The sequence below is a fragment of the Acidovorax sp. FW305-C-20-28 genome, assembly GCF_058783375.1.
Map to the genome: position 1 here is coordinate 54969 of NZ_JBYSYM010000024.1, position 53919 is coordinate 108887.

The 53919-nt window shown below is 68.8% G+C and carries 56 protein-coding genes and 2 tRNA genes (2 of these 58 running past the window's edge); 38 read left to right on the top strand and 20 right to left on the bottom strand.

Features of this window, described 5'->3' with window-relative positions:
• From AC3WOH_RS24270 to AC3WOH_RS24280, 3 genes are all read right to left on the bottom strand, one after another.
• On the bottom strand, positions 1 to 540 hold the 5' portion of the coding sequence (locus AC3WOH_RS24270) for a hypothetical protein (RefSeq protein ID WP_492231891.1). Its footprint begins 453 nt before the window's first position; only the first 540 of its 993 coding nucleotides appear in the window; its start codon is at positions 538 to 540; its stop codon lies off the left edge, out of view.
• The gene (locus AC3WOH_RS24275) at positions 540 to 1604 is read right to left on the bottom strand and encodes a hypothetical protein (RefSeq protein ID WP_492231892.1); all 1065 of its coding nucleotides are present in this window, start codon (positions 1602 to 1604) and stop codon (positions 540 to 542) included. Before AC3WOH_RS24275 ends, AC3WOH_RS24270 begins: the two co-directional genes overlap by 1 nt.
• 72 nt (positions 1605 to 1676) lie before the next feature.
• Positions 1677 to 2498 (bottom strand): NADPH-dependent oxidoreductase, encoded by an 822-nt coding sequence (locus AC3WOH_RS24280; RefSeq protein ID WP_492231893.1) that lies wholly within the window; start codon positions 2496 to 2498, stop codon positions 1677 to 1679.
• A gap of 174 nt (positions 2499 to 2672) precedes the next feature.
• Between AC3WOH_RS24280 and uvrC the strand changes: the two genes are divergently transcribed.
• The 6 genes from uvrC to AC3WOH_RS24310 all read left to right on the top strand — a co-directional run bounded on the left by uvrC (position 2673) and on the right by AC3WOH_RS24310 (position 8230).
• Positions 2673 to 4703, top strand: coding sequence for an excinuclease ABC subunit UvrC (gene uvrC / locus AC3WOH_RS24285; protein ID WP_492231894.1), 2031 nt, complete (start codon positions 2673 to 2675; stop codon positions 4701 to 4703).
• Positions 4704 to 4785: 82 nt separating this feature from the next.
• Complete coding sequence (gene pgsA / locus AC3WOH_RS24290) at positions 4786 to 5352, top strand: CDP-diacylglycerol--glycerol-3-phosphate 3-phosphatidyltransferase (RefSeq protein WP_492231895.1); 567 nt, start codon at positions 4786 to 4788, stop codon at positions 5350 to 5352.
• A gap of 389 nt (positions 5353 to 5741) precedes the next feature.
• On the top strand, positions 5742 to 6014 hold the full coding sequence (locus tag AC3WOH_RS24295) for an HU family DNA-binding protein (RefSeq protein ID WP_007858657.1): 273 nt from the start codon (positions 5742 to 5744) through the stop codon (positions 6012 to 6014).
• Between the two features lie 22 nt (positions 6015 to 6036).
• A tRNA-Val gene (locus AC3WOH_RS24300) sits at positions 6037 to 6112 on the top strand.
• Positions 6113 to 6174: 62 nt separating this feature from the next.
• Complete coding sequence (locus AC3WOH_RS24305; protein WP_492231896.1) at positions 6175 to 8103, top strand: SurA N-terminal domain-containing protein; 1929 nt, start codon at positions 6175 to 6177, stop codon at positions 8101 to 8103.
• 51 nt (positions 8104 to 8154) lie between these two features.
• Positions 8155 to 8230, top strand: a tRNA-His gene (locus AC3WOH_RS24310).
• Positions 8231 to 8357: 127 nt separating this feature from the next.
• Here AC3WOH_RS24310 and AC3WOH_RS24315 read toward each other — a convergent pair.
• Entirely contained in the window at positions 8358 to 9170 is an 813-nt protein-coding gene (locus tag AC3WOH_RS24315) for a flagellar brake protein (protein WP_492231897.1), read from the bottom strand.
• 294 nt (positions 9171 to 9464) lie between these two features.
• On the opposite strand from AC3WOH_RS24315, the gene AC3WOH_RS24320 reads away from it, so the two are divergent.
• Positions 9465 to 9818 (top strand): hypothetical protein, encoded by a 354-nt coding sequence (locus AC3WOH_RS24320; protein WP_492231898.1) that lies wholly within the window; start codon positions 9465 to 9467, stop codon positions 9816 to 9818.
• An 18-nt stretch (positions 9819 to 9836) separates the two neighbouring features.
• Here the strand turns inward: AC3WOH_RS24320 and AC3WOH_RS24325 are convergent, their stop codons facing one another.
• Positions 9837 to 10181 (bottom strand): hypothetical protein, encoded by a 345-nt coding sequence (locus tag AC3WOH_RS24325; RefSeq protein ID WP_492231899.1) that lies wholly within the window; start codon positions 10179 to 10181, stop codon positions 9837 to 9839.
• A gap of 184 nt (positions 10182 to 10365) precedes the next feature.
• Between AC3WOH_RS24325 and AC3WOH_RS24330 the strand changes: the two genes are divergently transcribed.
• The 5 genes from AC3WOH_RS24330 to AC3WOH_RS24350 all read left to right on the top strand — a co-directional run bounded on the left by AC3WOH_RS24330 (position 10366) and on the right by AC3WOH_RS24350 (position 13745).
• Positions 10366 to 10656: a DUF2024 family protein gene (locus tag AC3WOH_RS24330; protein WP_492231900.1), complete on the top strand. Its 291-nt coding sequence runs from the start codon at positions 10366 to 10368 to the stop codon at positions 10654 to 10656.
• 112 nt (positions 10657 to 10768) lie between these two features.
• Complete coding sequence (locus AC3WOH_RS24335) at positions 10769 to 11395, top strand: NAD(P)H-dependent oxidoreductase (protein WP_492231901.1); 627 nt, start codon at positions 10769 to 10771, stop codon at positions 11393 to 11395.
• A 98-nt stretch (positions 11396 to 11493) separates the two neighbouring features.
• A complete protein-coding gene (locus AC3WOH_RS24340; RefSeq protein WP_492231902.1) occupies positions 11494 to 12111 on the top strand; it encodes a TetR/AcrR family transcriptional regulator in 618 nt (205 codons plus the stop codon).
• A gap of 85 nt (positions 12112 to 12196) precedes the next feature.
• Positions 12197 to 13192, top strand: coding sequence for an aldo/keto reductase (locus AC3WOH_RS24345; RefSeq protein WP_492231903.1), 996 nt, complete (start codon positions 12197 to 12199; stop codon positions 13190 to 13192).
• Positions 13193 to 13196: 4 nt separating this feature from the next.
• On the top strand, positions 13197 to 13745 hold the full coding sequence (locus AC3WOH_RS24350; protein ID WP_492231904.1) for a hypothetical protein: 549 nt from the start codon (positions 13197 to 13199) through the stop codon (positions 13743 to 13745).
• On the opposite strand, the gene AC3WOH_RS24355 is transcribed toward AC3WOH_RS24350, so the two are convergent.
• Positions 13742 to 15253: an MATE family efflux transporter gene (locus AC3WOH_RS24355; RefSeq protein WP_492231905.1), complete on the bottom strand. Its 1512-nt coding sequence runs from the start codon at positions 15251 to 15253 to the stop codon at positions 13742 to 13744. The two genes, AC3WOH_RS24350 and AC3WOH_RS24355, sit on opposite strands and share 4 nt — an antisense overlap.
• 288 nt (positions 15254 to 15541) lie before the next feature.
• Between AC3WOH_RS24355 and AC3WOH_RS24360 the strand changes: the two genes are divergently transcribed.
• Positions 15542 to 15706 (top strand): hypothetical protein, encoded by a 165-nt coding sequence (locus AC3WOH_RS24360; RefSeq protein WP_492231906.1) that lies wholly within the window; start codon positions 15542 to 15544, stop codon positions 15704 to 15706.
• An 86-nt stretch (positions 15707 to 15792) separates the two neighbouring features.
• On the opposite strand, the gene AC3WOH_RS24365 is transcribed toward AC3WOH_RS24360, so the two are convergent.
• Entirely contained in the window at positions 15793 to 16737 is a 945-nt protein-coding gene (locus tag AC3WOH_RS24365; RefSeq protein ID WP_492231907.1) for a hypothetical protein, read from the bottom strand.
• A 473-nt stretch (positions 16738 to 17210) separates the two neighbouring features.
• On the opposite strand from AC3WOH_RS24365, the gene AC3WOH_RS24370 reads away from it, so the two are divergent.
• Positions 17211 to 18665 carry an RCC1 domain-containing protein gene (locus AC3WOH_RS24370; RefSeq protein ID WP_492231908.1) on the top strand — a complete coding sequence of 485 codons (1455 nt, stop codon included), beginning with the start codon at positions 17211 to 17213 and terminating at the stop codon, positions 18663 to 18665.
• A gap of 112 nt (positions 18666 to 18777) precedes the next feature.
• On the opposite strand, the gene AC3WOH_RS24375 is transcribed toward AC3WOH_RS24370, so the two are convergent.
• Complete coding sequence (locus AC3WOH_RS24375) at positions 18778 to 19119, bottom strand: hypothetical protein (protein ID WP_492231909.1); 342 nt, start codon at positions 19117 to 19119, stop codon at positions 18778 to 18780.
• Between the two features lie 89 nt (positions 19120 to 19208).
• Between AC3WOH_RS24375 and AC3WOH_RS24380 the strand changes: the two genes are divergently transcribed.
• The 3 genes from AC3WOH_RS24380 to AC3WOH_RS24390 all read left to right on the top strand — a co-directional run bounded on the left by AC3WOH_RS24380 (position 19209) and on the right by AC3WOH_RS24390 (position 22659).
• Entirely contained in the window at positions 19209 to 20720 is a 1512-nt protein-coding gene (locus AC3WOH_RS24380) for an NYN domain-containing protein (RefSeq protein WP_492231910.1), read from the top strand.
• A 106-nt stretch (positions 20721 to 20826) separates the two neighbouring features.
• Positions 20827 to 21666: a hypothetical protein gene (locus AC3WOH_RS24385; RefSeq protein WP_492231911.1), complete on the top strand. Its 840-nt coding sequence runs from the start codon at positions 20827 to 20829 to the stop codon at positions 21664 to 21666.
• Positions 21667 to 21867: 201 nt separating this feature from the next.
• Positions 21868 to 22659, top strand: coding sequence for a hypothetical protein (locus AC3WOH_RS24390; RefSeq protein ID WP_492231912.1), 792 nt, complete (start codon positions 21868 to 21870; stop codon positions 22657 to 22659).
• 146 nt (positions 22660 to 22805) lie between these two features.
• Here AC3WOH_RS24390 and AC3WOH_RS24395 read toward each other — a convergent pair whose 3' ends face one another.
• From AC3WOH_RS24395 to AC3WOH_RS24405, 3 genes are read right to left on the bottom strand one after another with little or no spacing between them, the layout of a single operon-like run.
• Positions 22806 to 23378, bottom strand: coding sequence for a peroxiredoxin family protein (locus AC3WOH_RS24395; protein ID WP_492231913.1), 573 nt, complete (start codon positions 23376 to 23378; stop codon positions 22806 to 22808).
• Positions 23379 to 23389: 11 nt separating this feature from the next.
• The gene (locus AC3WOH_RS24400; RefSeq protein ID WP_492231914.1) at positions 23390 to 23932 is read right to left on the bottom strand and encodes a carboxymuconolactone decarboxylase family protein; all 543 of its coding nucleotides are present in this window, start codon (positions 23930 to 23932) and stop codon (positions 23390 to 23392) included.
• A 41-nt stretch (positions 23933 to 23973) separates the two neighbouring features.
• Complete coding sequence (locus AC3WOH_RS24405) at positions 23974 to 24759, bottom strand: hypothetical protein (protein WP_492231915.1); 786 nt, start codon at positions 24757 to 24759, stop codon at positions 23974 to 23976.
• Positions 24760 to 24927: 168 nt separating this feature from the next.
• Between AC3WOH_RS24405 and AC3WOH_RS24410 the strand changes: the two genes are divergently transcribed.
• The gene (locus tag AC3WOH_RS24410) at positions 24928 to 25803 is read left to right on the top strand and encodes an AraC family transcriptional regulator (protein ID WP_492231916.1); all 876 of its coding nucleotides are present in this window, start codon (positions 24928 to 24930) and stop codon (positions 25801 to 25803) included.
• Between the two features lie 23 nt (positions 25804 to 25826).
• Here AC3WOH_RS24410 and AC3WOH_RS24415 read toward each other — a convergent pair whose 3' ends face one another.
• Positions 25827 to 26702 carry a LysR family transcriptional regulator gene (locus tag AC3WOH_RS24415; RefSeq protein WP_492231917.1) on the bottom strand — a complete coding sequence of 292 codons (876 nt, stop codon included), beginning with the start codon at positions 26700 to 26702 and terminating at the stop codon, positions 25827 to 25829.
• A 125-nt stretch (positions 26703 to 26827) separates the two neighbouring features.
• Between AC3WOH_RS24415 and AC3WOH_RS24420 the strand changes: the two genes are divergently transcribed.
• The 3 genes from AC3WOH_RS24420 to AC3WOH_RS24430 are packed head-to-tail and all read left to right on the top strand — an operon-like array spanning position 26828 to position 29952.
• Entirely contained in the window at positions 26828 to 27964 is a 1137-nt protein-coding gene (locus AC3WOH_RS24420) for a mandelate racemase/muconate lactonizing enzyme family protein (RefSeq protein WP_492231918.1), read from the top strand.
• Entirely contained in the window at positions 27961 to 28896 is a 936-nt protein-coding gene (locus AC3WOH_RS24425) for a dihydrodipicolinate synthase family protein (protein WP_492231919.1), read from the top strand. The genes AC3WOH_RS24420 and AC3WOH_RS24425 overlap by 4 nt, the downstream gene beginning before the upstream one ends.
• 45 nt (positions 28897 to 28941) lie before the next feature.
• Positions 28942 to 29952, top strand: coding sequence for a Bug family tripartite tricarboxylate transporter substrate binding protein (locus tag AC3WOH_RS24430; RefSeq protein WP_492231920.1), 1011 nt, complete (start codon positions 28942 to 28944; stop codon positions 29950 to 29952).
• A gap of 30 nt (positions 29953 to 29982) precedes the next feature.
• Here AC3WOH_RS24430 and AC3WOH_RS24435 read toward each other — a convergent pair whose 3' ends face one another.
• A complete protein-coding gene (locus tag AC3WOH_RS24435; protein ID WP_492231921.1) occupies positions 29983 to 30924 on the bottom strand; it encodes a LysR family transcriptional regulator in 942 nt (313 codons plus the stop codon).
• A gap of 85 nt (positions 30925 to 31009) precedes the next feature.
• Here AC3WOH_RS24435 and AC3WOH_RS24440 point away from each other — a divergent pair, with 85 nt between their 5' ends.
• The 8 genes from AC3WOH_RS24440 to AC3WOH_RS24475 all read left to right on the top strand — a co-directional run bounded on the left by AC3WOH_RS24440 (position 31010) and on the right by AC3WOH_RS24475 (position 38780).
• Complete coding sequence (locus AC3WOH_RS24440; RefSeq protein WP_492231922.1) at positions 31010 to 32029, top strand: Bug family tripartite tricarboxylate transporter substrate binding protein; 1020 nt, start codon at positions 31010 to 31012, stop codon at positions 32027 to 32029.
• 28 nt (positions 32030 to 32057) lie between these two features.
• On the top strand, positions 32058 to 33272 hold the full coding sequence (locus AC3WOH_RS24445; protein WP_492231923.1) for a Rieske 2Fe-2S domain-containing protein: 1215 nt from the start codon (positions 32058 to 32060) through the stop codon (positions 33270 to 33272).
• Positions 33269 to 34261: a PDR/VanB family oxidoreductase gene (locus AC3WOH_RS24450; RefSeq protein WP_492231924.1), complete on the top strand. Its 993-nt coding sequence runs from the start codon at positions 33269 to 33271 to the stop codon at positions 34259 to 34261. Before AC3WOH_RS24445 ends, AC3WOH_RS24450 begins: the two co-directional genes overlap by 4 nt.
• Positions 34262 to 34340: 79 nt before the next feature.
• Positions 34341 to 34589, top strand: a complete 249-nt coding sequence (locus AC3WOH_RS24455) for a hypothetical protein (protein ID WP_492231925.1) — start codon at positions 34341 to 34343, stop codon at positions 34587 to 34589.
• A gap of 274 nt (positions 34590 to 34863) precedes the next feature.
• A complete protein-coding gene (locus AC3WOH_RS24460; RefSeq protein WP_492231926.1) occupies positions 34864 to 35940 on the top strand; it encodes a metallophosphoesterase in 1077 nt (358 codons plus the stop codon).
• A 413-nt stretch (positions 35941 to 36353) separates the two neighbouring features.
• Positions 36354 to 37838, top strand: a complete 1485-nt coding sequence (locus AC3WOH_RS24465) for a DUF2867 domain-containing protein (RefSeq protein ID WP_492231927.1) — start codon at positions 36354 to 36356, stop codon at positions 37836 to 37838.
• Positions 37839 to 37931: 93 nt separating this feature from the next.
• The gene (locus AC3WOH_RS24470) at positions 37932 to 38327 is read left to right on the top strand and encodes an Imm10 family immunity protein (protein ID WP_492231928.1); all 396 of its coding nucleotides are present in this window, start codon (positions 37932 to 37934) and stop codon (positions 38325 to 38327) included.
• 24 nt (positions 38328 to 38351) lie between these two features.
• Positions 38352 to 38780, top strand: a complete 429-nt coding sequence (locus tag AC3WOH_RS24475) for a hypothetical protein (protein ID WP_492231929.1) — start codon at positions 38352 to 38354, stop codon at positions 38778 to 38780.
• A gap of 15 nt (positions 38781 to 38795) precedes the next feature.
• On the opposite strand, the gene AC3WOH_RS24480 is transcribed toward AC3WOH_RS24475, so the two are convergent.
• The 5 genes from AC3WOH_RS24480 to AC3WOH_RS24500 form a co-directional block, all read right to left on the bottom strand.
• Positions 38796 to 39413: a hypothetical protein gene (locus AC3WOH_RS24480; protein WP_492231930.1), complete on the bottom strand. Its 618-nt coding sequence runs from the start codon at positions 39411 to 39413 to the stop codon at positions 38796 to 38798.
• 60 nt (positions 39414 to 39473) lie between these two features.
• Positions 39474 to 40118 (bottom strand): hypothetical protein, encoded by a 645-nt coding sequence (locus AC3WOH_RS24485; protein ID WP_492231931.1) that lies wholly within the window; start codon positions 40116 to 40118, stop codon positions 39474 to 39476.
• A 207-nt stretch (positions 40119 to 40325) separates the two neighbouring features.
• Entirely contained in the window at positions 40326 to 41234 is a 909-nt protein-coding gene (locus tag AC3WOH_RS24490) for a hypothetical protein (protein WP_492231932.1), read from the bottom strand.
• A gap of 238 nt (positions 41235 to 41472) precedes the next feature.
• Positions 41473 to 41622: a hypothetical protein gene (locus tag AC3WOH_RS24495; RefSeq protein WP_492231933.1), complete on the bottom strand. Its 150-nt coding sequence runs from the start codon at positions 41620 to 41622 to the stop codon at positions 41473 to 41475.
• Positions 41623 to 42139: 517 nt separating this feature from the next.
• Positions 42140 to 43378, bottom strand: coding sequence for an MFS transporter (locus tag AC3WOH_RS24500; protein WP_492231934.1), 1239 nt, complete (start codon positions 43376 to 43378; stop codon positions 42140 to 42142).
• Between the two features lie 86 nt (positions 43379 to 43464).
• On the opposite strand from AC3WOH_RS24500, the gene AC3WOH_RS24505 reads away from it, so the two are divergent.
• The gene (locus tag AC3WOH_RS24505) at positions 43465 to 44103 is read left to right on the top strand and encodes a TetR/AcrR family transcriptional regulator (protein ID WP_492231935.1); all 639 of its coding nucleotides are present in this window, start codon (positions 43465 to 43467) and stop codon (positions 44101 to 44103) included.
• 142 nt (positions 44104 to 44245) lie between these two features.
• Here AC3WOH_RS24505 and AC3WOH_RS24510 read toward each other — a convergent pair whose 3' ends face one another.
• Positions 44246 to 44734: a thermonuclease family protein gene (locus AC3WOH_RS24510; protein ID WP_492231936.1), complete on the bottom strand. Its 489-nt coding sequence runs from the start codon at positions 44732 to 44734 to the stop codon at positions 44246 to 44248.
• 264 nt (positions 44735 to 44998) lie between these two features.
• On the opposite strand from AC3WOH_RS24510, the gene AC3WOH_RS24515 reads away from it, so the two are divergent.
• From AC3WOH_RS24515 to AC3WOH_RS24530, 4 genes are all read left to right on the top strand, one after another.
• Positions 44999 to 46186 carry a serine hydrolase domain-containing protein gene (locus AC3WOH_RS24515; protein WP_492231937.1) on the top strand — a complete coding sequence of 396 codons (1188 nt, stop codon included), beginning with the start codon at positions 44999 to 45001 and terminating at the stop codon, positions 46184 to 46186.
• 50 nt (positions 46187 to 46236) lie between these two features.
• Positions 46237 to 46926 carry a DUF6796 family protein gene (locus AC3WOH_RS24520; RefSeq protein WP_492231938.1) on the top strand — a complete coding sequence of 230 codons (690 nt, stop codon included), beginning with the start codon at positions 46237 to 46239 and terminating at the stop codon, positions 46924 to 46926.
• 97 nt (positions 46927 to 47023) lie between these two features.
• Positions 47024 to 47506, top strand: coding sequence for a tetratricopeptide repeat protein (locus AC3WOH_RS24525; RefSeq protein ID WP_492231939.1), 483 nt, complete (start codon positions 47024 to 47026; stop codon positions 47504 to 47506).
• A 140-nt stretch (positions 47507 to 47646) separates the two neighbouring features.
• Positions 47647 to 47988, top strand: coding sequence for a DUF1330 domain-containing protein (locus tag AC3WOH_RS24530; RefSeq protein ID WP_492231940.1), 342 nt, complete (start codon positions 47647 to 47649; stop codon positions 47986 to 47988).
• 18 nt (positions 47989 to 48006) lie between these two features.
• Here AC3WOH_RS24530 and AC3WOH_RS24535 read toward each other — a convergent pair whose 3' ends face one another.
• On the bottom strand, positions 48007 to 48942 hold the full coding sequence (locus tag AC3WOH_RS24535) for a LysR family transcriptional regulator (RefSeq protein WP_492231941.1): 936 nt from the start codon (positions 48940 to 48942) through the stop codon (positions 48007 to 48009).
• Between the two features lie 59 nt (positions 48943 to 49001).
• Between AC3WOH_RS24535 and AC3WOH_RS24540 the strand changes: the two genes are divergently transcribed.
• The 4 genes from AC3WOH_RS24540 to AC3WOH_RS24555 all read left to right on the top strand — a co-directional run.
• On the top strand, positions 49002 to 50453 hold the full coding sequence (locus tag AC3WOH_RS24540) for an amidase (protein ID WP_492231942.1): 1452 nt from the start codon (positions 49002 to 49004) through the stop codon (positions 50451 to 50453).
• 31 nt (positions 50454 to 50484) lie between these two features.
• Positions 50485 to 51477 (top strand): Bug family tripartite tricarboxylate transporter substrate binding protein, encoded by a 993-nt coding sequence (locus AC3WOH_RS24545; RefSeq protein ID WP_492231943.1) that lies wholly within the window; start codon positions 50485 to 50487, stop codon positions 51475 to 51477.
• Complete coding sequence (locus tag AC3WOH_RS24550) at positions 51477 to 52943, top strand: MFS transporter (RefSeq protein WP_492231944.1); 1467 nt, start codon at positions 51477 to 51479, stop codon at positions 52941 to 52943. Before AC3WOH_RS24545 ends, AC3WOH_RS24550 begins: the two co-directional genes overlap by 1 nt.
• 145 nt (positions 52944 to 53088) lie before the next feature.
• A protein-coding gene (locus AC3WOH_RS24555; RefSeq protein ID WP_492231945.1) for a hypothetical protein crosses the window boundary here: on the top strand, positions 53089 to 53919 show its 5' portion. The gene runs 852 nt beyond the window's last position; the window shows 831 of its 1683 coding nt (coding positions 1-831); it begins with the start codon at positions 53089 to 53091; its stop codon lies off the right edge, out of view.

Sequence of the window (53919 nt, forward strand, 5' to 3'; positions counted from 1 at the left end):
GGCGGGCAGGTGGGCCTTGACGTGTGCCAGCGTCTGCGCGGGTGTGGCACCGCCCATGGTCTGCAAGGCAATATAGGTGGAGTTCCAGATTGGATCCTTGCGGCCTGGCCCTTTGACCCTGTCGAGCGCCTGGAGGGCTTCGGTGGTCTGACGCTCTTGGGCCGCCCAGTCGCGGTTGGCGGAGGCATCGCGCACCGCCAGCCGGCCCAGGAAGATGGCGGCCGGCACACTGGCGGGCGAGGCCTGCACCCATTGCCGGGCCACTCCCCAGGCGGCCATTGCTTCGGGTGTCTGGCCTCCCACACCGCCGCTGCCGGCCCGCAGGGCGCTGAAGAAGGACTCTGCGCCATCGCGGCTGGAGTTGGCTGCGGGCTGTTGCACCGCCGCGGCGTACAGGCTTTCGACCTGGGTGAATTCCTGGCGCTGCAGGCGCGCGTAGGCGTCCATGTAGTCGCGAAAGGTCGGCTGGGCCAGGCTTGCGCCGGCAGTGCCGAGCAGGAGGGGCAGGGCAATGGCTGCCGCCAGCGATGCGCGCTGCATCACGAGGCGTTGCCCTGCGACCAGCTCTTGCACCGCACGTATTCGTTGCGGCCTTCCCAGGCGTCGGGCACCAGGTCCTGGCCGATGCGCTGCAGCACTTCGGCCGTGGTCTTCTTGTCCTGTGCGGCCACGCAGGCCAGGCGCGCGTAAGAGTTGAGGTTGAAGTTGTCGGGGTAACGCTTGATCAGGTCCTCGAAGCCGGCGCGGATGCGCGGCCAATCGACGTCGGGGCGGGTGAAGACCGCGGCGCCCTGGTGGTTCAGGCCGTAGTAGACATTCCAGTAGATGCGGGCGTAGAAGGTCTGGCCTTGCTCGGCCTTGGTGTTCTCCACGGCCTGGGCCGCCAGGTCGGCAATCGCCTTGTAGCTGCCACCCCACTGCGGCAGCAGGCTTTCCGAGATGGTGAAGTAGATGTCGTGGTTCCTGGGGAAGGCAGCCATCGCGTCCTGCGCCAGCTTGGCATAGTCCTGGCGGCTCGCCTGGCCATACTGGGCATAGGTCAGCAGTTCGGCCCACCAGTTGGGGTCCTTGCGGCCGTGCTCGGCACTGGCGAACAGGGCGCGCAGGGCCTGGTGGTTGAGCTCCTGGAACTTTTTCATGTCCTCGTCGCGCACCGTGTTGGCATAGCCACCGCCGCGGTAGGCCCAGGCCTGCTTGCTGTAGGCGGTGGCCAGGGTCATGGCCGCCAGGGTGGACTGGGGGTTCTGCTTGAGCCAGGTCTGGGCCCGTTGCTGGTGTTCGGCCCAGAAGGCGTCGTTCACGCGCGGGCAGGGTTCCTTGGCGCAGGCTGGCAAGGGCGAGGCACCGCCGAATCCGCTGGCAATGGAGCGCACCATCCGGTTGGCGCGGTAGACACCGGACGGCAGGCGTGCATCTTCACGCAGCGCCTTGGTGTACCAGGCATCGAGCTTGGCAAAGTCACTCGAAGAGTAGTTCTTGGCGAACAGCGCGATGATTTCACCGCGCTCGTCGGCATCGCCTGCGTAGGCGGTACCCCATGGGGTGGCGAACAATGGCAGCGCCAGGGCAACCGCGGCTGCCCAGCGTGGGGTGAACTTCCTCATGATTCCCTCTCTCTTTTTGAGGGAGGGAATTTACACGGATTTGGTGTCGCGCGTTTCAAGGCCTTGGTGCGTTCACCGCAGCGCAAACCCCGCCCCCTTGAGCGCCTCCACCAGCCGGTGCCGGCCTTTGAGCGAATCGGCATTGGCCAGGCGCTGCAGCACCAAGTCGCTCCAGTCCACCTCGGGCAGGCCTTCGCTGGCCTGGAAGTCGCGCAACTGGGCGTCGTAGTCACCGATCTCCGCTTTCAGGTCCTGCGGGGCGGTATAGCGCTCGTGGTGCAGCACGCTGGCCTGGGGCAGGCGCGGCTTGATGGCGGCGGGGCGGGCCGGGTCGGGGTGGCCTACGACCAGGCCGAACACGGGGAACACGCCGGCCGGGGTGCTCACCACCTGGGCGACGGCCTCGGGCTGGTTGCGCAGGGCGCCGATGTAGACGGTGCCCAGGCCCAGGGCCTCGGCGGCGACGACCGCGTTCTGCGCGGCCAGGGCGGCGTCGATCACGGCCATCAAATAGGTATCCAGATAGGGCAGGCCGTCGGCGGGGCGGTCCTTGTATTGGGATATGCGCGCGATGCGCGAGAGGTCGGCCAGCCAGACCAGGATCAGGGGCGCGGTCCTGATGTGCGCCTGGTTGCCGGCGAGTTCGGCCAGGCGGTCGCGGCTGTGCTGGCTGTGCACGGCGACCACGCTCCAGGTCTGCAGGTTGGAGCTGCTGGGGGCCGACTGGGCGGCAGCCACCAGCGTCTGCACGGTATCAGGCGGCAGCGCGTCGGGCAGAAAGTTGCGCACCGAGCGGTGCGAGAGGATGTGCTCGACCACGGGGTGGTGGGGCACGGGCCAGGCGGCGGCCTGGGCGCCATAGCGGGCTTGCAGGTAGGTGGGGGTGTAGGTCATTGCGGCAGAAAAAAATGGGGCAGTGGAGAACGGCTTCGACCAAGTTAGCACCGCCCGGCCTGCCGTGAAGCATGAAAGCCGCATATGGCTATGCGTGGCGGTGATATGGGGTCGTGTGCCGGGTGATCGGGGGCGTGCCCTGGCGGCCTTCCGCATTGCCATGACAATAGCCCCATGTCCGAAGACGAAGAAGCACAGAGAGCCCATTCCGAAGAACTGCTGGCCCAGGTGGCGGCGCTGCCGCCGCTGCCCGGCGTGTACCGCTATTTCGACGCGCAGGACGCGCTGCTCTACGTGGGCAAGGCGCGGCACCTCAAGCGCCGGGTGTCGAGCTACTTCACCAAGAACCATGGCGGCACGCGCATCGGCCACATGGTGAGCAAGATCGTGCGCATGGAGACCACGGTGGTGCGCTCCGAGGCCGAGGCGCTGCTGCTGGAAAACAACCTGATCAAGACGCTGAACCCCAAGTTCAACATCCTGTTCCGCGACGATAAGAGTTATCCCTACCTCAAGATCACGGGCACGCCCGGGCCGGTGGCGGGGCAGGGCGGTTCGCCCTCGCAGGTGTTTCCGCGCATGGCCTACTACCGGGGCTCGGTGGACAAGAAGCACCGCTATTTCGGCCCCTACCCGAGTGCCTGGGCGGTGAAGGAGTCGATCCAGCTGCTGCAGAAGGTGTTTCGCCTGCGCACCTGTGAAGACACGGTGTTCGCCAACCGCACGCGGCCCTGCCTGCTGTTCCAGATCAAGCGCTGCTCGGGCCCTTGCGTGGACCTGGTCTCGCCCGAGGCCTATGCGGCCGACGTGCAGCACGCCGAGGCGCTGCTGCGCGGCGAGACGCAGGAGGTGCTCAAGGCCATGGAGGTGCGCATGATGGCGCACTCGGACAAGCTCGAGTTCGAGCAGGCGGCCGATGTGCGCAACCAGATGCAGGCGCTGTCGCGCGTGCTGCACCAGCAGTCCATCGAGACCGCGGACGACAAGGACGTGGACATCCTGGCCGTGCGCGTGCAGGGCGGCCGCGCCTGCGTGAACCTGGCCATGGTGCGCGGCGGGCGCCACCTGGGGGACCGGCCCTACTTCCCCGTGCATGTGGAAGATGCCGCGGCCATCCATGAAGAAGAAGTGGAAGAGGGCGATGCCGCACCCGCCGCCACGCCTGCGCGCCGCGTGGAGGCGCTGGTGCTCGAAGCCTTCATCGCCCAGCACTACATCGGCGTGCCCGTGCCGCCGGTGCTGGTGTGCAGCGAGCCGGTGGACAAGGCGCTGCTCGAAGCCCTGGGTGAGCAGACCGGCACGCGGGTGAATGCCATCCACCAGCCGCGCGAGCAGCGCCGCGCCTGGCTGGACATGGCGCAAAAGAACGCCGACCTGCAACTGGCCCGGCTGCTGGCCGAAGAGGGCTCGCAGCAGGCGCGCACGCGCGCCCTGGCCGAGGCGCTGGACCTGCCGCCCGAGGACCTGGACCAGCTCACCATCGAGTGCTTCGACATCTCGCACACGGCGGGCGAATCAACCCAGGCCTCGTGCGTGGTGTTCCACCACCACAAGATGCAGAGCAGCGAGTACCGCCGCTACAAGATAGAAGGCATCACCGGCGGCGACGACTATGCCGCCATGCGCCAGGTGCTCACACGCCGCTACAGCAAGGTGGTGGAGGCCGCGCGCGAGGCCGGCGGCATCGACTTCGCGGCCGCCCCGCCGCCCGATGTCGCCCATGCCGAAGGCGCGGTCAAGCCCAAGGGCGTGGCGCGCCTGCCCGACCTGGTGCTGATCGACGGCGGCAAGGGCCAGGTGGGCGTGGCACGCGAGGTGTTCACCGCGCTGGGCCTGGACCTCACGCGCATCGTGGGCGTGGAAAAGGGCGAGGGCCGCAAGGTGGGCCTTGAAGAACTGGTGTTTGCCGATGGCCGCGAGAAGGTCTACCTGGGCAAGGACTCGGCCGCGCTGATGCTGGTGGCCCAGATCCGCGACGAGGCGCACCGCTTTGCCATCACCGGCATGCGCGCGGCGCGCGCCAAGGTGCGCGTGGGCGGCGGCCAGCTGGAGGAAATCCCCGGCGTGGGCCCCAAGAAGCGCGCGCGCCTGCTGCAGCGCTTTGGCGGCGTGCGCGGTGTGGCCAGCGCGAGTGTGGAAGACCTGGCGACGGTGGACGGGATCTCGCGCGACCTGGCCGAGGAAATCTACCGGGCCCTTCGCTGATCCGGACGAGGTGCGGGGCTGTCTGGAGGCCGCGCACCATTCCAGAGTCGGGGGGTATCCCCGGTGGTGCACAATCGCGCCCATGTTCTGGACCATCCCCACCTTGATGACGTGGACGCGCATCGTCGCGATACCTTTGATCGTGGGGGTGTTCTATGCGCCGCTGGAGCCGGCCACGCGCAACCTGATCGCCACGGTGATGTTCGTGGTGTTCGCCGCCACCGACTGGCTCGATGGCTACCTGGCGCGCAAGCTCAACCAGACCTCATCGTTCGGGGCCTTCCTGGACCCGGTGGCCGACAAGTTCCTGGTGTGCGCCTCGCTGCTGGTGCTGGTGCACCTGCAGCGCGCCGACGTGTTCGTGGCGCTGATCATCATCGGGCGCGAGATCGCCATCTCGGCACTGCGCGAATGGATGGCGCAGATCGGCGCGAGCAAGAGCGTGGCCGTGCACATGATCGGCAAGGTCAAGACCACGGTGCAGATGATCGCCATCCCCTTCCTGCTGTACGACGGGCGCCTCCTTGGCGTGGTCGACACGGGCGTGTGGGGCACCTGGCTGATCTGGGCCTCGGCCGTGCTCACCGTGTGGTCGATGGTGTACTACCTGCAAAAGGCCCTGCCCGAGATTCGCGCCCGTGTGAAGTGAGTTTTTCGTCTATCCGAAATCGCGAATCGGCATGGCCTTGTGCGGGCCCATGCCCCGTTGTGGGGCACGCTCCGTGGCCCTGCTGATGGGCGCGGCGGCTGTCAATCGGGAATCGCGCGCATACGGCGCGTTTGAGACAAAACCGCGCCGCAAGCCCGGACGGGGTGTGAAATACGACTAGAATTCATCCCATCGCTGTGGCAATGCAGCGTGTTGTATTGACACCTTGAAAGTCGATGGCTTTAATCTGATGCAGCAGCCCCTGCTGTGTACGCCAGTCATTCCCCCGTCTGCAGACACCCGGCCTTCACAGGCTGTGACTTCTGACGTGTGAAGACCAGATACCCAAGACATACTTCTTCATCAACGCTTTTCCCGAGAGGCTTCTTGTGAACAAAACTGAACTGATCGAGCACATCGCTAACAACGCCGACATCTCCAAGGCCGCTGCAGCGCGTGCCCTGGAATCCACGATCGAGGCCGTCAAGAAGACCCTGAAGAAGGGCGGTACCGTTTCGCTCGTCGGTTTTGGCACCTTTGCCGTGGGCAAGCGCGCTGCCCGTACCGGCCGTAATCCCCGTACGGGCGATACGATCAAGATCAAAGCTGCTAAAGTGCCGAAGTTTCGTCCAGGCAAGGCTCTGAAAGACGCCTTGAACTGAAGACACGTTTGTTGTTGAGGCGGGGTCCTTAGCTCAGTTGGTAGAGCGGCTCCTTTACACGGAGTAGGTCGGCGGTTCGAGACCGTCAGGACCCACCACCACCGAACACGAAGGCGAACGCAAGTTCGCCTTTTTGTTTTTTGTCATTGAAAGTTCGATCATGTTTGAATCCATCCGCAAGCACTCCAAGATCATGATGTTCTTGTTGTTCTTGCTGGTCATTCCCTCGTTTGTGCTGGTCGGCATCGACAGCAACTACTTCTCTGAAAAGAGTGCCGTGGTTGCGCGCGTGGATGGCAACAAGATCACACAGACCGAATGGGACAACGCGCACCGGGCCGAGAGCGACCGCATCCGCGCGCAGCAGCCCACCATGGACGCGAAGCTGCTCGACTCCCCCGGCGCCCGCTACGCCACGCTCGAGCGCATGGTGCGCGAGCGCGTGCTGGCCGCCGCCGCCCAGAAGATGCACATGGTGACCAGCGACGCCCGCCTGGCGCGCAGCCTGTCCGAGATTCCCCAGATTGCCGCACTCAAGCGCCCCGATGGCAGCATGGACAACGAAGCCTACCGTGCCCTGGTGGCCCAGCAGGGCCTCACGCCCGCCGGCTTCGAAGCGCGCGTGCGCAACGACCTGTCGGTCAACCAGATCCTGGGCGGCGTGGTCGGCTCGGCCTTCGTGACCGATGCGCAGATCGCCCAGTCGCTGGACGCACTCTACCAGCGCCGCGAGATCCAGGTAGCTCGCTTCAACGCAGCCGATTTCGCCTCCAAGGTCACACCCACCGACGCCGACCTGGAGGCCTACTACAAGGCCCACCCCGCACAGTTCAAGCAGCTGGAATCGGCCAATGTCGAGTACCTGGTGCTCAGCCTCGACACCGTGCGCGACAGCATCACGCTCAATGAAGGCGACCTGCGTACCTACTACAACGAAAATGCTGCGACCCTGGGCTCCAAGGAAGAGCGCCGCGCCAGCCACATCCTGATCAAGGCCGGCAAGGACACGCCTGCCGCCGACCGCGAAAAGGCCAAGGCCCGCGCCACCGAACTGCTGGAGCAGGTGCGCAAGGCGCCGGCCACCTTCGCCGATGTGGCCAAGAAGAACTCGCAGGACGGCTCGGCCGCGCAAGGTGGCGACCTGAACTTCTTCGGCCGCAAGGACATGGTCAAACCTTTCGAAGACGCGGCGTTCGGCCTCAAGAAGGGCGAGATCAGCGACGTGGTGGAAACCGACTTCGGCTACCACATCATCCAGGTCACCGACATCAAGCCCTCGCGCGTGCCTCCGTTCGAAGAACTGCGCCCCAGCATCGAGAAGGACCTCAAGGCCCAGCAGGCCCAGCGCAAGTACGCCGAAGTCGCTGAATCCTTCGCCAATGGCGTGTACGAGCAGGCCGACAGCCTGGCACCCGTGGCCGAGAAGCTCAAGCTCAAGGTGCAGACCGCCAATGGCGTGACCCGCACCCCCGTGCCCGGCGCCACCGGCCCGCTGGCCAACGCCAAGTTCCTCGAAGCCCTGTTCTCGTCGGACTCGGTGCAGAACAAGCGCAACACCGAGGCCGTGGAAGTGGGCCCCAGCCAGATGGCATCGGGCCGCATCGCCAGCTACACGCCGGCCGAGACCCTGCCGTTGGACAAGGTGCGTGACAAGGTGCGCACGCTGTACGTGGCCGAGAAGGCCGCCGAGCTGGCACGCAAGGAAGGCGAGGCCAAGCTGGCCGAGTACACCGCCAAGCCCGACAGCAACGCAGGCCTGACCGCCGCCGCCACGATCGCGCGCGACACGCCCATGAACTTCCCGCGCCCCCTGATCGACGCCGCCCTGCGTGCCAACGCCGACAAGCTGCCCGCCTTCACAGGCGTGGACCTGGGCGCCGGCCAGGGCTATGCCGTGGTCAAGGTCAACCGCATCGTGCCGCGCGACAAGCCCGAAGCACAGCGCGCCCAGCAAGAGCGCATGCAGCTTATGCAGTGGTGGAGCACGGCCGAAGGCGTGGCCTACTACGAGATGCTCAAGGAGCGCTTCAAGGTCGAGATGAAGGTGAGCCGCCCCTCCGAGTTGACCATCACCCCAACAGAAAATTGAAGAATTTGATTCCGGGGGCAAAAACCCGGGTTATAATTTAACTCTCAAACGGTGGCTGTAGCTCAGTTGGTAGAGTCCAGGATTGTGATTCCTGTTGTCGTGGGTTCGAGCCCCATCAGCCACCCCAAATAAAACAAACCCGCCAGTGCTGTGAAGTGCTGGCGGGTTTTGTCTTTCTGCCCCCGCCATGGCCCACTCTGAGGCCGCCGGGCGGTGCAGGCGCCGGCAGGGCCGGCTCCAACGATCTCTGTCCTTCAGCCCACCACCCGGGGCGGTGCCACCCGGGTCCGTTCCGCATCGAGCCGTGCCAGGCGCAGCTGCAGCGCCTCGCTGTCGGCGGGTGACAGGTCCACGAAGCTGCAGCCGAAATGCAATTGCTCGCCCGCGAGGAAGGAGCGGAAGGCGCGGCGTGAGCGCACCTCGAGGTCCACCACCAGGGGGCTGGCGCCGTGGCCCAGTTCCACGCGCACGCGCCGCAGCTGCTGGCTGGGCATGAGCAGGCGGCCTTCGTGGGCCGAGGAGCGCAAGCCCAGGCCGCCGATGGATACGTCGTCCACCCCCATGGAGAAGCTCTCGCCGTGGAGCATGAACTCGGCGCGGAACGGCTGGCCGAGCGGTGTCTCCAGGCGCGGAAAGCGGCGCCGCTGCAGGTGGATGATCTGGTCCGGCAGCGCGGCACGCAGCTGCAGCGGGGCACCGGGTGGGGCATCCACCCAGCTGCCGCTGGTGCGCAACTGCAGCGCAATGCCCAGGGGCATGGCGACCAGCAGCACGGGGCCCGGGTCGGGTTGGGGGGCGCGGGCGCCCTGGACCTCGATCAGCAGCGCGCCGTCCTGGGGCTGCACTTCAACGATGCGCCCGGCCAGGAAGCTTGCTCCCTGCGTGGGGTACAGGCACACCAGGTCGCCGTCGTCGGCCAGGGCCTGCAGCGCCATGGCGATGTAGTGCGGGTCGGTGACGCGAAAGGGCCGGGTGTCCACATCGGCCGCGATCGGTGCGATCACCGGCAGGGCCGATGCGGAGCGGGCTGGGACAGGGGTGGGGGTTTTCTTCAGGAATGGAAGCATGTCTGCCATGTTCTGCAGGGGGCCACGGCACGGGCTGGGTGCCGGGCACATGGGCGGGTGGACGTGGGCGCCACCTGCACCGCGGAGCCCGCAACCAGCCGGCCGGCATGCGGGAATGATAGCCGCTTCCACCCGGGGCACCGGCCCAGCCACCTTTTCGGGTCATGGCGCGGTGGCGGGCCGGGTGCTAGAGTGCTTCGGGCCAAGGGGCGCGCGGGCCCCTCGCTGGATACAGGGGACATGCGCCCCAGGCTGAGTACAGAGGGGGCATACACCCCCTCGGGGGTGATGGGCGTGAACAGAACGATCATCGGCACGGTAGCGGCGCTGGGCCTCCTCGGGGTGGCCGGGGGCAGTGCGCTCTACCACTATGCCGTGGTCCGGCCCGCCGAGCTGGTGCGCCAGAACGCCCTGCTGGACGCCCAGCAACGCGCCGGGGTCCATGCGCGCGAGGTGGAGCGCACGGTCAGCTATGCGCGCTGCCTGGAGGCCGTGGGCTCGGGCGCCCGGGCCCGCAAGGCCGACCAGTGCCAGAAACTGGGGCAGGGCACGGGCTGCGAGCTGCCGCAGGACGCCGAGACCGCCCTGGGCCGGCAGCGCGAGCGCGGCGAGGTGCAGTGCTTCAACGAGGCGAAGATCGGGCTGTAGCGCCTGCCTGCGCGTGGCTCAGGCACCCGGCAGGCGCTGGCCCCACTGCTCTGCCCACGGCCCCGCCATCGTCAGCACCATCATGACCCAGGCCACGGCCACGAAGCGGCCGGGCCAGGCGGCGGGCGAGCGGCCCTGCCGCAGGGCTGCATGCAGCGCGCAGGCGGACAGTGCGAATGCCATGGGGATGGCCCAGGCCGAGACCCAGGCCAGCACGGGCTGCCGGTCGGTGAAGATGGTCGGGTGGGCCAGGGCGAAGGCCATGAGGCAGGCGATCTGCACGGCGGGCTGGCGCAGCAACTGGTAGCGGGTGACGGCAGTGCCAGCTTGCGCAGCGGTGGTGGTGATGGGCGGGTGGCTCATGGGCGGGGAATCTCCTGTCCTGGCTGCAATGTAGCAGCGGCACGGGTGCAATCCCCCGATCGGGTGGCTTTTGTGGCGAACAGACACTTCGCTTACATCCGGCCCGCAATCGCACGCCCCTGGACGATTTGGCATCTGCTGCGGACGCTTGGCGCATCTTTGGGGTGGCTGGCTGGAGACACTGGTGTTCTCTGAACACACCCAGTCCACCATGCAGATCTCCGTCTACGACACCTACGTGCAGCGCCCCGACGGGCTGCGCATGCACTTCGACATCCTCGTTCCTTCCACCGTCAGTGACCATGAACAGGTGCTGCTGTACGGGCGGCGCTACCTGGCGGCCAAGGGGCTGGCGGCCAGCGATCTGAAGGCCGAGAAGTGCAGCTTCTGCCACATGCAGTCGGCCAGCCCCGCGGTAGAGGCCGAGATCGCATCCATAGGCTTTGCCATCCTGGAGATGGAGCACTGCAGCTGAACCGCGGGACGCGGCCATACCCCCGGTGGTGCCGGGGAGAAATCCTGTCGGAATACCTATATACCAATGGTAAGTTACTATGGGTATATAGCAATTCCATGGAGTTTCTCTCATGCACGCACTCATCGTCGTTGCGCACCCCGAGCGCCAGTCCCTGACCCACGCCCTGGCCGCCCAGGTGGCGCAGGGCGCAGCCCAGGCCGGCCCGGCGGGCCGGCACACCACGGAGATCGCCGACCTGGCGGCCGAGGGGTTCGACCCGCGCTTCACCGCGGCCGACCTGGCGCTGCACCTCAAGCAGGGCCCGGCGCCCGTCGACGTGGCGGCCGAGCAGGCGCGGCTGGACCGGGCCGATGCGCTGGTGCTGGTGTACCCCGTGTACTGGTGGTCCTTTCCGGCCCTGCTCAAGGGCTGGATCGACCGGGTCTTCACCCAGGGCTATGCCTATGAGGAGGGGGCCGATGGCCGGCTCACCAAGAAGCTCGGCCACCTGCCGGTGCACTTGCTGGGCCTGGGCGGGGCCGGTGGCGGCACCTACGAGCGGCACGGCTATGCCGGCGCGATGCAGGCGCAGATCGAGCATGGCATCTTCGGCTACTGCGGTGCGCCCGTGGCCAGCGCCAGGCTGCTGCTACAGTCGCACGACAAGGACATGGCGGCTTCGCACCTGGAGGCTGCGCATGCGCTTGGCCGGGGCCTGTTCGGCCCGTCTTGTACGAATTTGCCTTCAACCGTCTAACGTCGTTGGTTCGCCTTGCCGTGCTATAGCACTGTCTGCGGCTTCCCGCCTAGTTATACGATTGAATGCAAATCCGTACTAAACCTGCCCTGGAGTCCATGCCCCGCACGCCGACGGCCCCACCACTGCCCGAGCCCGCACCCCGCCGCCGCCTGGCGCGCCACGAGCGTGCGCGCCAACTGCTCGATGTGTCGTGGGCGCTGCTGCGCGCCGAGGGGGCCGATGCGCTCACGCTGGGCCGCCTGGCCGAAGAGGCCGGCGTGACCAAGCCCGTGGTGTACGACCACTTCGGCACGCGCGAGGGCCTGCTGGCCGCGCTGTACCAGGACTTCGACGTGCGCCAGACGGCGGTGATGGACGCCGCCATCGCCGCCGCGCGGCCCACCCTCAAGGACAAGGCCGGCGCCATCGCCTCGGCCTATGTGCGCTGCGTGCTGACCCAGGGGCGCGAGATCCCGCAGGTGCTGGCCGCGCTGCAGGGCTCGCCCGAGATGGCGGCCGTCAAGCGCCAGTACCAGGAGGTCTTCATCGCCAAGTGCCAGGCCATCCTGGCACCGTTCGCGGGTGCACAGGGCCTGCAGCGCGCCGGCATGTGGGCCATGCTGGGCGCGGCCGATGCGCTGTCGGACGCGGCCGTGGCGGGCGACATCAGCGAAGCGGCGGCGCAGGCCGAGCTGTTCGAGACCATCGTCGCCATGGTCAAGCGCAGCCGGTAAGGCTGGCCGCGGCCACGCGCTGCATGCAGGGATTCGCGCGGCCGGCTACCATGCACGGCCATCCACTGACAGGGAGTGCTTTGCAATGCAACAACGCCAACTGGGCGCCCAGGGCCCGCTGACCTCTGCCATCGGCCTGGGCTGCATGGGCATGAGCGAGTTCTATGGCGCAAGCGACGACGAGAGCTCGCTGCGCACGCTGGCGCGGGCGCTGGAGATTGGTGTGACGCACTTCGACACGGCCGATACGTACGGGCTGGGTCACAACGAATCGCTGCTGGGCCGCTTTATCGCCAATGCCGGGTCTGCAGCCCGCGCGCGCATGCAGATCGCCACCAAGTTCGGCATCGTGCGCCAGGCCGGGCGGTACGAGCGGCGCATCGACAACTCGCCGGCCTACGTGCGCTCGGCGTGCGAGGCCTCGCTCCAGCGCCTGGGCGTGGAGCGCATCGATCTGTACTACTGCCACCGCCGCAACCCCGATGTGCCCATCGAGGACGTGGTGGGCGCCATGGCCGAGCTGGTTGCGGCCGGCAAGGTGGGCGCCATCGGCCTGTCGGAGGTGTCGGCCGACAGCCTGCGCCGCGCCTACGCCGTACACCCCATCGCGGCGCTGCAGAGCGAGTATTCGCTGTGGAGCCGCGGGCCCGAGGAGGGCATGCTGGCGCTGTGTGCAGAGCTGGGCACGGCGTTTGTCGCCTACAGCCCGCTGGGCCGCGCGTTCCTCACTGGCACGGTGGATGTGAAGGCGCTGGCCGACAACGATTTTCGCAAGAACAACCCACGCTTCGTGGGCGGGGCCGAGGCGGCCAACCGGCAACTGGTGCAGGCGCTCGATGCGTTTGCACGGGCGCGTGGGCTGGCCAGTTCGCAGATCGCGCTGGCGTGGCTGCTGGCCAGCCACCCGCATGTGCTGCCGATACCGGGCACGCGGCGCATTGCGTATCTGGAGAGCAATGCGCATGCGGCCGATGTGGCACTGAGCCCCGCCGAGGTGGCCGAGCTGGACCGTCTGTTCGACCCCGCCAAGGTGGCGGGCGCGCGCTACCCGGATGCCGGCTTTGTCGGCATTGAAGGGTGATGCCATGCGTGCTTGCACAGCGGCCCTGCTGGCCCTGGCCATGGTGACCGGCGGCGCGCACGCAGCCGGCGAGGGCACGCCGCCCGAGCCCCGGCCCTGGCTGGACCCGGTGGTGAGCGCGGGCTTCGAGCCCATTGTGGCGCGCTGCCGCTTCATCTACACCCAGCCCCTGCGGCCGTTGCGGCGGCTGATGCTGCTGCAGGGCGACGATGCGCCCGCTACCTATGAGTTGGCGGGCCTGTCGCACGACCTGGTGATGACCTCCCACCCCGTGCGGCCCTACCTGGGCCGGGTGATGCTGCGCTACCGGCTGGTGCTCAAGGAGCCACCCGCGGACGCGCAGGCGGAGGGCGAAGAGGCCGAGTTCGGCACCCGCGTCATCGAGACGCTGAACTTTGCCTGGCAGGACCGGCGCTGGGTGTTTCGCGGCACGTCATCGGCACTGTTCACCGGCCAAGGCGGCCGGCGCGGCCTGCCGGTGGTGGACAAGACGCCCGCCGAGGACCGGGCGGAGCATGCGCGGGCGCTGAAGGCCTGCCTGGGAGATGTCTAGGATTTGGCCGCTGCCGTGGCCTGCCCGTCGTAATTCGCCTCGCGGTCCATGGCGGGCATGGCCACACCGGTGTCGGCGGCGGTACCGGTGGCGGGCTCGTCCTCTGCTTCTTGCGGCTTGGGCCGGGTCGCCAGCGTGTTCTTGCGCCAGCCGCCGTAGCGGTAGTAGAGCCCCGCCAGCAGCACCGAGGTGATGGAGCCCAGTGGAAAACTCCACCAGATCGCCTCGGCGCCCCAGGTGCCTTGCAGCGCGCTGGCAAACGGCACGCGCACCAGCAGCATGGAGATGAACAAGATGATGAGCGGCGGCAGCACCGCACCCGTGGCGCGCACCACGCCGAAGAGCACGATGGTCACGCCGAACAGCACGAACGACCAGGCCGCCACGTTGTTGATGTGCACCGCCACGTCCACCGCGCCGCTGTCGCCCGGCAGGAACAGGCCCAGCGCATACCGGTCTGCCGCATAGAGGGCCAGCACGAGCGTGCCCGTGAGCAGCAGGTTGAACAGCACGCCCGCGCGCGCGATCTGCTCCACCCGGTCCCACCGACCCGCACCCACGTTCTGCGCGGCCATGGACGAGACCGCCGCGCCCGTGGCCAGGGCCGGCATCTGCACATAGGTCCACAGCTGCGCGGCCACGCCATAAGCCGCCGCCGTCTGCACGCCATAGCCGTTGACCAGGCCCATCATGACCAGGGCGGCCGACGAGATCACGATCATCTGCAGCCCCATGGGCACGCCCTTGACCACGATGGTGCGCAAGAGCAGCGGCCGCGGGCGAAAGTGCGCCAGCTCGTGCCGCCCCGGCAGCAGCGGGTGCTGGCGCCGCGCCAGCAGCACCAGCAGGCCGGTGAAGCTGATGCCCTGGGCCAGCAGCGTGGCCAGGGCCGAGCCCGCGATGCCCATGGGTGGCAGCGGCCCCGCGCCGCGGATCAACAGCGGGTTGAGCGCCACATCGATCGCCACCGACAAGGCCATGAACCAGAACGGCGTGCGCGAGTCGCCCGAGCCGCGCAGCACCGCCATGGCGAAGGCAAAGGAATTCATGATGGGCACGGCCACGAAGATCACGCGCAGGTAGGCCACGGCCGAGGGCAGGGCGGCCTCGGGTGTCTTGAGCAGCGCCAGGATCTGGGGCGTGAACAGCCAGCCGGCGGCTGCGATCAGCGCCGACACGGCCAGGAAGAAGGTGGCCCCCGTGCCCACCACGCACTTGGCGCGCTCGATGTCGCGCGCGCCATAGGCCTGCCCGATGAGGATGGTGGCCGCCATCGACACGCCGAACACCGCGCCCAGCAGCAGAAACAGCACGAGGTTGGCGTTGGAGGTGGCGGTGAGCGCCTCCTCCCCCAGCAGGTTGCCGATCCAGATCGCGTTGACCGAGCCGTTGAGCGACTGCAGCACGTTGGAGCCCAGCACCGGCAGCGCAAAGGCGATCAGCGTGCGGGCGATGGGGCCCTGGGTCAGGTCGCGTTGCGGGGCTCGGCGGGGTGGTGGGGTGTTCATGGCGTGGTCTTGTGCGCAGCGGTGGACCGTGCGGCATCGGCACGGGAAGCAGGCAGTCTACGTGCTGGCCTGCCCGGGCGCGTAGGACGGCATCGGAAGCGCCGTCGCCCGCCGTCATGCACTGCAAGGCAGGCGCGACCAGGGGGCGGTCAGGCCGACAGCGCGGCCAGGGCAGCGATCCGGGGCTCGGACACCTCCACGGGAATGCCGTCTTTCTGGACCGCCTGCGGGCGTGGAACCGCTTCCAGCGTGCAGACCTTGCCAGCCCCTCCTACCAGGCAGGAGGCGATGGCCGACGGCCTGGTGGCGCTGCAGGCACTGGTGCCCGACCTGGACACGGGGCCGCGCGTTGCCGCAGTGCGGCCGCAGGCGCCTGAGGCACCCCGGGCGAAAGGCAGCGCGGCAGAGGAAAAGGCGCGGCGCTCGGCGTTCGGGTTGGGGCTGGCCAACTGACCGGCTGCGGCCGGGGCATGCAGGCAAGCCCAACAAGGATTTGCAGGCCCCCAACAGGGCCTGAAAGACAGGTCGTCGTTCTTTTCTTATTCAGCGGCCTGAAGCACACGTCTTTGGCAGGTTTGCGCGTTGCCACCACCCATCTGTGGAAGGCCGGATGGGCCATGGCTTGCGCTGCAGGCCGCGCCATCGGCATGGCCCAGCGTCACGGGCACGCCGGCGGAGGACATGATCACCGTGGCGGCCCGGCCTTTGGTTTCGGTGGCGACGATGGCGGGAGCGGTTGCCACCGGCGGCGGCGCGGCAGGGCCGTCACCGCTGACCGTGTCGATGGGATCGGCTGCGCTGCGGGTGTTCCAGGTGATGGCCGCATAGCCCGCGGCGTACTTGGGCATGTCGACGTCGATGGCGCCCTGGTAGGTCATGAGCGGGGCGCCGCTCAGCTGGCGCACATAGAGCCACTGGCCCTGGTCGGTGCTGCCCTGCTTGGCATCGAGCTGGCCGCCCATGAAGCGCAGGCTGCCGCTGCCATCGTGCACGACGAGCTGTTCGGCACCGTCCTTGACCAGGCGCGAGAACAGGGCCTCGACATGCTGGCCCGTCCGGGCGGCCTGGTATTCGGCATCGCTCAGTGCGGTCGCGCGCGCAGGCTCCTTGCCATAGCGCAACACAAAGGCCGACTGGGTACCGAGGGGGGCATAGCCCGAGAGCAGGAGCGAGCGCGTGCCTACGGGAATGAAGATCTTGAACTCTTTGTGCTGTTGCAGCTGGGCGCCCGTGAACTCGGGCAGGGGCAGCGAGCCCCCACCCGGGAAGGCGCAGCCGCCCGTGCCGAAGCCGATGGCACAGCCCGTGACGCCCGTGGGGGCGTACTGCTCCTTGAACCCGATCTTGGTGTCAAAGCTGTACTGGGCGCTGCCGGCCGCGAGGGGGCGTGCCGTTTTGTGGGGGAGCTGGTGGATCGACACAAAGTTGGCAGCCTGTGCAAACGTGCTGAGCACCGCCAAAGAGACAAAAACCAGGGACCTCATTGATGAAACACTCCAGAAATAATAATTCTCGGCAAATAGTGGTCGCCCCTCTTCCCGTTGCAAAAAGCAACATCGGGGCGTTGAAGCGGCGCAGCGTACCTGAGCTTGCGTGGTCAGGGGGGGGGATCCAGGGGGGATTTCCCCTTGGTTCGCAGGGTCACCGGCCATAGGGGCCGTCATGGAGCCGCGGATTCCAGAGGGCCTGCGGCACCTTCACGTGCCTGCGCGCACGCTGCTGCTGCCGCTGCAACCTTTTGTGACATATGCGGGGCCGTGCTGCGAGAAATGGGGGATGGACGCGCCTCTCAGGGCTGGGCATGCTGCGCCTTTTGCCGGGAGGTCTTTGGGGGCGGGTTCCCTGCATCTGCGGTACCGCATGGCCTGGCCCCTTGCCCCTGGGCGCCCGATGGCGTGGCGGTGTTTTTTCTTTTTTTGTCAGGTCTATCTACCCATTTTTTGAAAGGTGCATCGCAATGACTCTCCTGGCCGTGCTGAAAACCCCCCGCCGCCTGCCGTCCAGGCCGCTGGCCTCGCTTCGCAGCCTGGCGGTGAAAGCCGGGTTCGCGTGCACCCTGGTCGCGGCAGCAGCCGGGGCCCATGCGGCCACGGTGGTGAAGTTCGCCACGGGCGCATCGAACTCGGCCGCCATCCTGAGCGATGGCACGCTGTGGACCTGGGGCAACAACATGGCTGGGCAGTTGGGCAACGGCAGCTCCGTCAGCGCGGAAAAGCCGGTCCGGGTGGGCACCGGCTTCACCCAGGTGCAGGTGGGCAGCCGCTACATGGTGGCCCTCAAGGCCGACGGCAGCCTGTGGATGTGGGGCCATGCGGTGCTCAAGGACCGCGAGTTCTACGAGACCGCGCCGGTGCAGATCGGCAGCGGCTTTGACAAGCTGCTCACGTCCGACACCGCGGCCAAGGCCGATGGCACGGTCTGGTTCTGGGGCGAGTCCAAGCTCGTCTACAGCGCGCCCGCAGGGGGCAGCAGTGGGTCGCTGGACCAGTTGCCCGCCGGTTACTGGCAGATGGCCACCGGCCCCTACAACGCACTGTTCGTGCTCGATGGCGGGGCCCTGCGCTACGTGTCGAACAACAATGTCCTCAACACCTGGCGCACGGCCTACGGCAGCACCGGGCCAGCGGGCAGCGGCTTTGCCCAGGTGGCGCTCAATGCCACCACCGCAGCGGGCGTGAAGACCGATGGCACGCTCTGGCAGTGGAAGGGCGAGGAGCAGCCGGCCTCGCTGGGCGCGGGCTATGGCCTGGTGGCCAAGGGCGCGTCGCACACCGTGGCGCTCAAGACCGATGGCACCGTATGGGCCTGGGGCTCCAACGCCAATGGCCAGTTGGGTACCGATGCAGCGGCCGATGCGGACAGCCCGCAACTGATCGGCAACGGCTACACCGCGATCGCGGCTGCGGCCCAGCACACCCTGGCCCTGAAGTCCGACGGCACCCTCGTGGCCTGGGGCAGCAACAGCGCCGGGCAACTGGGCTCAGGCCAGGCCGGGGCGCTGTCGCAAAGGCCCGCGGCCGTGGTGTTCGATGCCAGCTACTCGCCGCAACCCGGCACGGTGACCGCCACCGGGACCACCACGCGCATGACGCTCACGGCCAAGGTGCAGATCGCCAGCGATCACCTGGCCAACGGCGTCAAGGGCAATGCCTTTGTCGTGGCCATCACCACCGGCGGTGCGATCTATGCCTACAACGGCTCCACCTTCGTGGCCGCCAATGCGTTCAGCATTCCCGCCGCATGGACCAGCAGCCTGCAGAACACGACCACGGCCCTGTTCACCGACCAGGACCTGACGGCCCTGGCCGGCAGCGCGTTCTTCGTCGGGTATGGGCTGGGCGTGACGCCATCGGAGGCTCTAGGGGAGATGCTCACGGCCAAGCGCTACCAGTTGGGGTATGTGATCCCGTAACCGGTGGTGTGGTGCTGTTGTGATGCAGGCAAGGCCCGCGCAAGCGGGCTTTGTTTTTGGGGCCATGATCTGCGCGGTCGATTACGGGGCACTCGTCTTGCCCCTTGGCCAGTCAGTCTGCATCTTCGTGCTTGCCATCGCGCACCAGGGTCCATGGAGTCCGGGCCCTGCAATGCGGGCACTGCAGGGGAACGCGAAGTGGCGTGATGAACGCGATGTATTCTCCAAGGACCCCATGCGGGTCGTCTCCGCCAAAGATGGACTCTCTGCAGCGTGCACAGTGCTGTGAGGCGACGTAGTAGCCGTAGCAGACCAGGGCGGGTGCGGCGATCAGCAGGGCGATGAGCGCACCCACCAGGCCGCTGCCCCTTGCGCTGGCATACAGCATGCCCAGAAAAGCGAGCAGCAATACATTGGCTGTGGCGCGCGCTGCGCGGGTGTAGGTGCGTGTCATGCGGGCAATGCCATTGTCAAAAGCTTGATCGCGGACCCCCGTCCCGTTCCGTGTGATGATTGCGGCTGCATTAGAACGGACTTTCTCCCATGGCATCCCCCTTAGACAACAGCATCAGCATGGCCCTGTTCTGCGACTTTGAAAACGTCGCCCTGGGCGTGCGCGATGCGCAGTATGAAAAATTCGACGTCAAGCCCGTGCTGGAGCGCCTGCTGCTCAAGGGCTCCATCGTGGTCAAGAAGGCCTATTGCGACTGGGAGCGCTACAAGGGCTTCAAGGCCGCGATGCACGAGGCGAACTTCGAGCTGATCGAGATTCCGCACGTGCGCCAGTCGGGCAAGAACTCGGCCGACATCCGCCTGGTGGTGGATGCGCTGGACCTGTGCTACACCAAGTCGCATGTGGACACCTTCGTCATTATCAGCGGCGATTCGGATTTTTCGCCCCTGGTTTCCAAGCTGCGCGAGAACGCCAAGCAGGTGATCGGCGTGGGGGTGAAGCAGTCCACCTCGGACCTGCTGATCGCCAACTGCGACGAGTTCATCTTCTACGACGACCTGGTGCGCGAGAAGCAGCGCACGCTGGCACGGCGCCAGGGGCAGGGCGGCGGCGCATCGGCAGCGCCGGCGGCACCACGGCGCACGCCTGAAGAAGAGCGCCAGCGCAAGGAAAAGCAGGACGCGCGCCGCACCCAGGGCGTGGAGTTGGCAGTGGAGACCTTCGAGGACCTGATCTCCGAGCGGGGCGACAGTGGCAAGATCTGGGCCTCGGTGCTCAAGGAGGCGATCAAGCGCCGCCGGCCCGACTTCAGCGAGGGCTACTACGGCTTTCGCACCTTCGGCAACCTGCTCGAAGAGGCGCAGGCGCGCGGGCTGATGGAGTTTGGGCGCGACGAGAAGTCGGGCGCCTATGTGTTCCGCAGCCTGGGTGTTGGTGCGGCGCCAGACGCCCCCGCAGCCGGTGAGCGCCAGGGCGGCCAGCGCCATGATTTCCATGCCGTGGCCGCGCTGCCCGAGCAGGCCGAGGGCGGTGGCGGCCGGGGTGGGCGCGGCCGTGGGCGGCGGGGCGAGGGGCCGTCTGCGCGTGGCGGGGTGCCGCAGCATGGCGATGGCCAGCAGGACCTGCTTGCGCAGGAGGCAGTCCATGCCGGACCCGGCGCCGATGCGCACAGCGACGATGCTGCACCGCAGGACGAGCCGGTGGTGAGCCGTTATTTCAGCCAGCCGGCGGCTGTAGTGCCTGCACCTGCGCTGGCCTACGCCCCCGTGGCGGCCGAGGAGCCGGAAGATCCGGCCGCGCAGCCGCCGGCCCTGGAGGCTGGCGCAGAGGAGCAACCCGTGGCGGTGGACGATGGAGCGCAAGCAAGCCCCGCACCCCGCAGCCGCCGGGCTGCCCCCGCGGCGCGCAAGAAGAGCGCCGGCAGCCGCAAGGCCGCTGCTGACGCGCCTGTGGCCGAGCCCGCGTTGAAAGAGGCCGGGGCGGATGATGATGTTGGTGCGGCTGCGGCTGCGGCTGCGGCCCCCGCGCCTGCCAAAGCGGCGGCTACGCGCGCACGCAAGCCACGCGGCACGGGCACCAAGTCGGCCAAGCCGGCAGAGTAGGTTGTTGCTGCGGCAGGGCTGCTGCTCGCATGGCGGTGGTGGCCTTGCGCGCCTGGGCTGGCCGCAGGCGGGTCACAAGAAGAAGGAGATGCGAATGAAGAGGGGAATGAACCGTGCGCTTGCGGTGTGCGCCATCGTCGGTGCCACCACAGGGCTGTTGGCCGGTTGTGGCGAGAAGCCGCCGGAGGCCGCGGCTGTTGCGTCAGCACCGGCTCCGGCGTCCGCGCCACCGCCGCCCAAGCCGCCTTACACCAAGGTGCAGTGGCGGGAGGCGTTTCGCTCCAGCTTCGAAGAGCGGCAAAAAGACAGCAAGTCTGCAGGCGAGGACGGCATCACCGAGTACATGGCCTGCAGGAACATTCGGCCTGACGGGACCTGTGCTCTGCTTGCATTTGGAACGCGCGATGCCTTTCGCAAGCTGGACCACCTGACGCCTGTCTCCACCCGCCTGAACAAAAACATCCGCCCGGACAGCTACATCGGTATCTACATCGCGGCACTGGAGTGCGAAGCGCCGTCGATCATGATCGCGCCCACCATCAACCGGCGTGGCGGCTGGCTGTTCATCGAGAAAGTGGCACTCATGGCCGATGGCGAGCTTGTTCTGGAACGCGACTTCTCCAAAGGCAAGGTGGAGCGTGAGCCGTCGGGCCGCTTTGTCCATGAGAAAGCCACTTTCATTGCTACAGCGGCCGAGCGCGCGGCGCTCAAGGCCTTTGTGGATGCCAAGAGCCGTGCCATCCGCATCACCGGTGAGAAAGGCTATGCCACGGTGGGCAAGCGGGACACGGAAGAGTTCGTCATGGATGCCGGTGCGGTCCTGGAATTCATGCAGGCCATGGACGATGCGTTCCAGGCCAATGGGGGCCCGGTGTGCGATGTGGTGCCGGATGCTTCTGCCACACCTGCACCCACGCCTGCGCCCGCAGCGGCCCCCAGATCCTGAAGTTGCCGTGGGTCGCAGCAGCCGCCGCATCTGCTGCGGTTGTGCACACGGCGGCGGTGCGGCCGTTTTTCGTAAGCAAAGGTCAATGGCCCCGGGCTTTCTGGCTGGCGGTCTACCTGCTGTGCGGCCGGTGAGTCATGATTGCCCCGGGGCGAGAGTGTCCCTGCGAAAAAAGTACAACGCACAACAGGAGAAGATCGCATGCATTCGACGACAAGAGGAGTCCCTGCGCTGAGGCATGTCGCGGCCCTGGTGGCCTGCGCGGGGTTGGCTGCCTGCGGTGGCGGTGATGACCGCGCCAGCTATGCGCTGGGTGGCAGCGTGAGCGGCCTGGCCACCGGCCAGTCCGTGGTTCTGGCCATGGCCGGCGGTGGTGATGACGAGGCCACCGTGACCGTCAACGGGAGCTTTGCCTTCACCCGGCCTGTGTTGGATGGCAGTGCATATGCGGTGGCTGTGAAGACGCCGCCCACCGGTGCCGGGTGCGTGGTGCGCAACGGCACCGGCACGGTGGCGGGGGCTGCGGTGAACACGGTGGCGGTGCGCTGCGCGCCGCTGGCCACCTTGGCGGACGGCCCGTGGGAGCAGGACCGCTGCCAGCCCTCGGCCACTGGCGGGGTGCGCACGCTGTGGAATTTCACGACCCCGTCCAACGGCCCGCTGACGGCGGGGGTGGGCACGGTGGCGTATGGCAACGCGCAGTGCGATGGCGTAGGGGTTGCGACCTCGGGCGCGCTGAGTGCCACGTTCTGGTTCCAGCAGGAGCGTGCGGAGGCTGGTGCGGGTTTGGCTGCTTTTTGGGGCAAGCGCCAGACCTTTCCGGGTGGTCTGCTGAACCCTGCCGTGTTCACGCCTGTGGTGCTGGTGCGCAAGGGCAACTACCTGTGTCTGCTGGAGGACACTGCGACGCCGTCGGTCTATCCGAATGCGGCGAGTGTGGAGGCTGCGGTTGGTGCGGCCATCGCAGCGGGGCAGTGTTTTACGCCCCGTTGAAGAGGGCGGGGACTCTGTGCTGAGAGGCTGGGGTACTTATTTGCTGCATGCCTTTGCTGAGGGCGGAGGCCGGGCGCACATCCCGGCCTCCACCCTCAACACCGAAGCAGCGGTGCGCAATGGGAATAGCTGTGGCAATCCATCACTCAACCGACTACCGCGCATCCATCGGCATCACAAGCAGCGTCTCTCGGATGAGAACCACCCGCGCTAACCGTGGTGCCGACGGATGGCGTTCCGGACCGAGCCCCGGCGCCCGGCGCCGCCACCAACTGCGCCACCAGCGCCCCCACGCGCATGTCATCGATGCGACCGAAATGGTTCAGCCGCAGCCGACCCGCGCGGTCGATCAACAGCAGGCTGGGGGTACCGCGCAGCCCATAGGCCTGCATGGTGCGCGGGATGGGGTTGTCGCCCGCACCCGGCATGTCGATGCCGATGGGAAAGGCCAAACGGTATTCATGCGCAAAGGCCTCGAGCGCCTGCGGCGTCATCACCGCATGGTGCTCGAACACCGAGTGCAGCCCCAGCACGGCCACGTCGCGTTCATCGAACATCGCATGGATGGCCGCAGCCTGGGGCAAGCCATGGGCCACGCAGCCGGGGCAGAGCATCTGGAAGGCGTGGACCACCACCACCTTGCCGCGCAGGCCTTGCAGCGTGATCGGCGCATCGGTGTTGAGCCACTGCGCGATTTCCAGTTCAGGTGCGTAGTCCATGGCCGGGCCTTTCAACGCTTCAGTGCGACGGAGGGAAAGTCCACCGGCACCGCGAACGCCACGTTCACGTAGTTGGTGAACAGGTTGAGCGCCACGTGGGCAAGGATCTCGACCGCCTGGCCATCGCTGAAGCCGGCGCTGCGCAGGGCCTGCACGTCGGCCTCCGACACCTGGCCGCGCGCTTCCACGAGCTTCAGGGCAAAGTCCAGGGCGGCGGCGGTGCGCGGGTCGTCTGACTGGCCGGTCTGCGCGGCGCCCATCTCGGCGGCGCTGGCGCCGGCCTTGCGGCCCAGGGCCGTGTGGGCGGCCAGGCAGTAGTGGCAGTCGTTGCGGTTGGCGACCGCCACGGCGATCTTCTCGCCGAGTTGCGCGTCGATGCTGCCGCCACCGAGGGCACCGAAGAAGCCCCACATGGCGTTGAGCGCGGCGGGCGACTGGGCCACCGTGCGGAACATGTTGGGCGTGGCGCCGAAGGCGCCGTGGATGGCGTCGAGCGTGCCGGCGACGCTGGCGGGGGCGGATGCGCGGTCGATCAGGGGGATGCGGTTGTTCATGGTGATAGTTCCTTGGTTGATGTAAGTACGGGGCGGAGAAATCAGCGGTTCACTTTTCCGGGGAGTGACAGGTCGCCAGAGGCGACCTTCATCACATCGGGCACGCACAGCAGCGGCGCATGCACGCTGGCGTTCACGCGCAGCACGGCGGCCACGCCGTCGAACGAAGCGGCCTGCACGGCGCCGATGTCGTCGAAGGGCACCTTCACCTTCAGCGTCTGGCCGCTGAACTGCGGGTGCCAGCCGGGGCTGTCGATCAGGATGGGCAGGCCGGGCCAGGTCTTGGGCAATTTCGGCTTGGCGCCGGCGGGGATGTCCACCACCTTCAAATTGCCCTTGCCGCAGGCGTCGTCGGGCTGCAGCACCACCCAGTGCGAGTGCCACACATCGCCGTCGTTGGCGGGGTTGCCGTCGCCGTTCTCGTCGAACAGCGGGGTGTCGTCGAAGTCGGGGTGCGAGGTCACGGCAAAGGCCAGGATGCCGGCCTTGGGCTCGAAGCCCACGGTGGACGGGTCCAGCGTGGTCGGCCAGACGTACGAGAACACCGCGCTGCCGGCCAGCTTGCCCGACTTGGCGGGCTTGGTGGCGCCGGCCTTGCCCGAGACGGCCACGTGGAAGATGGCGGTGTTGCCCTCGGTGCTGATGCGGGTGTGGAAGATGTCGAAGGCGGGCTTGACCTTGGGCGCCGGTGCAGTGCGGATGCCGCCGGTGTGGGCGTCCTTGGCGCCCGGCTTGCCGTGCTGGTGCGCGTCGTGGGCGCTGGCGCTGCAGGCGAGGGCCGCCATTGCCAGGGCGGTGGCACTGCGGTGGAAGAAGCTGCGTCGCATGGTTGACTCTTTCCTTGTGGTGTCGATGGAGGCTTGTCTCGGCGTCTGCATGTGCTTGTTGGTTGCTGCTGCAGAGACCGTAGAACGAAGTTTGCGCCGCGATTCAGTAAAATATGGTGCATTCAATCTATGAAACATGCCATTTCGTCCTGATTTGGCATTGCCGACATGAATGCCCCCTTGCCACAACCCATCGACCGCCTGTCCGCGCTGCTCGAGCGCTTTCGCCTGCGGGCGCACCTGTTCCACGCCGGGCCGCTGTGCGGCGTGACGCACTTCGCGGCGCAGCCGGGGCGGGGGTTTCTGCACGTGCTGCGCAGTGGCGAGATGGAGGTCACGCACCGCGCGCGGGGCGTGAAGCGCCGGCTGCAGGTGAACGAGCCCACGCTGCTGTTCTACCCGCGCCCGCTGGCGCACGACTTCCACAACGCGCCGGTGGACGGGGCCGATTTCGTCTGCGCCACGCTGGACTTCGACGGTGGCGACAGCCACCCGCTGGTGCGCGCGCTGCCGCCGCTCCTGGCCCTGCCGCTGCGCGAGGTGCAGGGGCTGGAGCACACGCTGGCCCTGTTGTTCGCGGAGACCGAGCGCCTGCGCTGCGGCCAGCGCCTGCTGGCCGACCGTCTGTTCGAGGTGCTGGTGATCCAGCTCCTGCGCTGGCTGCTGGATCACACGGGCGAGACCGAGCTGCCCGCCGGCCTGCTCACCGGCCTGGCCGAGCCGCGCCTGGCGCGCACCCTGGTGGCCCTGCACGAGCGGCCCGAGGCCGACTGGACGCTGGACACCATGGCCGCGCAGGCCGGCATGTCGCGCAGCGCGTTTGCCGCGGCCTTTCGCACCCATGTGGGCCAGCCCCCGGCCGACTACCTGGCCCAGTGGCGCATGGCGATTGCGCAGACCCTGCTGCGCCAGGGCACCCCCGTCAAGGCCGCGGCCGAGCAACTGGGCTATGCCAGCGCCTCATCGTTCTCGCGCGCGTTCACGCAGGTGGTGGGGCAGGCGCCGCGGGTGTGGGTGCAGGCAGCGCAGCCGCAGCGGGCATGAGCCCCGGCCCGCGGCCCCGTGGATCAAGGCGAAAAGTGCTCCTGCGCCACGCCGTGGAACTCCTGCGCCAGCGCTGCGCGCACGGCACCGCGCAGCCACAACAGGCCCACCTCGCGTTCAGGTGAGGTGCCGGGCAGGGCGTGCTTGCGCAGCCGCGGGTCCACCGGCCCGATGACCGCCCAGTCAGGCAGCACCGAGATGCCCAGGCCTTCGGCCACGAGCTTGGCGATGGCGTCGATGCCGTCGAGCTCGAAGCGCACGCGCGGCCGTATGCCGTGGGCGCGCAGGTAGCCATCGGCCAGGCGCCCGCCCACCACCTTGCGGTCGTACAGGATGAAGGGCTCGGCCGCCAGGGTCTGCAGCACGTCCTTGACCTTCAGCTCGCGCGCGGTGACGAGCACCAGCTTTTCGCGCCGCAGCAGGCGCCATTCGCACACCTTGGGCAGCTCGAACAGCGGGTGCACGAGCAGCGCGGCATCGAGCTCGCCATTGAGGACGCGCGTGTACAGCTGGGTGGTGGGGGCCGGCTCGATGTAGATCTCGATGTCTTCGTGGCGCTGTGTCCAGGTGCGCAGGATGGGCGGGAGCATGCCCGTCATGCCGACGGGCGTGGTGCCCAGCTTGAGCGGGCCGGCCGGCAGGCGCGTGGCGCTGGCCACGGAGCGCAGGTCGCGCGCCTCGCGCAGCACGGCAGGGGCGCGCTCCATCACGCGCAGGCCGGCGGCGGTGGGCTTGACGGTGCGGCCCGTGCGCCCGATGAGGCGGCTGCCCAGGTCGACCTCCAGCGCGTGCACGCGCTGCGCCACCGTGGCGGGGGTGAGGTTGAGCTCGCGCGCAGCGGCGGCCATCGAACCCAGTTCGACGACGCGGCTGAAAGTGTGCAGAAACTGGGTGTCCATGGGGGGGCGTAAGCACATCAAGAAGATGCTTTTTGCATCTTTTGATTATGCCTGAGCGTGCTTGAACCGATGGTGTCGCCTGCCCAGAATGAAGTCTCCCTTGGCTTTCATTCGATTCAATCCCTATGCCCCGTATCCAATCCATCGAGGTCTGCGCCGTTGCCCTGCCGCTGGACCGTGTCACCTCCTTCGCGCGCCGCACCGTGAGCGCGCGCCATTACGGCCTGGTCCGTGTCCGCTCCGACGAGGGGCTCTCGGGCATCGGCTTTTGCTATGTCGGCAGCGCCGCGGGCCGGCTCTTCACCGTGGCCGTGGAGGACCTGCTGGCCAAGGTGCTGATCGGCCGCGACTCGCACGAGGTGGAGGCGCTGTGGGCCCAGATGTACCAGGAGGCGCTGCTGCACGGCCGCGCCGGCACGGTGATGCGCGCCATCAGCGCGCTGGACACCGCGCTGTGGGACCTGAACGCGCGCAGCGTGGGCCTGCCCCTGCACCGCTACCTGGGCGCCAACGCGCTGGACACGGTGCCGGGCTATGCCAGTGGCGGCTACTACCTCGACGGCAAGACGCCGCAGCACCTGGGCGAGGAGATGGCCAGCTACGTGGCCATGGGCTTTCAGGCGGTGAAGATGAAGACGGGGCGCCTGTCCCCCGCCGAGGAGGAGGCGCGCCTGCGTGCTGCGCGCGAGGCCGTGGGGCCCGACGTGGAGCTGATGATGGACTGCAACAACGGCTGGACCGATGTGACGCAGGCGCTGCAGTACATGCAGCGCTTCGAGCCCTACCGCCCGTACTTCATCGAGGAGCCATTCTCGCCCGACGACATCGACAACCATGCGCGGCTGGCCCGTGCCACGCGCGTGCCGGTGGCCACGGCGGAGATCGGCTATGGCCGCTGGTACCACCAGGCGCTGCTGGAAAAGCAGGCCGCCGCCATCCTGCAGACCGATGCCGTGGTGTGCGGCGGCATCACCGAATGGCGGCGCATTGCGGCCAACGCGGCCAGCCATGGCGTGGTGATGTGCCCGCACTGGTTCCACGACGTGCATGCGCCGCTGGTGGCGGCCACGCCCAATGCGCGCTATGTGGAGTTCTTCTGGGACGACCAGGTGCTGAACTTCCGCCGCCTGATCGACCGCCAGCTCGGGCAGCGCAATGGGCAGATCGTGCTGCACACCACGCCGGGCCTGGGCTTCGATTTCGATGAGCAGGAGATTGCACGCCACACCCGCTGGACGCGCATCGACGGGGGCGCGCTGTGAGCGGCGTGCCGCGCCTGCAGGGCGTGCTGTCGCCCGTGGTCACGCCCTTCGGGGCGGACGGTGCGCCATCGCCTGAGCGCCTGCTGGACCACTGCCGCTGGCTGCTGTCGCAGGACGTGGGGCTGGCGGTGTTTGGCACCAACTCGGAAGGCAATTCGCTGTCGCTCGTGGAAAAGCGCCAGTTGCTCGACCACCTGGCAGAGGGTGGCGTGCCGGCCCACCGGCTGATGCCAGGCACCGGCACCTGCGCGATCCCCGAGACGGTGGAGCTGAGCCGCCATGCCGTGCAACTGGGCTGCGCCGGGGTGCTGGTGCTGCCGCCGTTCTACTACAAGGGCACGGGCGACGAGGGACTGTTCGCCTACTTCGCGCGCGTGATCGAGGGGGTGGCCGATGCGCGGCTGCGGGTGTATCTGTACCACATACCGCCGGTGGCGCAGGTGGGCATCAGCCCGGCGCTGATCGAGCGCCTGCTCAAGGTCTACCCCGGCGTGGTGGCGGGCATCAAGGACAGCTCGGGCGATGCGGAGCACACCGCGCTGCTGCTGCGCGAGTTCCAGCCCGCGGGCTTCGATGTCTTTGCGGGCAACGAGACGCTGCTGCTGTCCACCCTGCGCGGCGGTGGTGCAGGCTGCATCACGGCCACGGGCAACGTCAACCCGGCGGCCATTGCGCGGCTGTACCGCAGCTGGCAGGCGCCGGACGCCGACGCGCAGCAGGCGCAACTGGACGCCGTGCGCGCGGCCTTCCAGGCCTTTCCCATCATTGCCGCGATGAAGTGGGCCCTGGCCCGGGCGACGGGCGACGCCCGCTGGGCCCAGGTGCGCCCGCCGCTGGTGGCACTGGCGCCGGACCAGGCGCAGGCGCTGGCGCTGCGGCTCGATGCCCTGGGCTTCGAGATGCCGCAGACCGGTACCCTGGCCGCGGCGTAGGCGGCCCCCATTCACGACAACAATACCGACAAGGAGACAAACACCATGCAAAGCAACCGCCGCCAATGGCTGATGGCCGCAACGGCAGCAGCAGCGGGCCTGCCCGTGCTGGGTGCCCTCGCAGCCCCAGCAGCCCCGGCCACCGCCGCCGCAACACTTCCGTCCGGGCCCATCAAGCTGGTCGTGGGTTTTCCGCCCGGGGGCGGCACCGACATCCTGGCGCGCCTGCTGGCGCAGAAGCTGCAGGTGCTGTGGGGCCGCACGCTGATCGTCGAAAACCGCGCCGGCGTGTCCGGCACCCTGGCCGCCGACTACGTGGCCAAGCAGCCGGGCGATGGCAACACCTTGCTGCTGGCCCACATCAGCAGCAATGGCATCGCGCCCGGGCTGTACCCCAAGCTCGGCTATTCCGCGGAAAAGGACTTCGCGCCCATCACCATGCTGGGCGCCACGCCCATGGTGGTGATGTGCAAGCCCGACAAGGGCCTGCGCAGCCTGGAAGCCCTGATCGAGCGCTGCCGCCAGCAGCCCGGGCGAGTGAGCTTTGGCTCGGCCGGCACGGGCTCGGCCCAGCACCTGGCCATGGAGGAGCTGCGCCGGCGCGCGGGCATCGAGGTGCTGCATGTGCCCTACAAAGGATCGGCCCCCATGGTCACGGACCTGCTGGGCGGGCAGATCGATGCCTGCTTCGAGGGCATGACCACCGCCACCCCCTACCTCAAGGCGGGCAAGCTGCAGGGCCTGGCCACCACGCGCCTGCAGCGGGCCAAGGGCTTTGCCGACCTGCCCACCCTGGCCGAGAAGGGCTTTGCCGGCTTCGACGCGAGCATCTGGTTTGCGCTGGCCGCGCCCGCGGCCATGCCGGCGGCGCTGGTGCAGCGCATGAATGCCGATGTGAACCAGATCCTCGCATCGGCCGATCTGCAGGCCAAGCTCAGCGAGATCGGGGCCGAGGACAGCGGCGGCACGCCCGAGCGCCTGGAGGCCTTCATGCGGGCGGAGCAGGCGCGCTGGGCCCGGCTGATCCGCGACGCGAAGATCACGCCCGACAGTTGAGCCGCGCCCTCGGTCTGGCTGCGGTGTGCCTCAGGCCTCGCCCATGGCGTGGCCGTGGCGCAGGATTTCGTCCTTGAGCCAGAGCACGGCGGGGTCGGCGTTGGAACGCTCGGCCCAGCAGACGTACAGGCGGTAGTCGGGCAACTCCACGGGCAGGGCGGCGCTGGCCAGCTGGGCCGCATAGTGCTGGGCCACGCGCCGCGGGAAGACGGCGATGAGGGCGCTGTGCGCGTCGCCGCACATCAGCTCCACCATCTGGCTGAAGGTGGACACGGCGGCCTGCACCAGGCGCTGGCGGCCCTTCCTGGCCAGCGCCTGGTCCACGGTGTCGTCGAGCACCGATCGCGTCTGCCCCAGCACCACATGGGGGGCATCGCAGAAGGCATCGAGCCCCAGAGTCTGCGCGGACCGCGTGGCCAGGGCCGGGTGGCCGTGGCGCGCCACGGCGACGTAGCTGTCGCCGTAGAGCAGGGTGGACTCGACCCCGCTGGCAGGCGACAGGCGCGGGTGCAGGCCCACGTCCACATCGCCCCGGCGCAGGCGTTCGGTGAGGCGGCCGTAGTCGGCCAGCTCCCACGACAGACGCATGCGCGAGCCGCGCCGCGTGAGCTCGGCGCACAGCAGGGGCAGCATCACGCGGCAGGTGTGGTCGCTGCCCGTGATGCGCAGGATGCGGTCGGACGTGGCGGGGTCGAACGCCTGCTCCAGGTTCATGAGCTTGTGCATCTCGCTCAGCACGGCCTCCACGCGCGGCGCCAGGGCCAGCGCGCGCGGCGTGGGCACGATGCCGTGGCTGGTGCGCGTGAACAGCGGGTCGCCAAAGACCTCGCGCAGGCGCTTGAGCGAGGCGCTCACCGCCGGCTGGCTCAGGAACAGGCGCGACGCGGCGCGCGAGACGCTGCCCTCGCGCAGCAGCGCATCGAAGGTGCGCAGCATGGGCAGGTCCAGGCCCCGGATATCAGGCTGGCCCATATCAGCTATCCAAACGTTTGAATTGATCCATATCAGCTTGTCTCCTATCGTAACGGCACCCAACGATAAACAACGGAGACAAGACATGAAGAATGCAGGCAAAGCCGCGCAGGGACTGCGCGTGCGCAGAAGAACCATGCTGGCCCTGGGCGCGGCCCTGGCGCTGCCCGGCGGCGCGGCATGGGCCCAGCAGCCGCAGGCCGGAACGGCATTCCCCTCGCGCGTGATCCGCATCGTGCCCTTCGGCACGGCGGGCGGGCCCATCGACGCGATTGCGCGGGTCTATGCCGACCGGCTGCAGCAGCGCTGGGGGCAGAGCATCATCGTCGATGCCAAGCCCGGTGCCAGCGGCATCATCGCCGCCGATGCGGTGGCCAAGGCCGCGCCGGATGGGCACACGGTGATGGTGACGCTGCCGCTCACGCACATCAACAACGCCATCCTGCAGCCCAAGTTGCCCTACGACCCGGTGAAGGACTTCGAGCCCATCTCGCAGCTGGCGCTGGGCGGGCCCATGCTGGTGGCGCGCGCCGATGCGCCGTACAGCACCCTGCAGGAGTTCGTGGCGTTCGCCAAGCAGAAGAAGAACCTGACCTACGGCACCTGGGGCAATGGCTCGGCCGCGCACCTGATGGGCGAACTGCTCAAGCGCCAGACGGGCGTGGCACTGATCCACGTGCCCTACAAGGCCGAGGCCGCGGCGCACAACGACCTGTTCGGCGGCCAGCTCGACTTTGCCTGGGCCAACCCGGCCACGGCGCGGGCCCAGGTACAGGGCGGGCGCATGAAGGTGCTGGGCATTGCATCGAGCGCCCGCGTGTCGGCCCTGCCCGATGTGAAGACCTTTGCCGAGCAGGGCTTCGCCGGCTTCGACCTGGACAGCTGGATCGGCGTGTACGCGCCAGCCAAGACCCCCGCGGCCGTGCTGCAGAAGTGGAACGAGGCGCTGCGCGAGATCACGAAGATGCCCGAGGTGCGCGAGAAGCTGGCGAGCTTTGGCTTCGAGCCCCTGGGCAACACGGCGGCGCAGTTCAAGGCCAGCTATGCGGCCGATTACCCGCGCGTGGCTGAACTGATCAAAGCCGCCGGCGTAACGCTGGATTGATGGATTTCTGTACCCAAGGACGCACTGCATGAACCCCGGCACCGCACAACACAAGGTGATCCCCATTGCCGTCGACACCGGCACGGCCTACGGCCTGCCCGCGCCGACCTCCAACCTCACGCTGGCCCAGGTGGGCGCGGGCACGCCCATGGGCGAGCTGCTGCGCCGCTACTGGCACCCCATCGGCCTGGCGGCGGACGCCACCGACACGCCGCGCCAGGTGCGCGTGCTCGGTGAAGACCTGATCCTGTTCCGCGACAAGAGCGGCAGGCCCGGCCTGGTGTACCCGCACTGCGCGCACCGGGGCACCTCGCTGTACTACGGCAAGGTGGAAGAGCGCGGCATACGCTGCTGCTACCACGGCTGGCTGTTCGATGTGGAGGGCCACTGCGTGGAGCAGCCCTGCGAGCCCGAGCTGGGCCGCGCGCGTGGCAAGGTGCGCCAGCCCTGGTATCCCGTGCAGGAGCAGTACGGCCTGGTATGGGCCTACCTGGGCCCGGCCGACAAGAAGCCCGTGCTGCCGCGCTACGACGCGCTGGAGCGGCTGGACGCGGGCGAGCTGCTGGAGGCCAACGACGCCAGCATCGGCGGCGGCGGCCCGGCCGTGGTGCCGTGCAACTGGCTGCAGCATTACGAGAACCTGGTGGACCCGTTCCATGTGGTGGTGCTGCATTCGACCTTCAGCGGCACGCAGTTCGTCGCGCAGATGGCCGAGATGCCCCAGGTGACCTGGGACACCGTGCCCCTGGGCGTGCGCACCACGTCCATCCGCACGCTGCCCGATGGCAAGGTGTTTCGCCGCGTCAGCCAGGCCGGCCTGCCCACGCTGCGCGTGATACCGAGCCCCCGGGTGGGCCGCTACGGGCGCGTGGAATCGCTGGGCTGGGTGCTGCCCATCGACGACCACCACTTCCGCATCTACGTGGTGGGCCGTGTGAACGAGGTGGGAGAGCTGGCGCGCATGCGCTCGCGCATGAACGGCAAGCTGTGGGAAGAGCTGACCGAAGAGGAGCACCGCGCCATGCCCGGCGACTACGAGGCCATGGTGAGCCAGGGCGCCATAGCCCACCATTCCGAGGAACACCTGGCCACCACAGACCGCGGCATCGTGATGCTGCGCCGCCTGCTGCAGCAGCAGGTGGACAAGGTGCAGCGCGGGGAAGACCCGGCGGGCGTGAGCTTCGACCCGAACGAGCCGCCGGTCGTCTTCGACGCGGGCAACTACATCGTCGAGCAGGCATGAGCCTGGCCGCCGAGATGATGATGACGGACACGCTGGCCGTGCGGGTGGCGCGCCGCTGGTCCGAGGCGCGCGGCATCGAGGCCTTCGAACTGGTGCACCCCGAGGGGGAGGCGCTGCCGGCCTTTAGTGCAGGCGCCCACGTCGATGTGCACCTGCCCGGCGCCATCGTGCGGCCGTACTCGATCTGCAGCGCGCCGCACGAGCGCTGGCGCTACCTGCTGTGCGTGCTGCGCGAGCCGGCCTCGCGCGGCGGCTCTGCTGCCCTGCACGATGCCGTGGCCGAGGGCGATGTGCTGCGCATCGGCCACCCGCGCAACCTGTTTGCGCTGGCCGAGGGGGCCAGCCACCATTTGCTGCTGGCCGGGGGCATCGGCATCACGCCCATCCTCAGCATGGCGCAGCAGCTGGTGCAGGCCGGGGCTGGCAATTTTGCGCTGCACTACGCCGTGCAGGAGCGCGGCCGCGCGGCGCTGCTCGGGGCGCTGGCCGTGCCGGGGCTGGCGGAGCGCTCCCAACTCTATTGCAGCACGGGCGATGCGCCGGCGCGCATGGACATTGGCGCGCTGCTGGCCCAGGCGGCGCCCGGCACCCATGTGTATGCCTGCGGGCCCGCGCGCTTCGTGCAGGCCGTGCAGTCGGCGGCCGCCGCGCAGGGCTGGGCGCCCGAGCGCATGCATGTGGAGCTGTTTGCGGCACCGCAGGCCGTGCGCGCCGATGGCGATGCCGCCTTCGAGCTGGTGCTGGCGCGCTCAGGCCGCGTGGTGAACGTGCCCGCGGGCTGCAGCGCCACCGAGGCCCTGGCCGGCGCAGGCGTGGCCGTGCCCACATCCTGTGAGCAGGGCGTGTGCGGCACCTGCCTCATGGGCGTGGTGTCGGGCCTGCCGGACCACCGCGACATCTACCTCTCGCCCGAGGAGCAGGGGCGCAACGACCAGTTCCTGCCGTGCTGCTCGCGCGCGCTGACACAGCGGCTGGTGGTGGACCTCTGAACCCAGGCAACTTATCCGCAGGGCCGCACTCTCACTGCCATCGGCCCGCCACGGGCCACAGTCAGCAGGATGCCGCGCCATGCAGAACGAACTCGAAATCCTCCAGGGCCTGGGCCTGCAACTGCCCAGCCCAGCCGCGCTGATTGGCTCGCTGGTCTTCAGCCTCGTCGGCTGGGTCGTGTGGCGCCGTGGCCGCAGGCAGGCCCAGCCCCGGCTGACCTGGGGCGGGCTGGCGCTGATGTTCTACCCGTACTTCGTCACCCGCACCTGGCTGGTATGGGGCGTGGGCCTGGCCCTGTGCGCCTGGGCCTGGCTGCAGTGGGAATGAAGGGCCTGGGCTGCCCTCAACAGAACACCAGCGCCAGCAGCGCGGGGTCGTCCATGAGGTTCAGCAGCGCGTAGTCGGCCCAGCGGTAGGTAAAGTACAGGGCTTGGTCGATCCATTGGTCCAGGGGCATGGGGGTGGATTATGGCGGCACGCCCCCCGGGGAAAGGCCGAGGTGGCCCGGGCGGGTATGCTGGCGGGATTGCGACAGCCGCATGACAGACAGACCGGCTACGACAACACCCGACAAGAGCGAATGAAGGAGCGCGCTACGCCCATGAGCCTGATCCAACCCCTGCCCGACGGCCCGCTGGACATCGTGGGCGACATCCATGGCGAGTACGAGGCGCTGGTGCAGTTGCTCCACCACCTGGGTTACGACGCCGAGGGCCGGCATGCCGAGGGGCGCACGCTGGTCTTCGTGGGTGATTTCTGCGACCGCGGGCCGGACAGCCCGGCCGTGCTGGGCCTGGCGCAGCGCCTGGTGCAGGCGGGCCGGGCGGTGGCGGTGCTGGGCAACCACGAGATCAATTTGCTGCGCGAGGATGCCAAGGACGGCTCGGGCTGGTTCTTTGACGCGCGCATGGTGCGCGACCACGACAAGTACGCCCCCTCGGCGCGGCCCACGCCGGCGCAGCGCCGCTCCATCGTGGAGTTTCTGTCGCAACTGCCCATTGCCCTGGAGCGCGATGACCTGCGCGTGGTGCACGCGGCCTGGCAGGACGAGCAGGTCGCCGCCGCGCGCCAGCTGCCCCTGGGATCGGTGCGCCGCGAGTACGACCAGTGGGAGGAGGCCGCCAGCGCGCAGGCCCGTGCCAGTGCGCTGGAGCAGCGCATGGCGCGCGAGCTGGAGCAGTGGCTGCATGGCCTGGAGAACAACCTGCACCAGCCGCCGTTTCTGCATGCGCATGCCGAGCACGAGGCCAACAAGCAGATGCTCAACCCCTTGAAGGTACTGACCACCGGCGTGGAGAGCACCGGGCGCGAGCCCTTCTTTGCCGGAGGGCGCTGGCGCTTCACCCAGCGCCAGGCCTGGTGGGACGCCTACACCGACGAGGTGCCTGTGGTGGTGGGCCACTACTGGCGCCGCCTGCGCCCCATCGACCGCAGCGTGGTGGGCAAGGGCGATGCCGACCTGTTTGCCCACACGCACCCGCTGGCCTGGCATGGCAAGCGGGGCAATGTGTTCTGCGTGGACTTTTCCGTGGGCGGGCGCTGGACCGAGCGCAAGGCGGGCAAGGTGGTGGGGCATGACTTCAAGCTGGCCGCCTTGCGCTGGCCGGAGCGGGTGCTGCAGTTCGACGATGGCGTGGTGCAGGTGACACAAGGGTTTGGGATGTTGAAGCAGGGTTAGCTCGTGCGTTAGTCCTGTGCGCGCAGTTGCCGGACGCCGACCACGGAGAACCTGATGGCTGCAGCCAGCACGGCGATGCCCTGCGTCTGCGTGCGTCAGAGCTAGGGGCCAGGACTGAAACGGGGGACGAGCTCGGGTGGCCGCTCTTTCCCCGCGCCGCGGGCGGCAAGGGTGTTGGGGACGAGAGGTTGAGGGGCGTTACGCCTTCCTTCAGGAACTTTCATCAAGGCGCAAATGGAGCGATTGTTGTCGTCGCGGTCGTCTACTTGAAGTTCGAGTTGTGGAAATATTTTTTTAAATTTGCAATTAGCTATTTAGCTAAATAAGATGTTTGACTGATGGTGCATCAGCCTGTACAGGTTGGCGAATAGCACCCAGAGACCCCTGCAACCGCAAGAAATGAGAGCCGACGCATGAATATCAGCGCCTTTGCCAGCAGTTTCACCACGGCCACCTTGGGCTTTGCCCGCCATCCAATGCAGCTGGTGCGCGAGACGGCGACTTTCCCCTTTGTGGCGCTGCCCACGCGGCCGGGGGGCTTGCCCATCGAGGTGACCCTGCTGGCCCGCCTGGGCCGAGGGGTGGGCACGGGTATGTGCCGCGGGATGATGGAGCGCCAGGGACGGCATGGCCGGTTCATCGATGCGCTCGATGAACCATCAGCCAAGCTTGGCGGCAGTGACTTTGCCAAAGGCGACGCCACTGCCCTGTACTCGTTTGGTGTGGAGCAGGGCGGGCACCCCTTCCATCGGCATGCGGGGCACCGGGTGTTCACGGCAGTGTCGGGCAGTACCGGGGCGCAACTGCGCTTTTCCAGCGCTACTCCGGATGAGATCGCTCGCGACCCGGCCGCGTTTGTGCGTGCGTTGCGCTACGTGGAGGTGCCGCCGGACTGTTTGTTCACCGTGCGTTTCTCGGGCGAGAACTGGCACCAGTTCGTTCCGCGCGTGCAGGGCTCAGGGCACCCGGCGTTCTTCGCTCTGTCGGTCCACACCAATGAGCTGGGCGGCTCGCTCAGCGCAGCACTGCGCCAGCGTGTGTTGCAGGGCGAGGGAGATATCCCTTCGCTGACCGAGTTGCTGCCTGATTCCGTGCGGGCCCTGATGGAGAGCGCAGCGGTGCAGGCGCAGCAGGTGCCCACCACGGTACTGTCGCTGGGGGAGCGGCCTGGCGGGTGGCTGGCTGCCGCGTGCGGGTACTACCGAGCAGCCATGGGTCGCCTGGGCAGTGCGCTGGCACGCTTGCTGGGGCCGCGGCAGATGGGCGGTTATGTCAGCGAGCTGCGGCCCAGCCGTGTGCAGGAGCAGCTGGACCTGCCGGCAGACAGCCTGTTGCGCCAGGCGTTGCCCGGCCGCACCCTGCACCATGAGGACTGTTTTACGCTGGTAGCGCCAATCCCATCACCTTCAGCCGTGGCAGGCGCGATGCCTGATGCACCGGCGCTGCTGGCTGGTCTGCTCGGTAGCTTTCTGGAACACCGGCACCCGGGCATCACGCGCATGATGGCCGTGCGCAATGCACTGGTGTACCCACTCAGGCTGCGCCGCTCGCCGCTGGCCTGTCCCGTCTCATCGCTGCAACCGCCCATCGCGGGCCAGATGATGCCAAAGGATAGTCTGCTCTTTGCTGATCGTTACCCCGTGCACGCCAGCCAGGTGGCGGCCGATGGGCACAGCGCGCAGGTGCTGCTGGGTGCAGACGACCGGCACCTGGCCTTTCGCTCCTGTATAGGCGTGCGCTGCCTTGAAGATGGCCGCGTGGAGTATTCGCTTTCCACCCGGGTGGCCTGCCACAATGCCTTTGGCCGCCTGTACATGGCACTGATCGAACGCACGCACCGCCGCTACATCGCACCTCACCTGTTGCAGGTGGCGGTGGAGGGTATGGAGGAACGGTAGGGACGATGGCACCGGGGGACCGTGCGTCCGCCGACCGCGGTACAGTGGCCCATGGCCGCTGCGGTGTGCGGCCAGACCACAGGAGAAGAGCTGATGCCGGTAGGCTTTGTCGCCAATGCAGTGTCTGCCGCCGAGGACGACGATGGGCTGCTCATCGTGACGTTCGGGGCGCCGTCCATCGAGGACGAGGACTTCTACCTGATGCTGCAGCACCTGGACGAGTACGACGAGCAGGACATTGCCTTAGGCATGGACCAGCCCTACATCGAGTACTGCGGGCAGGGCTGGTCCTGGTACGGCCACATCGTGTCCTTCGCCCTGCACCGCGACCGCGTGAACGTGCAGATGGATGCGCATGCCGCGCAGGAGATGGACAACGATGGCCGGATCGAGGTGCGCTTTGACCTGGCCGAGCCGCAGTTCCAGGCGCTGCGGGCTGCCTTGCAGCGCACCTTTGCCGGGCGCGCGTATTTTCACGACGGGGTATAGCGCTCTATAGACGAGGAGATCGCCATGGCCGTTCAACTGCGCCTTTCCGAACTCACCGACGCCTTTCAGTGGGTGAGCGCGTCGCCCGACAACGCGGCCTGTGTGGACCGCGGCTCCGGCAAGATCTGGCTGGTGGGCGATTGGGAGGACGAGGACGACCCGCCACCCGACGATGTGGGCGAGGAGTCACTGTATATCGAGGTGCCCGGCCCGTCGGAACTGGGCCTGGGGCGGCGGCTGGCCCTGCGCTTTGCGCAGGAGCACGCGCCCCAGCTGGACGAGCAGGTGCGCCATTGTTTTGCCCGGCAGGGCGCCTATGGCCGCTTCAAGGACCTGCTGCACCGGCATGGCCTGCTGCAGGCCTGGTACGACCACGAGGCCGCCGCCATCGAGCAGGCGCTGCGCGAATGGGCGGCCGACAGCGGCATCACCCTGGTGGAGGGCGCGCCGTAACGGGCGGCCGAGCGCTCAGCGCCCGGCGCCGTAGCGCAGCGACTTGAGCGCCAGCACAAAGCCGGGTTCGGTGGCCTTGGCATATTCATCGGCCACCTGGGTCATGACGATCACGGTGGTTGTGCCCAGGTCGGCCTTGAAGAAGCGGGCCTCGTGCGGCAGCTTCATGTTCTGCATGCTGATCACGAAGCGCTGCGAAACGCCCTTGCTCTCCTGGCCTGCCACATTGCGGGTGATGGGCGCCGTGGTGGCGGGGCCAAATTGCAGTTGCTGGGCGACCGCGCTGCCGCTCTTGGCGGATTCTGCGCGGTTCTTCGCCGTGGTGGCTGCGAAGGACTCGATGTTCTGGCGCTGCAGGAAGGGGCTGAACATGAGGGTGACGACGGCGTCGTCAGGCCCTTCGAGGTCGATGCTGCGCAGGCGGGTTTCGTCCTGCGCGACCGAGTCGTCGGTCACCTTCCAGCCCGCGGGGTGCTCGAAGCTCACGCCGTCCTTGCTGTAGGTGGCATTGGGGGCGGCCAGCGCCGGGGCGGTCAGGCCGGCTGCGAGCAGCAGGCCCAGGGCGGCGGCGGTGAAGTTGCGGCGGGCGGCCAGGAGCGACGGGGCGCGAAGGGACATGGCGGTGCGGTGCATGGTGGTCGGTCGGTAGGGGGGCAAAGGAGGGGCCGGTTGTGCGGCGTGGGGGCGGCGGGCTCAGCGCTTGGCGCGGTAGCGCAGCGTGTCCATCACGCGGCCCAGCGCGGTGTCGAGCTGCTTGGCATCGTCGGCCATCGACTGGGTCATGATGTTGACGCTGCTGCCGTTGCCCGCATCGATGGAGAAAAAGCGAGATTCCAGCTGGATGGCGACGCCCTCCGAAACATAGCCAAAGCGCTGCAGCACGCCCTTGATCTCCTTGCCGCCCACGCGCCGGGTGATGGCGCGGGAGGTCATGCCCGTGGGGGTGATCTTGTCCGGCCCCTCCAGGGCCGCGGGGCCCTTGTCCATTTCTGCGCGGTGCTCGGCGGCGCGGGTGGCCAGGGTCTCGATGTTCTGGCCCGACATGAAGGGGATGAACATCAGGTGGATGCTCGCGTCTTCGGGGCCTTCGAGGTCGATGCTGCGCATGCCGGTGCCGTCCGGCTCCAGCTCGTCCAGCGCCACCTTCCAGTCGGCGGGGTGCTGGAAGCTCACGCCATCCTTGCTGTAGGTGGCATGGGGGGCCGCCAGAGCGGGCTGTGCCAGGCCGGCGACCAGCAGCGCCAGGCCGAGGGCGGCAGTGGCGGCGGCGTTGAAGAAGCTGCGGGGCGTGGGCAACCAGGAGGAGGTGGTGGAGCGGGGCAGGGTGTGGCTGTGCATGGCAGGGAATAGGGGGTCGGGCCGGGCGGGGGGCAGGGTGTCTCGCGGTAGTGCAGGGTGTCCACCACCTGCTCCAGCGCCGCCTGCGTGGGCGGTGCAGGGGCGGACAGGGCCTGGCCCATGGCGATGATACGGGTGGCGCCGAAGTCCCGCGCGAAAAAGTGCACGTGCAGCGCGTGCTGCACGCCGCGCGCGCTGTAGATCCATTTACTTGTTGGCCCGCTCGGGCTGCGCGGCGGGGCTGTAGCGCAATGAGCCCAGCACCAGGATTTGCGCGGCCTCCATGGACTTGGCGTGCTCGACCTGGGCCTGCGTCATGATGGTGACGCTGCTGGTGGGGCTGAAGTCCATCGCGAAGAAGCCGGCCTCCACGGGCACGCTGCTGTCCTGCCCCACGTAGCTGAAATGGTGCAGCACGCCCTTGACCTCCTTGCCGTCAGGCAGGCGGCGCGTGATGGTGCTGGAGGTGATGGGCGTGATGGACGACACCTTGCTGGCGGCTGCAGGGGCCGAGGCCGGAGGCGTTGTGGCGGCGCTGGCTGCGGGGCCGGCCGTGGCTGGCGGGGGCGCTGGCACCACCTCCTGCTCCGGCGGGACGGGGGGCTGCTGCTGTGACGGCGATGGCAGTGGCGACGGCGCTTGTTGTGGCGCCTGCGCGGTGGTGGCCGCGGCGGCGCCTTCCTGGGCGGCCAGCTCGGCGCGGCGGTGGGCGGCGCGGGCGGCAAAGGACTCGATGTCCTTGCCTGCCATGAAGGGGATGAAGCTCAGCGTGATGCGTTCATCGTCGGGCCCTTCCAGGTCCACATTGTGGATGCCGCCCATGCTGGCATCGGTCTCGTCGAGCACGATCTTCCACGTGGTGGGGTACTGGAAGCTGGCACCGGCCTTGTTGTAGGTCTTGTGGTTGCTGCTCTTGGCCGCTGCGGCGGGGGCGGCTTTCTTCTTTGCCGCCGCTGCGGGGGCCGCTTTCTTCTTGGGCGGCGCGGCCCATGCCGGGGCAGCCAGGCCGCAGGCCAGGGTGGAGAGCAAGGCGATGGCCAGGGCGCGGCGCGTGCGCTGGAGGACAGTGAGGGGGAGGGTCGTCGTCGGCGGCGAGGGCTGGGAAGGGGAATGCATGGGTGCGGGGCGCCGAGTGGAGGGGAAAGTGCGGCGGATTCTCGCACCGGGGATGGGGGCGGATGGGGTGGGGCGGGTGTTTTTGGTTTCTTCTTGTTTCAGGTGGGCTGGTGGCTGGCTCGGGGTCTTTGGTGGCCTCGTGCTTTTGCTGAAGTCGCAGGCGCCACGACCCGGCACCTGCCCTCAACACAGGCATGCCATCAAGACGGCCACGGTTTGCCAGGTCGTCCCGGACCCACTATCCCATCGGCTTCCAGTGCGGCGCTTCCGGCTCGGGGAACAGCAGCTGCGCCTCGCGCGCCGGGCGCTGCATGGCCTCCCACTGTCGGCGGCGCTTGATGTCGCGGGGGCGGAGCTTTTCGGGCTGGCTTCTGTGGGTGCGGGACATGGTGGCTACCTCCTCGTGGGGTGGTGCCTCCATTGGCGCGCAGAGCGCGGTTCTTGGCTGTCGGACGGTTTCGATGCGGGGCATCGGCCAGTGCCCAGCGGTGCCGCAAGGCGGCACTGACAGCCGGTCGCCCAAAAAAAGACAGCCCGCTGGTGGGGCGGGCTGTAACTTGCTGTTCAGCAAGGGAGGGGTGGGTGTCGATGCGGTATCGACAGGGGCAATACTAAAGACGCGGCGCGGGCATTTTTGTAGGACGACATGCCATTGATGTGTGCACCCCAGGAGGGCCGGCGCTCGCTTTGGTCTGTGTAGGAATTGTCTGACGCAGCGTGTTTGCAAAAGACTGCACGCAATTGTTGCAGTGCGTTTTACGCTGTTGCATTCTTCACGGAGAACCACCTCATGCCTATCTTGGGAATCGTCGTTGGCATCCAGGCCATTGCCATCGTCGCTGCGCTGTCGTTGAGCCTGGCCATCTACTCCTGACCGCCCCCATCGGCGTGCACGGCGGCACCGCTCAGGGCGCCGTCCGCTGCCGCACCATCAGGCCCAGCGCCGTGAGCCCCAAGGCCAGCAACGCCAGGCCAAACCCCAGTGCCGTGGCATGCAGCCCGAAGTGGCCGGCGGCCAGGCCGGCCGCAATCGCCGGCAGGCTGAAGGCCAGGTAGCTGAGCACGAAAAAGCCCGACATCAGACCCCCGCGCTCGGCCGCCGTGGCCGTGCCCACCAGGCTGCGCAGCGAGCCGTTGAAGCCCGAGCCAAACCCCACACCCGCCACCACCGTGCCCGCGAAGAAGGCGCTGCTTGAATGCAGCGCAATGCCCGCCAGCGTGATGGCCAGGCCCAGCACCAGCGCCCAGGTGCCCAGGAGCAGCACCTGGCGTGGCGGCCGGGTGCGCACGAACACAATGGCCACGGCGGCCGTGAGCACCAGCGCGCAGATGAGGGCGCCGCCCAGCACCGGCGCGTGGCTGCCCGTGATCACGCGCGCCAGCGTGGGCCCGAGCGAGAGGTAAAAGCCCCCCAGCGCCCACAGCGCCGTGTTGAGCGGCAGGATGCGCGCCAGCGTGGCGCGCGAGCCCGCCGGGATGGCGATGCGCGGGCGCAGCGAGCGCCAGGCGCCGGGGCGGCGCGCCACGGTTTCGGGCAGGAAGACAGCGGCCAGTGCCTGCACGATGAACAGTGCCAGCAGCAGCTCGAACACCTGCGCCGTGTGCGTGGGCGCGAACTGCACCAGCGCGCTGGTGCCCAGAGCCCCGGCAGCCATGCCCAGCATGGGCGCCACGGTGTTCACCAGGGCGCCGCGCTCGGGGTGCAGGTCGATCAGCGCGGCGCTGAGCACGCTGGTGGCAATGCCTGTGGCCAGGCCCTGCACGGTGCGCGCGGCAAACAGCCAGGCCACCGAATCGGCCTGCCAGAACAGCACGGTGGAGGCGATCTCCAGCACCAGGGCCAGCAGCACCACTTCGCGCCGGCCCCGGTGGTCCGAGAAGGTGCCGAACAGCAGCGCCGTGCTCAGCAGCGCAAAGGCGTAGCTGGCAAACACCAGTGTCAGCGTGAGCGCCGAAAAGCCCCAGCTGTCGCGGTACAGCGCATACAGCGGCGACGGCGCGCTCGACGCGGCCAGAAAACCCACCAGGATGGAGGCCAGCAGCCACAGGGCCGGGGCATGGCCCATGCGGCGCACAGGGGCCGAGGGCGGGGCGATGGCGTGCGGCGTGGCGGCGGCTGCGGCAGCAGCGGGGTTCGTGGCCATGGAAACTCCAGTACGAAATAAAAGCAAAGAATTTGCTTTTGCGTATTAAACCACTAAAGCAATCTTTTTGCTTTAGCATGGTGGGCATGACTTCCAAACCAGCCCCCCGCCCCGGGGGACGCAGCGCCCGCGTGCAGGCGGCCGTGCACCGCGCCACCAATGAACTGGCCGGGCAGATCGGCCGCGCGCAGCTCACCGTGCCGCTGATCGCCGCGCAGGCGGGGGTGACACCCTCCACCATCTACCGCCGCTGGGGCGACCTGGCCGAGCTGCTGGCCGACGTGGCGCTGGACCGTTTTCGTGCCGACACCGAGCCCGCGGACACGGGCACGGCAGAGGGCGACCTGCAGGTCTGGGCCGAGCAGTTCTTCGAGGAAATGGGTTCCGAGGTCGGCCAGACCATGCTGCGCGACGTGCTGGCCGGGCGCATACAGGGCAGCGGCATGGCCGTGCCCAGCCAGTGCGCGGCCTACACGGCCAGCCAGATCGAGATCATCCTGGCGCGCGGTCTGGCCCGCGGCGAGGCCGTGCCCACGGTGGATGCGCTCATGGACGGCGTGGTTGCACCCATCATCTACCGCACCCTGTTCGGGCCGGCCCGGGCCAGCCATGCACTGGTGCGGGAACTGGTGGCCGGATGCATGCGAGGCGCGGGCCGGCCGGGCGCGCAGCGCAGCGATGCGGCCCTGGCGCTGGACGGCCTGGCGGGGCCGATGCTGGATTGAAATGGCGCGGCCTGTGCAAAGCAGTTGCCGGCAGTTGCCGCGAACCATGGCTGCTTGGGCGCCGATGTTGTACCTGGCGCTGAGCAGCCAGGTGCAGGGGGTGCGCGTGGCGCCGTGACGACGGCGACCGTGGCGCCGCGCTTCAGGGAAGGCGCACGGTCGTCGGGGCCATGGGGCCCGTGGGCTTGAGCTTGCGCGTGGCGCGCCAGTCCCAGGGGGGCAGGGGGCCGTTCTGCACCCACAGGCCGCGCCCGGCAGCCTGGGCGCGCAGCTGCAGGTCGGCCAGCGCCTCGTAGCCCAGGCCCACCTTGGGGTCGTACCAGGCCATGCCGGCGCGCATTTGCTCGGTGGCGGCGTCCTTGCCCTGGCACTCCACGTCGGCCACGGTGTTGCCGAAGACGTCCACGGCGATGTTGCTGAGCTTGACCTTCTGCGGGATCAGGCAGAGGTTGACCAGGCTCTTGTGCGAGGCCTCGCCATAGGGCTGGCGCATTTCGGGCGCGTCGATGGCGCGGATGGAGACGCTGGTCTCTTCGTTGCGGGCGACGCCGTCGCAGCGGGCGCGGAAGGAGTCGCCGTCGTTGATGGCAACGACCAGGCAGAGCAGGGTGGCGGCGGTGGTCACGGGCATGGCGTGGCTTTGCGGGGGCGGGCGGGAAAAGCGGTGCACGGGCGCGCTGCACGTTGGCCGTGTGGCTGCCTGCCGGTTGTTGGAACTGCCATCCCTCTCACCCCAATATTGCTGGTGGAATTTTTGTGGCGCTATTTTGCTATGACTGGGCGGCTTTGGGCCGGGTCGGCCTGCCGTTTTGGGGCGGCCACCCAAATGCCTGAGGCCCTGCATACCCTGCCGCGGCTACAGTAGCGGCCAGCAAAACCGTGGCAGGAGGGTGCCTTGGGAGCATGGACCGTTGTTGCTTGGGCTGCCGCTGCGCTGCTGCTGGCCGGCGCACTCTGGCTGTATTTCAAGGCGCTGGCGCCCGGCGGCAGCACGCTGGAGCAGATCGTGGACCACGCCCTGCGCAAGGCCAACCGCCCCGGCCGCCCGGGCAGTGCGCTGGTGGTCGGGGTGCTGCATGGCGGCCAGGTGTGGACCAAGGGCTATGGCGCGGTGAACCCGGCCGATGTACCGCCTGCGCTGCCCACGGGGGCCACGGTGTTCCAGATCGGCTCGCTCAGCAAGGTGATGACGGCCAGCCTGCTGCCGCTGCTGGCCGGCCGCCATGGGGTCGCGGAAAGCACCACGGTGCAGGAAGCCCTGGGCCCTTCCGCCGCGCCCGTGCACCCGGCCCATGCCGGTATCACGCTCGGGGCCCTGGCCACGCACACCTCGGGCCTGCCCCGGGTGCCCAAGCTGCTGGAGCGCGATCTGCCCGTGCACCTGGGCGTGCAGGAGGTGCTCAAGAACCCCTACAGCCTGATCCAGCCGGCCACGGTGTGGGACTACCTGCAGCAGCCGCCCGACAGGAACGACGGCAAGCCCGTGCCGGGGCGCTTTGCGTATTCGAACTACGGCATGGGCCTGCTCGGCCACCTGCTGGAGCGGCGCACCGGCGAGCCCTATGGCGCGCTGCTGGCGCGCGAGATCTTTGCGCCCCTGGGCATGCAGGACAGCGCCGTGGAGCCTGCTGCCGCCCTGCGCGAGCGGCTGGCCCAGGGCCATACGGCACGCGGCGAGCCCTGCGCGCCGTGGAGCTTTGTGTCGCTGCACGGTGCCGGGGCCGTGCTCTCCACGGCCGATGACCTGCTGCGCTTTGCGCGCGCCCAGCTCGATGCCGCCATGCCCTTGCATGCGGCCCTGGCTGCCACCCACGCGCCGCGTGCCAGTGGTGCCACCGGGCTGGGCTGGATGCAGCCCAGCCCGGTGGACCGGCTGCTGGGCAACCGCCACATCGTCTGGCACGATGGCGCCACGCTGGGCTACTGCTCCTACCTGTCCATCGACCTGCAGGCGGGGCTGGCCCTGGTGATTCTGGGCGCGCAAGGCAACGGGGTCACCGTGCCCGGCATGCTGCTCACGCGCAAGCTGCGGAAATTCATGGCGTCACAACCACCATCGCACCAGAAGGGCGCTACCGCATGAACAGAGACCACAACGATTCAGCATGCGTACCCGGCCAAAGGGGCGCCAGCATGGGCGCTGGCATGGGCATCTGGGGGGCCGTGCTGCTGTTGGCCGGCGACATGCTGCTGCTCGGCCACTGGGGCGCGGCCGCCGATTTCCGTGCCGGCATGCTGGAGCTGGTTCGCTCGGCACCGGTTGCGCGCATCTGGGCCGGTGGCCTGCTCGGGCCCGTGGCGGGGGCCTTGCTGGTGGCGGGCTTCTGGCAGGTCTGCCAGGGCGTGCAGGTGCCAGCAGGGCGGGCTGCGCGCGCCATGCTGGGCCTGTTCATGCTGTTTGCCGTGGGCCTGGCGGCGATCCATTCCGTGTGGGCGGTGTTCGAGCTGCTCATCCGCACGTGCCTGGACGGCGCCGCCGGCGGCGCCCCTGCGGCCTGCCAGGCGCAGGCCGAGGCCGTGCAGGCGTACATGCGGCTGTCGTTGTTGGGCCTGGCCGTGCCGGGTGCCATGGCCTCGCTGGTTCTTGCCATGCTGGTGCTGCGCGGGCGCACGCCATGGCCGCGCTGGGCCGTGCTGGCCAACCCACTGCCGCTGGTCGCGGTGTTGCTGCCTGCCTTTGCGGCTGCGCCAGCACCCACCGGCGCGGTGCTGCTGGGCGGGTCGGCAAGCCTGCTGCTGCTGGTGTTCTTCGTGGTGGCCCATGTCAGCGCCAGGGGTGTGCGCGGGGGACCACCGGCGGGCCTAGTTGGCAAGCTGCCATGAAAGCCGGGCATGATGCCGTGGCCGCGGGGCCGGCCCCGGGGCGATGCTGTCCCATTGTCTTTTTCTACTACTTCTCTTCTTGCTGGAAGGTAACGCGATGTCCGATGCAGAGCACAACCCCTATGAAGACGCCACGGCAGCCTATGACCGGGGGCACCTGAACAAGGCCTTCCAGGGCTTTCTGGCGGGGGCGCAGGCGGGCGATGTGGACTGCATGGCCATGGTGGCGGTGATGTACGGCGCGGGCGAGGGCGTGCGCATCGACCTGGCGCAGTCCATCGAGTGGGACAAGAAGGCCATTGCCGCAGGCAGCGAGCTGGCGTTTCTGAACATAGGCATCAGCTACCGCTGCATGGGCGACATGGTGAGCGCCAAGCGCTGGTTCCTGCGCGCGCTGGACGCGGGCGATGCGGAGGCCGCGCTGCAGCTGGCCAAGCTCTACATGGTGAGCGAGCTGGAAGCGGACACGGTGCGCAAGTACCTGCAGATGGCCCTGGACAGCGCCAAGGCGCTGGACGAGACGAAGCTGGAGGCGCGGCAGCTGCTGGCCCTGGGCGCGGCGCAGCCCGGCAAGCGGTAGGCAGCCGGCGCCTGGCGCTGCAGGGGCGTTCCGCCCGGGCTGCACACCTGGGCGAAACCATGACCTGCCAGGTAATCGACCCGCGGCAAGGCCTTGCCTACAGTGGATCCATCGCAACCCACTCAAGAAGGAGATCCACCATGACCGCATACGCCATCGGCCTGCTCGAAGACCTGCAGTTCGGCCCCGACATCGTGAGCTATCTGCAGCGCATCGACGCCACGCTGGCGCCCTATGGCGGCGAGTTCCTGGTGCATGGCACGCGGCCCGAGCTGCGCGAAGGCAGCTTTGGCGGCGACTGCGTGGTGATTGCCTTCCCCAGCATGGACCAGGCGCGCGCCTGGTACGACTCGGACGCCTATGCGCCGCTGATCCCGTTGCGCACGCAGCATTCACGCTCCACGGTGTTTCTGCTGGAGGGGGTGAAGGAACTGCCCTACCGCGCCGCGGGACTGCTGGACAAGCTGGGCGTGGCGGCCTAGTCCCGGCGCCCCGGTCCCTCAGTGCACGGCCGGGGTGGGCTGTGCGAACGGCTGTGCGAACAGGGGCTGCACGAGGCCCACGAACTGCTGCACGAGGGCGTGGTCTGGCTGGCCGTCGAGCCAGCTGGCGGCCACGTCCAGCCCATGGTCGAGGTCGCTCAAGGGGCGCAGGGCCACACCGGTGGGCAGCATGGCGCGCACGCTCTCGGGCAGCAGGGCCACGCCCATGCGGGCACGCACCAGGGCCAGTGCGCCGTGCACCGTCTGCACGCGGTGCGCCACCTGGGGCTGGTAGCCGCGCTGATGCAGCAGTTGCAGCACGCCTGCGCCCTGGCCCGGGGCCGGGGCCGGTAGCAGGATCAACGGTTCGGCCGCAAAGCGGCGCAGCGAGAGCGGGGCGGCGGCGTCTCCACCACCGCCATCGTCGGGCACGGCGGCCCGGTAGCGCAGGCGGCCAAAGGGCTGGCAGGCCACGCCGTCCTGCCCCTGGGCGGGTAGGCCCAGGGCCACGTGGATGCGGCGCTCGCGCAGGGCCTCGCCGAGGGCCGGGGCGTCCATCTCCTCGAACTGGAAATCCACCTGCGGCAGGGCCTGGTGCAGGGCGTCGGCCACGCGCGGCAGGAATTCGTAGCACAGCGCGTGCATGATGCCCACCTTGAGGCTGCCGCGCCGGCCGCTGCCGATGGCGGCGGCCGCATCAAACCCGTCCTGCGCCAATTGCACGGCGTCGCGTGCGCGGGCATAGAGCGCGCGCCCGGCCTCGGTCAGGCGCATGCCGTGGCTGCCGCGTTCGAACAGGGCCGTACCCACGCGGTCTTCGAGCTTGCGGATCTGCACCGACAGCGGCGGCTGCGCCATGTGCAGGCGCCGCGCGGCGGCGGCCAGCGATTGCTCGTCGGCCACGGCCAGAAAGTACGAAAACCCGCGCAGATCGGTGCCCGTTAGCTTTGCCATAAGGGTGCTTTCGAAAACGGTATTGGATGCATTCCAGACCCGATGCAATTATCGGGCCCATGACTGATGCAACCCCCAGCGGCACCGACGTCGCCGCCCTCACGGCCAGCGAGCTGTCGCAAGGCTACCGCCACAAAGATTTCTCGCCCGTGGAGGTGGCCCGGGCCACCCTGGCGCGCATTGCCGCCCTGCAGCCGCGGCTGAACTGCTACATCACCCTGTGCGAGGACGCGGCGCTGGACGCAGCCCGCGCCAGCGAGGCGCGCTGGCTGCGCGGCGAGCCCCTGGGCGCGCTCGATGGCGTAGCGTATTCGGTGAAGGACATCGTCAACACCCGGGGCCTGCGCACCACGCATGGCTCCATCGTCCACGCCGACAATGTGCCCGACAGCGATGCCCTGGCGGTAGCGCGCATGCGCCAGGCGGGCGCGGTGCTGGTGGGCAAGACCACGACCTCGGAGTTCGGCGCCAAGTGCCTGACCGATGCGCCGTTGTTCGGCAGCACGCCCAATGCCTGGAGCCGGGCGCACACCAGTGGCGGCAGCAGTGGCGGTGCCGCGGTGGCCGTGGCGGCGGGGCTGGCGCCACTGGCCATTGCCACCGATGGCGGCGGCTCCACGCGCATACCGGCCGCCTGCAACGGCGTGGTGGGCTTCAAGCAAAGCCTGGGTGTGGTGCCGCACAGCCAGGTGCAGGACGCGTTCTCCAACTACACCTATGTAACGCCCATGGCGCGCACGGCCGAGGACACGGCCCTGATGCTGCAGGTGCTGGCCGGCGAGGACGCCTCGGACCCCTGGTCCATGGGCGTGCCGGCTGGTGCGGGCATGGGGGCGGTGGCGCCGCAGGGCGCGCTGCACGGCAGGCGCATCGGCTTTGCCCGGGCACCCCAAGGCCGGCCCCTGGCGACCGCGGTGGCCACCGCCTTCGATGCCGCGCTGGCGCTGCTGCAGGCGCAGGGCGCGCAGGTGGAGGAGGTCACCGACCTGGAGGTGGACGTGGAGCCCCTGTGGCGCGTGATCAACCACACCAGCTGGCGTGCGCGCTTTGCCGGCCTGGCGCAAGCGCATGGCAGCGTGCTCACCCCCTCGCTGCTGCAGCAGCTGGCGCTGGTGCGCGACGTGACGGCCGACGAGTACCAGGCCGCCATGTTCGCGCGCACGGCGCTGTACCGGCGCGTGGCCGGGCTGCTGGCGCGCTATGACTTCATCGCCACGCCCACGCTCAACCAGACGGCCTTGCCCGTCGACCAGGACCTGTTCGGCGAGATCGAGATCGACGGTGTGCGCTACCCCGGGGTGCGGCCGCACTGGTTTCCCTGGACCATGCCCTTCAACCTCACGGGCCACCCCGCCGTGTCGGTGCCCTGCGGCTGGTCGTCGGCGGGCCTGCCCATCGGGCTGCAGCTCGTGGGCGGTTTCAAGCAGGACGCAGCCCTGCTGGCCGCCGCCTGGTGTTTTGAATCGGCCTGCGCGGCAGGCCGCTCCCCGCTGCTGGCGGGACGTGATTGACGCTTATCTCCAACCTCCAAGCCCTGTGCCCATGAAACACCACCCCACCAAACTACCGGCCGCCCTGTTCGCCATCGCCGCCCTTGCGTTTGCCGTGGCGCCAGCCCCGGCCCGAGCCCAGGGCAACAAGGAGCCTGTGCGCCTGGTCGTCGGCTTTGCGCCGGGCGGCGCGCTCGATGCGCTGGCGCGGGCGCTGTCGGAGCAGCTTGCGCCGCTGCTGGACGAGACCGTGCTGGTGGAAAACAAGCCGGGCGCCTCGACCATGCTGTCGATCGACTTCGTCAAGCGCGCCAAGCCCGATGGGCGCACCATCCTCATCGCCTCGGGCCCGCCGTTCACCATCTTCCCGCTGAGCTATACCTCGCTGAAGTACGACTACCCCAAGGACTTCAGGCCCGTGGCGCATCTGACGAACAACCCGGCCATCATCTCCACCAGCCCGAACGCGCCGTTTCGCACCTTCCAGGACTATGTGGCCGCAGCGAAGAAGGACCCGGACCAGCGCAGCTTCGGCCTGACCTCGCTGGGCGGGGCTCTGCACTTCTCCATCGTGGGCCTGGGCAAGGAGATCGGCGTGCCGCTCACCGCTGTCAACTACAAGGGCGGGGCGCCGCTGGTGACCGACATCGCGGGTGGCCACCTGCCCGTAGGCACCGATGCCTTGGGCAGCCAGCTGGAGCTGCACCGCGCGGGCCGGGTGCGCATCATCGCGGTGGGCGGCACCGAGCGCGTGAAGTGGCTGCCCGAGGTGCCCACCGTGCATGAGCTGGGCTACAAGGGCTTTGACCGGGCCACCACCTTCTACGGCGCCTTTGTGCCCGCAGGCACACCCGATGCGGTGGTGCAGAAGCTGGAGAAGGCACTGGTGCAGGCTGTGCGCAGTACCCCGGTGGGGGCGTTGCTGGAGCGTGCGGGCATCCAGGCGACGGGCCTGCCGGCCGCCCACCTGGCCGAACAGATGAAGAAGGACCATGCGTTCTGGAAGCCCATCGTCGAGGCCTCGGGCTTCAAGGTGGAGCAGTAGTGCGGCGGCAGGCACCGGCGGTGCCGCGCCCCGGGCAGGTGCTGCTGTGCGCCTCGCTGGCGGCTACGGCCTGCTTTTTCAGCGCGACGGCCGTCCACGTGCTGCTGCCGTCCATCACCCGGGACCTCGGGGCCAGCAGCGCACAGGCCGAGTGGGTGGCGCTGGCCTACTGGCTCAGTCTGTCGGTGCTGACCCTGTGCTTTGGCCGGCTGGCGGACGTGCATGGCCGAAAGCGCCTGTTCTGTGGCGGCCTGGCGGTCTTCAGCGCGGCGGCGCTGGCCGGTGCTCTGGCTCCGGGCGCCGGGACCCTGGTGCTGTTGCGCCTGGTGCAAGGGGCTGCGGCGGCCGCCATCTTCGCCAACACGGCCGTGCTCGTCGCTGACGCCTACCGCGGGCCGGCGCTGGGCCTGGCCCTGGCGCGGCTGGCCATGGTGGCCGCCCTGGCGCAGGCGCTGGGGCCGTCGCTCGGGGGCTGGCTGGAGGGGGTGCTGGGCTGGCGCAGCGTTTTTGCCGGCGCGGGCCTGCTGGCCCTGGGCGTGCTGGTGGCGGCGGTGCGCTGCATCGCGGCGGACCCGCCACCGGGCCCGGCGGCCCGCTTCGATGGGGTGGGCGCGCTGCTGTCGGCCACCGGTCTGGGCGCACTGTGCTGGGGCCTGACCCTGGCGGGCACGCCCCCGGGCGGGGCGGCCACCACGCCGTGGCCGGTGGCGCTGTCGCTGCTTGCGGCCGGAGCGCTCAGCTTTGCGCTGCTGTGGCCCTGGTTGCTGCAGGCGCCGACGCCGCTGATCGCGCCCGATCTGCTGCGCGACCCGCAGCGGATGCGGCTGTACGCCTGCGTGTTCCTCATGGCCATGGCGCAGCAGGGGCCCGTTCTCGTCCTGGCGATGTACTACCAGCTGGCGCTGCAGTGGGCGGCTGCCGATGTGGGCTGGCGGCTGGCTGCGCTGGCCCTGGGCATGGTGCTGGGCGCGCCGGCGGCCGGCCGGGGCACCCGGTACCTGCCGGCGCACACGCTGTGCGCCGGCGCGCTGGCCGGCATGGCGGCCTTCACACTGGGGCTGGCCGCCGTGGTGCTCTTCGATGGGCACGCCTGGCTCGTTGCCTGCCTGCTGGGGCTGGGGGCCAGCCTGGCCCTGTTCGTCACGCCCTGCAACCAGATGCTGATGGACGGCTGCCCGCCCGGCCACCGCGGCATCGTCAACGCGCTGCGCGCCAGCCTGCAAGGCGCGGGCGGGCTGGCCGGCATGGCCTGGGTGCTGCTGCTGGCGCAGTGGCACCCAGGTGGTGGTGGGCCACTGCAGGCTGCCGCCAGCCCGGGGCGTTCGGCCGCAGCCTGGGGGGTGGTCATGGCGCTGGCCTGCGTGGCCGCCGTCCTTGGCCTGGGCGCGTGCCTGGCCGCCCGCGTGCGCATGCCGCCTGTGCTGCCCGACCAGGCCCTGCAGGGCCCGGGTAACAAGTCGGTGTAGCGGGCGTTGTAACAGATCGCCACATCTTCGTGGCGCAGTCGAGGCGCTGTCGGGCATTTTTTGACGACACTGGATGATGGCCCGCCAGTCGCGGCGGATGTCCGTTGGCCCAACACACAAGCGACACCGGGAGGGATTCTTCACCATGGCAACCACCACCAGGGCGGGCCGCGCTGCCGCGCCCCGCGCCACTGTATCGGCCATCGCCACCGCAGCGGCCCTGCTGTTGGGCCTGGCAGCCTGTGCCGGCCGTGCCACTGCGGCCACGCCCCTGCCGCCCGCGCTGGCCAGCGCCAGCACCTGTTTCCATGCGGGCCAGGGCCTGGTGGGCCGGGCGTTGCTGGACCTGGGGCCCGAGAGCCCCGATGCGCTGTTCGACCTGTACAAGGGCGTGCACTGGCAGGGGGCCTGGGCTTTCCAGAACACGCAGGGCCAGTGGGTGGTGCTGCCGCCCGGTATCGGCGTGGTGCCGCCGGTGGCGCGCGCGGTGCTGCACCCCCGCCGCGGCCTGGCAGGGGCCGCGGCCGCGACGCTGGAGGTGGGCATGTCAGAGCCCGGCCTGCAGGGGCCGGGCATGTTGCCGGGGATCACGCTCTTCGTGGGCTACGGGGCGGCGGGTGCGCAGAGCTTCGAGGACCTGCTGGCGCGCCAGCGCTTTGGCGTGGTGGCGCAGTTTGCCGGCAACGAGCCGGTGCGTGCCAACTGCGATGCGGCGGCGCCCACGCCCGGGGTGGCCATCGTGCCCGCGCCCGCACCATCGCCGCCAGGCACGGGGACCAGCCCTGCACCGGCACCCGCGCCAGCGCCGGCCCAGCAGGGCGGCAGCTTCAGCCACGGCAGCCGCTACACCATCCAGGCGGCGAACCTGGGCAGCAAGGCCGACCACAATGTGGGCAACTACCGCTACCAGGGCCAGCGCCACCTGCTGGCGCGCTTTTCCGATTTCGACAACGCTGGCGCCGCCACACCGGCCGCC

Bases quoted from the DNA above. Each gene is read 5' to 3' on its own strand.
- AC3WOH_RS24540 (WP_492231942.1), top strand. From the start codon at position 49,002: ATGACTGATGCAACCCCCAGCGGCACCGACGTCGCCGCCCTCACGGCC.
- AC3WOH_RS24390 (WP_492231912.1), top strand. From the start codon at position 21,868: ATGCATTCGACGACAAGAGGAGTCCCTGCGCTGAGGCATGTCGCGGCC.
- AC3WOH_RS24470 (WP_492231928.1), top strand. From the start codon at position 37,932: ATGCCGGTAGGCTTTGTCGCCAATGCAGTGTCTGCCGCCGAGGACGAC.
- AC3WOH_RS24335 (WP_492231901.1), top strand. From the start codon at position 10,769: ATGCACGCACTCATCGTCGTTGCGCACCCCGAGCGCCAGTCCCTGACC.
- AC3WOH_RS24530 (WP_492231940.1), top strand. From the start codon at position 47,647: ATGACCGCATACGCCATCGGCCTGCTCGAAGACCTGCAGTTCGGCCCC.
- AC3WOH_RS24420 (WP_492231918.1), top strand. From the start codon at position 26,828: ATGCCCCGTATCCAATCCATCGAGGTCTGCGCCGTTGCCCTGCCGCTG.
- AC3WOH_RS24275 (WP_492231892.1), bottom strand. From the start codon at position 1,604: ATGAGGAAGTTCACCCCACGCTGGGCAGCCGCGGTTGCCCTGGCGCTG.
- AC3WOH_RS24440 (WP_492231922.1), top strand. From the start codon at position 31,010: ATGAAGAATGCAGGCAAAGCCGCGCAGGGACTGCGCGTGCGCAGAAGA.
- AC3WOH_RS24465 (WP_492231927.1), top strand. From the start codon at position 36,354: ATGAATATCAGCGCCTTTGCCAGCAGTTTCACCACGGCCACCTTGGGC.
- AC3WOH_RS24340 (WP_492231902.1), top strand. From the start codon at position 11,494: ATGCCCCGCACGCCGACGGCCCCACCACTGCCCGAGCCCGCACCCCGC.
- AC3WOH_RS24510 (WP_492231936.1), bottom strand. From the start codon at position 44,734: ATGCCCGTGACCACCGCCGCCACCCTGCTCTGCCTGGTCGTTGCCATC.
- AC3WOH_RS24535 (WP_492231941.1), bottom strand. From the start codon at position 48,942: ATGGCAAAGCTAACGGGCACCGATCTGCGCGGGTTTTCGTACTTTCTG.
- AC3WOH_RS24405 (WP_492231915.1), bottom strand. From the start codon at position 24,759: ATGCGACGCAGCTTCTTCCACCGCAGTGCCACCGCCCTGGCAATGGCG.
- AC3WOH_RS24460 (WP_492231926.1), top strand. From the start codon at position 34,864: ATGAGCCTGATCCAACCCCTGCCCGACGGCCCGCTGGACATCGTGGGC.
- AC3WOH_RS24435 (WP_492231921.1), bottom strand. From the start codon at position 30,924: ATGGGCCAGCCTGATATCCGGGGCCTGGACCTGCCCATGCTGCGCACC.
- AC3WOH_RS24485 (WP_492231931.1), bottom strand. From the start codon at position 40,118: ATGCACAGCCACACCCTGCCCCGCTCCACCACCTCCTCCTGGTTGCCC.
- uvrC (WP_492231894.1), top strand. From the start codon at position 2,673: ATGTCCGAAGACGAAGAAGCACAGAGAGCCCATTCCGAAGAACTGCTG.
- AC3WOH_RS24375 (WP_492231909.1), bottom strand. From the start codon at position 19,119: ATGACACGCACCTACACCCGCGCAGCGCGCGCCACAGCCAATGTATTG.
- AC3WOH_RS24475 (WP_492231929.1), top strand. From the start codon at position 38,352: ATGGCCGTTCAACTGCGCCTTTCCGAACTCACCGACGCCTTTCAGTGG.
- AC3WOH_RS24395 (WP_492231913.1), bottom strand. From the start codon at position 23,378: ATGGACTACGCACCTGAACTGGAAATCGCGCAGTGGCTCAACACCGAT.
- AC3WOH_RS24370 (WP_492231908.1), top strand. From the start codon at position 17,211: ATGACTCTCCTGGCCGTGCTGAAAACCCCCCGCCGCCTGCCGTCCAGG.
- AC3WOH_RS24495 (WP_492231933.1), bottom strand. From the start codon at position 41,622: ATGTCCCGCACCCACAGAAGCCAGCCCGAAAAGCTCCGCCCCCGCGAC.
- AC3WOH_RS24520 (WP_492231938.1), top strand. From the start codon at position 46,237: ATGGGCGCTGGCATGGGCATCTGGGGGGCCGTGCTGCTGTTGGCCGGC.
- AC3WOH_RS24280 (WP_492231893.1), bottom strand. From the start codon at position 2,498: ATGACCTACACCCCCACCTACCTGCAAGCCCGCTATGGCGCCCAGGCC.
- AC3WOH_RS24355 (WP_492231905.1), bottom strand. From the start codon at position 15,253: ATGAACACCCCACCACCCCGCCGAGCCCCGCAACGCGACCTGACCCAG.
- AC3WOH_RS24480 (WP_492231930.1), bottom strand. From the start codon at position 39,413: ATGCACCGCACCGCCATGTCCCTTCGCGCCCCGTCGCTCCTGGCCGCC.
- AC3WOH_RS24400 (WP_492231914.1), bottom strand. From the start codon at position 23,932: ATGAACAACCGCATCCCCCTGATCGACCGCGCATCCGCCCCCGCCAGC.
- AC3WOH_RS24545 (WP_492231943.1), top strand. From the start codon at position 50,485: ATGAAACACCACCCCACCAAACTACCGGCCGCCCTGTTCGCCATCGCC.
- pgsA (WP_492231895.1), top strand. From the start codon at position 4,786: ATGTTCTGGACCATCCCCACCTTGATGACGTGGACGCGCATCGTCGCG.
- AC3WOH_RS24345 (WP_492231903.1), top strand. From the start codon at position 12,197: ATGCAACAACGCCAACTGGGCGCCCAGGGCCCGCTGACCTCTGCCATC.
- AC3WOH_RS24385 (WP_492231911.1), top strand. From the start codon at position 20,827: ATGAACCGTGCGCTTGCGGTGTGCGCCATCGTCGGTGCCACCACAGGG.
- AC3WOH_RS24350 (WP_492231904.1), top strand. From the start codon at position 13,197: ATGCGTGCTTGCACAGCGGCCCTGCTGGCCCTGGCCATGGTGACCGGC.
- AC3WOH_RS24360 (WP_492231906.1), top strand. From the start codon at position 15,542: ATGGCCGACGGCCTGGTGGCGCTGCAGGCACTGGTGCCCGACCTGGAC.
- AC3WOH_RS24315 (WP_492231897.1), bottom strand. From the start codon at position 9,170: ATGCTTCCATTCCTGAAGAAAACCCCCACCCCTGTCCCAGCCCGCTCC.
- AC3WOH_RS24415 (WP_492231917.1), bottom strand. From the start codon at position 26,702: ATGGACACCCAGTTTCTGCACACTTTCAGCCGCGTCGTCGAACTGGGT.
- AC3WOH_RS24430 (WP_492231920.1), top strand. From the start codon at position 28,942: ATGCAAAGCAACCGCCGCCAATGGCTGATGGCCGCAACGGCAGCAGCA.
- AC3WOH_RS24410 (WP_492231916.1), top strand. From the start codon at position 24,928: ATGAATGCCCCCTTGCCACAACCCATCGACCGCCTGTCCGCGCTGCTC.
- AC3WOH_RS24325 (WP_492231899.1), bottom strand. From the start codon at position 10,181: ATGAGCCACCCGCCCATCACCACCACCGCTGCGCAAGCTGGCACTGCC.
- AC3WOH_RS24490 (WP_492231932.1), bottom strand. From the start codon at position 41,234: ATGCATTCCCCTTCCCAGCCCTCGCCGCCGACGACGACCCTCCCCCTC.
- AC3WOH_RS24525 (WP_492231939.1), top strand. From the start codon at position 47,024: ATGTCCGATGCAGAGCACAACCCCTATGAAGACGCCACGGCAGCCTAT.
- AC3WOH_RS24450 (WP_492231924.1), top strand. From the start codon at position 33,269: ATGAGCCTGGCCGCCGAGATGATGATGACGGACACGCTGGCCGTGCGG.
- AC3WOH_RS24505 (WP_492231935.1), top strand. From the start codon at position 43,465: ATGACTTCCAAACCAGCCCCCCGCCCCGGGGGACGCAGCGCCCGCGTG.
- AC3WOH_RS24455 (WP_492231925.1), top strand. From the start codon at position 34,341: ATGCAGAACGAACTCGAAATCCTCCAGGGCCTGGGCCTGCAACTGCCC.
- AC3WOH_RS24445 (WP_492231923.1), top strand. From the start codon at position 32,058: ATGAACCCCGGCACCGCACAACACAAGGTGATCCCCATTGCCGTCGAC.
- AC3WOH_RS24365 (WP_492231907.1), bottom strand. From the start codon at position 16,737: ATGAGGTCCCTGGTTTTTGTCTCTTTGGCGGTGCTCAGCACGTTTGCA.
- AC3WOH_RS24500 (WP_492231934.1), bottom strand. From the start codon at position 43,378: ATGGCCACGAACCCCGCTGCTGCCGCAGCCGCCGCCACGCCGCACGCC.
- AC3WOH_RS24305 (WP_492231896.1), top strand. From the start codon at position 6,175: ATGTTTGAATCCATCCGCAAGCACTCCAAGATCATGATGTTCTTGTTG.
- AC3WOH_RS24380 (WP_492231910.1), top strand. From the start codon at position 19,209: ATGGCATCCCCCTTAGACAACAGCATCAGCATGGCCCTGTTCTGCGAC.